General features: G+C 64.5%; 59 protein-coding genes and 1 pseudogene (2 of these 60 only partly in view). 18 read left to right on the plus strand and 42 right to left on the minus strand.

Annotated elements, in window-relative coordinates; all coding sequences use genetic code 11:
• The 5 genes and pseudogenes from V0R62_RS03160 to V0R62_RS26720 all read right to left on the minus strand — a co-directional run.
• On the minus strand, positions 1–1,184 hold the 5' portion of the coding sequence (locus V0R62_RS03160) for an NAD(P)/FAD-dependent oxidoreductase (protein ID WP_330102706.1). Its footprint begins 124 nt before the window's first position; the window shows 1,184 of its 1,308 coding nt (coding positions 1–1,184); the start codon lies at positions 1,182–1,184; the stop codon falls past the left edge of the window.
• Positions 1,185–1,200: 16 nt separating this feature from the next.
• Positions 1,201–2,034, minus strand: coding sequence for an S-formylglutathione hydrolase (fghA, locus tag V0R62_RS03165; protein ID WP_330102707.1), 834 nt, complete (start codon positions 2,032–2,034; stop codon positions 1,201–1,203).
• 373 nt (positions 2,035–2,407) lie between these two features.
• Positions 2,408–2,806, minus strand: a complete 399-nt coding sequence (locus V0R62_RS03170; RefSeq protein ID WP_330102708.1) for a VOC family protein — start codon at positions 2,804–2,806, stop codon at positions 2,408–2,410.
• Between the two features lie 44 nt (positions 2,807–2,850).
• Entirely contained in the window at positions 2,851–3,960 is a 1,110-nt protein-coding gene (locus V0R62_RS03175) for an S-(hydroxymethyl)glutathione dehydrogenase/class III alcohol dehydrogenase (RefSeq protein ID WP_186732357.1), read from the minus strand.
• A 134-nt stretch (positions 3,961–4,094) separates the two neighbouring features.
• A pseudogene (locus V0R62_RS26720) lies at positions 4,095–4,219 on the minus strand (metal-sensing transcriptional repressor); the annotation flags it as partial.
• 572 nt (positions 4,220–4,791) lie between these two features.
• Here V0R62_RS26720 and V0R62_RS03185 point away from each other — a divergent pair.
• Positions 4,792–5,196, plus strand: coding sequence for an AraC family transcriptional regulator (locus V0R62_RS03185; protein ID WP_330102709.1), 405 nt, complete (start codon positions 4,792–4,794; stop codon positions 5,194–5,196).
• A gap of 104 nt (positions 5,197–5,300) precedes the next feature.
• On the opposite strand, the gene V0R62_RS03190 is transcribed toward V0R62_RS03185, so the two are convergent.
• Positions 5,301–7,202, minus strand: coding sequence for a potassium transporter Kup (locus tag V0R62_RS03190; RefSeq protein WP_330102710.1), 1,902 nt, complete (start codon positions 7,200–7,202; stop codon positions 5,301–5,303).
• Between the two features lie 292 nt (positions 7,203–7,494).
• On the opposite strand from V0R62_RS03190, the gene V0R62_RS03195 reads away from it, so the two are divergent.
• The 4 genes from V0R62_RS03195 (at position 7,495) to V0R62_RS03210 (ending at position 10,606) form a co-directional block, all read left to right on the plus strand.
• Positions 7,495–8,028, plus strand: coding sequence for a DUF3455 domain-containing protein (locus tag V0R62_RS03195; protein ID WP_330102711.1), 534 nt, complete (start codon positions 7,495–7,497; stop codon positions 8,026–8,028).
• A gap of 91 nt (positions 8,029–8,119) precedes the next feature.
• Positions 8,120–8,659, plus strand: coding sequence for a sigma-70 family RNA polymerase sigma factor (locus V0R62_RS03200; protein WP_330102712.1), 540 nt, complete (start codon positions 8,120–8,122; stop codon positions 8,657–8,659).
• On the plus strand, positions 8,656–9,351 hold the full coding sequence (locus tag V0R62_RS03205; protein ID WP_330102713.1) for an anti-sigma factor: 696 nt from the start codon (positions 8,656–8,658) through the stop codon (positions 9,349–9,351). The genes V0R62_RS03200 and V0R62_RS03205 overlap by 4 nt, the downstream gene beginning before the upstream one ends.
• 325 nt (positions 9,352–9,676) lie before the next feature.
• Positions 9,677–10,606 (plus strand): malate dehydrogenase, encoded by a 930-nt coding sequence (locus V0R62_RS03210; RefSeq protein ID WP_330102714.1) that lies wholly within the window; start codon positions 9,677–9,679, stop codon positions 10,604–10,606.
• Positions 10,607–10,613: 7 nt separating this feature from the next.
• On the opposite strand, the gene V0R62_RS03215 is transcribed toward V0R62_RS03210, so the two are convergent.
• On the minus strand, positions 10,614–11,501 hold the full coding sequence (locus V0R62_RS03215) for a MerR family transcriptional regulator (RefSeq protein WP_330102715.1): 888 nt from the start codon (positions 11,499–11,501) through the stop codon (positions 10,614–10,616).
• 153 nt (positions 11,502–11,654) lie between these two features.
• Between V0R62_RS03215 and V0R62_RS03220 the strand changes: the two genes are divergently transcribed.
• The 8 genes from V0R62_RS03220 (at position 11,655) to V0R62_RS03255 (ending at position 17,709) form a co-directional block, all read left to right on the plus strand.
• A complete protein-coding gene (locus tag V0R62_RS03220; RefSeq protein ID WP_330102716.1) occupies positions 11,655–12,101 on the plus strand; it encodes a PAS domain-containing protein in 447 nt (148 codons plus the stop codon).
• A gap of 104 nt (positions 12,102–12,205) precedes the next feature.
• Positions 12,206–12,628, plus strand: a complete 423-nt coding sequence (locus V0R62_RS03225) for a nuclear transport factor 2 family protein (protein WP_330102717.1) — start codon at positions 12,206–12,208, stop codon at positions 12,626–12,628.
• Positions 12,625–13,377, plus strand: a complete 753-nt coding sequence (locus tag V0R62_RS03230; RefSeq protein WP_330102718.1) for an SDR family NAD(P)-dependent oxidoreductase — start codon at positions 12,625–12,627, stop codon at positions 13,375–13,377. The genes V0R62_RS03225 and V0R62_RS03230 overlap by 4 nt, the downstream gene beginning before the upstream one ends.
• Positions 13,378–13,382: 5 nt before the next feature.
• Positions 13,383–14,630: an NAD(P)/FAD-dependent oxidoreductase gene (locus V0R62_RS03235; protein WP_330102719.1), complete on the plus strand. Its 1,248-nt coding sequence runs from the start codon at positions 13,383–13,385 to the stop codon at positions 14,628–14,630.
• Positions 14,627–15,436, plus strand: a complete 810-nt coding sequence (locus tag V0R62_RS03240) for a DUF1365 domain-containing protein (protein ID WP_330102720.1) — start codon at positions 14,627–14,629, stop codon at positions 15,434–15,436. The genes V0R62_RS03235 and V0R62_RS03240 overlap by 4 nt, the downstream gene beginning before the upstream one ends.
• Positions 15,411–16,670: a cyclopropane-fatty-acyl-phospholipid synthase family protein gene (locus tag V0R62_RS03245; RefSeq protein WP_330102721.1), complete on the plus strand. Its 1,260-nt coding sequence runs from the start codon at positions 15,411–15,413 to the stop codon at positions 16,668–16,670. Before V0R62_RS03240 ends, V0R62_RS03245 begins: the two co-directional genes overlap by 26 nt.
• A 3-nt stretch (positions 16,671–16,673) precedes the next feature.
• On the plus strand, positions 16,674–17,162 hold the full coding sequence (locus V0R62_RS03250) for a DUF2878 domain-containing protein (RefSeq protein ID WP_330102722.1): 489 nt from the start codon (positions 16,674–16,676) through the stop codon (positions 17,160–17,162).
• Positions 17,163–17,283: 121 nt separating this feature from the next.
• The gene (locus tag V0R62_RS03255; protein WP_330102723.1) at positions 17,284–17,709 is read left to right on the plus strand and encodes a GNAT family N-acetyltransferase; all 426 of its coding nucleotides are present in this window, start codon (positions 17,284–17,286) and stop codon (positions 17,707–17,709) included.
• 102 nt (positions 17,710–17,811) lie between these two features.
• Here V0R62_RS03255 and V0R62_RS03260 read toward each other — a convergent pair whose 3' ends face one another.
• Positions 17,812–18,390, minus strand: a complete 579-nt coding sequence (locus V0R62_RS03260; RefSeq protein WP_408005623.1) for a GNAT family N-acetyltransferase — start codon at positions 18,388–18,390, stop codon at positions 17,812–17,814.
• Between the two features lie 198 nt (positions 18,391–18,588).
• Between V0R62_RS03260 and V0R62_RS03265 the strand changes: the two genes are divergently transcribed.
• Positions 18,589–18,996: an ACT domain-containing protein gene (locus tag V0R62_RS03265; RefSeq protein WP_330102841.1), complete on the plus strand. Its 408-nt coding sequence runs from the start codon at positions 18,589–18,591 to the stop codon at positions 18,994–18,996.
• 52 nt (positions 18,997–19,048) lie between these two features.
• Here the strand turns inward: V0R62_RS03265 and V0R62_RS03270 are convergent, their stop codons facing one another.
• The 8 genes from V0R62_RS03270 to V0R62_RS03305 form a co-directional block, all read right to left on the minus strand.
• Positions 19,049–19,621: a hypothetical protein gene (locus tag V0R62_RS03270; RefSeq protein WP_330102724.1), complete on the minus strand. Its 573-nt coding sequence runs from the start codon at positions 19,619–19,621 to the stop codon at positions 19,049–19,051.
• The gene (locus V0R62_RS03275) at positions 19,618–20,142 is read right to left on the minus strand and encodes a hypothetical protein (RefSeq protein ID WP_330102725.1); all 525 of its coding nucleotides are present in this window, start codon (positions 20,140–20,142) and stop codon (positions 19,618–19,620) included. The genes V0R62_RS03270 and V0R62_RS03275 overlap by 4 nt, the downstream gene beginning before the upstream one ends.
• Entirely contained in the window at positions 20,139–20,819 is a 681-nt protein-coding gene (locus tag V0R62_RS03280) for a hypothetical protein (protein ID WP_330102726.1), read from the minus strand. The genes V0R62_RS03275 and V0R62_RS03280 overlap by 4 nt, the downstream gene beginning before the upstream one ends.
• Before the next feature lie 158 nt (positions 20,820–20,977).
• Positions 20,978–22,447 carry a DNA-3-methyladenine glycosylase 2 family protein gene (locus tag V0R62_RS03285; RefSeq protein ID WP_330102727.1) on the minus strand — a complete coding sequence of 490 codons (1,470 nt, stop codon included), beginning with the start codon at positions 22,445–22,447 and terminating at the stop codon, positions 20,978–20,980.
• A 186-nt stretch (positions 22,448–22,633) separates the two neighbouring features.
• Entirely contained in the window at positions 22,634–23,683 is a 1,050-nt protein-coding gene (locus tag V0R62_RS03290) for a chitinase (RefSeq protein ID WP_050706034.1), read from the minus strand.
• 37 nt (positions 23,684–23,720) lie between these two features.
• The gene (locus tag V0R62_RS03295; RefSeq protein ID WP_028689290.1) at positions 23,721–24,356 is read right to left on the minus strand and encodes a lytic polysaccharide monooxygenase auxiliary activity family 9 protein; all 636 of its coding nucleotides are present in this window, start codon (positions 24,354–24,356) and stop codon (positions 23,721–23,723) included.
• Between the two features lie 356 nt (positions 24,357–24,712).
• Entirely contained in the window at positions 24,713–26,404 is a 1,692-nt protein-coding gene (locus V0R62_RS03300) for a phospholipase D-like domain-containing protein (protein ID WP_330102728.1), read from the minus strand.
• A 22-nt stretch (positions 26,405–26,426) separates the two neighbouring features.
• Positions 26,427–27,194 carry a ribonuclease T2 family protein gene (locus V0R62_RS03305; RefSeq protein WP_330102729.1) on the minus strand — a complete coding sequence of 256 codons (768 nt, stop codon included), beginning with the start codon at positions 27,192–27,194 and terminating at the stop codon, positions 26,427–26,429.
• A gap of 154 nt (positions 27,195–27,348) precedes the next feature.
• Here V0R62_RS03305 and V0R62_RS03310 point away from each other — a divergent pair, with 154 nt between their 5' ends.
• Entirely contained in the window at positions 27,349–27,531 is a 183-nt protein-coding gene (locus tag V0R62_RS03310; protein ID WP_330102730.1) for a DUF2986 domain-containing protein, read from the plus strand.
• Positions 27,532–27,572: 41 nt separating this feature from the next.
• Positions 27,573–28,037 carry a VOC family protein gene (locus tag V0R62_RS03315; RefSeq protein ID WP_330102731.1) on the plus strand — a complete coding sequence of 155 codons (465 nt, stop codon included), beginning with the start codon at positions 27,573–27,575 and terminating at the stop codon, positions 28,035–28,037.
• A gap of 1 nt (position 28,038) precedes the next feature.
• On the opposite strand, the gene V0R62_RS03320 is transcribed toward V0R62_RS03315, so the two are convergent.
• The 21 genes from V0R62_RS03320 to V0R62_RS03420 all read right to left on the minus strand — a co-directional run bounded on the left by V0R62_RS03320 (position 28,039) and on the right by V0R62_RS03420 (position 49,985).
• Positions 28,039–28,860, minus strand: coding sequence for a MipA/OmpV family protein (locus tag V0R62_RS03320; RefSeq protein WP_330102732.1), 822 nt, complete (start codon positions 28,858–28,860; stop codon positions 28,039–28,041).
• A 157-nt stretch (positions 28,861–29,017) separates the two neighbouring features.
• Positions 29,018–29,314: a DUF3144 domain-containing protein gene (locus tag V0R62_RS03325; RefSeq protein WP_050706039.1), complete on the minus strand. Its 297-nt coding sequence runs from the start codon at positions 29,312–29,314 to the stop codon at positions 29,018–29,020.
• Between the two features lie 28 nt (positions 29,315–29,342).
• Complete coding sequence (locus V0R62_RS03330) at positions 29,343–29,978, minus strand: LysE family translocator (protein WP_330102733.1); 636 nt, start codon at positions 29,976–29,978, stop codon at positions 29,343–29,345.
• A 181-nt stretch (positions 29,979–30,159) separates the two neighbouring features.
• Positions 30,160–30,942: an enoyl-CoA hydratase/isomerase family protein gene (locus tag V0R62_RS03335; protein ID WP_330102734.1), complete on the minus strand. Its 783-nt coding sequence runs from the start codon at positions 30,940–30,942 to the stop codon at positions 30,160–30,162.
• A gap of 15 nt (positions 30,943–30,957) precedes the next feature.
• Positions 30,958–31,662: an NAD(P)H-dependent oxidoreductase gene (locus tag V0R62_RS03340; protein WP_330102735.1), complete on the minus strand. Its 705-nt coding sequence runs from the start codon at positions 31,660–31,662 to the stop codon at positions 30,958–30,960.
• Positions 31,659–32,183, minus strand: coding sequence for a hypothetical protein (locus V0R62_RS03345; RefSeq protein WP_330102736.1), 525 nt, complete (start codon positions 32,181–32,183; stop codon positions 31,659–31,661). The genes V0R62_RS03340 and V0R62_RS03345 overlap by 4 nt, the downstream gene beginning before the upstream one ends.
• 110 nt (positions 32,184–32,293) lie before the next feature.
• Positions 32,294–32,899, minus strand: a complete 606-nt coding sequence (locus V0R62_RS03350; RefSeq protein WP_330102737.1) for a c-type cytochrome — start codon at positions 32,897–32,899, stop codon at positions 32,294–32,296.
• Positions 32,896–33,342, minus strand: coding sequence for a c-type cytochrome (locus V0R62_RS03355; RefSeq protein WP_330102738.1), 447 nt, complete (start codon positions 33,340–33,342; stop codon positions 32,896–32,898). Before V0R62_RS03355 ends, V0R62_RS03350 begins: the two co-directional genes overlap by 4 nt.
• A gap of 3 nt (positions 33,343–33,345) precedes the next feature.
• A complete protein-coding gene (locus V0R62_RS03360) occupies positions 33,346–33,870 on the minus strand; it encodes a methylamine dehydrogenase light chain (protein WP_330102739.1) in 525 nt (174 codons plus the stop codon).
• Positions 33,867–34,469: a methylamine dehydrogenase accessory protein MauD gene (gene mauD, locus V0R62_RS03365; RefSeq protein WP_330102740.1), complete on the minus strand. Its 603-nt coding sequence runs from the start codon at positions 34,467–34,469 to the stop codon at positions 33,867–33,869. Before mauD ends, V0R62_RS03360 begins: the two co-directional genes overlap by 4 nt.
• Positions 34,466–35,020, minus strand: a complete 555-nt coding sequence (locus V0R62_RS03370) for a MauE/DoxX family redox-associated membrane protein (RefSeq protein ID WP_186734037.1) — start codon at positions 35,018–35,020, stop codon at positions 34,466–34,468. The genes mauD and V0R62_RS03370 overlap by 4 nt, the downstream gene beginning before the upstream one ends.
• Entirely contained in the window at positions 35,014–36,234 is a 1,221-nt protein-coding gene (locus V0R62_RS03375) for an amine dehydrogenase large subunit (RefSeq protein ID WP_330102741.1), read from the minus strand. Before V0R62_RS03375 ends, V0R62_RS03370 begins: the two co-directional genes overlap by 7 nt.
• Positions 36,235–36,271: 37 nt before the next feature.
• On the minus strand, positions 36,272–37,249 hold the full coding sequence (locus V0R62_RS03380) for a WD40/YVTN/BNR-like repeat-containing protein (RefSeq protein WP_330102742.1): 978 nt from the start codon (positions 37,247–37,249) through the stop codon (positions 36,272–36,274).
• Between the two features lie 13 nt (positions 37,250–37,262).
• Positions 37,263–39,623: an efflux RND transporter permease subunit gene (locus V0R62_RS03385; protein ID WP_330102743.1), complete on the minus strand. Its 2,361-nt coding sequence runs from the start codon at positions 39,621–39,623 to the stop codon at positions 37,263–37,265.
• A gap of 45 nt (positions 39,624–39,668) precedes the next feature.
• Positions 39,669–41,495, minus strand: a complete 1,827-nt coding sequence (locus tag V0R62_RS03390) for a DUF1302 domain-containing protein (protein WP_330102744.1) — start codon at positions 41,493–41,495, stop codon at positions 39,669–39,671.
• An 18-nt stretch (positions 41,496–41,513) separates the two neighbouring features.
• Positions 41,514–42,851, minus strand: coding sequence for a DUF1329 domain-containing protein (locus V0R62_RS03395; protein WP_330102745.1), 1,338 nt, complete (start codon positions 42,849–42,851; stop codon positions 41,514–41,516).
• Between the two features lie 357 nt (positions 42,852–43,208).
• Entirely contained in the window at positions 43,209–44,573 is a 1,365-nt protein-coding gene (locus tag V0R62_RS03400; RefSeq protein ID WP_330102746.1) for an NAD(P)/FAD-dependent oxidoreductase, read from the minus strand.
• A 90-nt stretch (positions 44,574–44,663) separates the two neighbouring features.
• Positions 44,664–45,668, minus strand: coding sequence for an AraC-like transcriptional regulator QhpR (gene qhpR / locus V0R62_RS03405; protein ID WP_330102747.1), 1,005 nt, complete (start codon positions 45,666–45,668; stop codon positions 44,664–44,666).
• 210 nt (positions 45,669–45,878) lie between these two features.
• Positions 45,879–47,219 (minus strand): MFS transporter, encoded by a 1,341-nt coding sequence (locus V0R62_RS03410; RefSeq protein ID WP_330102748.1) that lies wholly within the window; start codon positions 47,217–47,219, stop codon positions 45,879–45,881.
• Positions 47,220–47,262: 43 nt separating this feature from the next.
• The gene (locus V0R62_RS03415) at positions 47,263–48,804 is read right to left on the minus strand and encodes a class I adenylate-forming enzyme family protein (RefSeq protein WP_330102749.1); all 1,542 of its coding nucleotides are present in this window, start codon (positions 48,802–48,804) and stop codon (positions 47,263–47,265) included.
• 2 nt (positions 48,805–48,806) lie between these two features.
• Entirely contained in the window at positions 48,807–49,985 is a 1,179-nt protein-coding gene (locus V0R62_RS03420) for an acetyl-CoA acetyltransferase (RefSeq protein ID WP_330102750.1), read from the minus strand.
• Between the two features lie 134 nt (positions 49,986–50,119).
• On the opposite strand from V0R62_RS03420, the gene V0R62_RS03425 reads away from it, so the two are divergent.
• Entirely contained in the window at positions 50,120–50,692 is a 573-nt protein-coding gene (locus V0R62_RS03425; RefSeq protein ID WP_330102751.1) for a LuxR C-terminal-related transcriptional regulator, read from the plus strand.
• 520 nt (positions 50,693–51,212) lie between these two features.
• On the plus strand, positions 51,213–51,548 hold the full coding sequence (locus V0R62_RS03430; protein ID WP_330102752.1) for a hypothetical protein: 336 nt from the start codon (positions 51,213–51,215) through the stop codon (positions 51,546–51,548).
• A gap of 71 nt (positions 51,549–51,619) precedes the next feature.
• Here V0R62_RS03430 and V0R62_RS03435 read toward each other — a convergent pair whose 3' ends face one another.
• The 5 genes from V0R62_RS03435 to V0R62_RS03455 form a co-directional block, all read right to left on the minus strand.
• Positions 51,620–52,549 (minus strand): alpha/beta fold hydrolase, encoded by a 930-nt coding sequence (locus V0R62_RS03435; RefSeq protein WP_330102753.1) that lies wholly within the window; start codon positions 52,547–52,549, stop codon positions 51,620–51,622.
• A 164-nt stretch (positions 52,550–52,713) separates the two neighbouring features.
• A complete protein-coding gene (locus V0R62_RS03440) occupies positions 52,714–53,001 on the minus strand; it encodes a DUF3077 domain-containing protein (RefSeq protein ID WP_330102754.1) in 288 nt (95 codons plus the stop codon).
• Positions 53,002–53,257: 256 nt separating this feature from the next.
• A complete protein-coding gene (locus V0R62_RS03445; protein ID WP_330102755.1) occupies positions 53,258–53,515 on the minus strand; it encodes a hypothetical protein in 258 nt (85 codons plus the stop codon).
• 613 nt (positions 53,516–54,128) lie between these two features.
• Positions 54,129–54,617, minus strand: coding sequence for a hypothetical protein (locus V0R62_RS03450; protein ID WP_330102756.1), 489 nt, complete (start codon positions 54,615–54,617; stop codon positions 54,129–54,131).
• A 69-nt stretch (positions 54,618–54,686) separates the two neighbouring features.
• Positions 54,687–54,963: the 3' portion of an MBL fold metallo-hydrolase gene (locus V0R62_RS03455; RefSeq protein WP_330102757.1), read on the minus strand. Its footprint extends 866 nt past the window's final position; 277 of the gene's 1,143 nt are visible here — the last part of the coding sequence; the start codon falls outside the window, past its right edge — the gene reads right to left on this strand; it ends in the stop codon at positions 54,687–54,689.

Below are 54,963 nucleotides of genomic sequence, written 5' to 3' on the forward strand. Positions count from 1 at the left end.
TTACGCACGCCGATCAGGAAGTAGATGTGCGCCAGCTTCCAGATCCACCAGGCGATCGCCCCGCGCAACCTGATACGCCCCATGTCGATCACCGCCAGGCTGCGACCGATGGTAGCCAGATTGCCCTGGTGCTTGTACTTGAACGGCTCATCGACGCGCTTGCCTTTCAGCCGCCGCTTGATCAGGTTGGCCACGTACTTGCCTTGCTGCTTGGCCGCAGGTGCAATACCCGGTACATATTTGCCATCCGCCATCGCCGACGCCGCGGTATCCCCGATAACAAAGATCTCGGGACGACCCGCAACGCTCAGGTCCGGCCTGACCAGCACCCTTCCGGCGCGATCCGACTCGGCGTTCAGCCAACGTGCCGCCGGAGAAGCCTGTACACCAGCCGCCCAGACGATGGTCTTGGCCGCGAGCGGCTTGCCTGCGACGATCACCCCCTCGTCGGAGCAGTCGGTTACCGGAGAGCCCAGCGCCACTTCCACACCGAGCTTTTCCAGCGCTCGCCGGGTGTAGTCCGATAGTTTTTCGGGAAATACCGGCAGCAGGCGTGTGCCGGCCTCAATCAGGACAACGCGTGTGGCGCGCGGATCGATGGCGCGAAAGTCATTCGCCAGCGTGTCTTTCGCCAGTTCGGCGATGGTGCCAGCCAACTCGACGCCGGTCGGTCCGCCGCCGATGATCACGAACGTCTGCAGCGCGGCACGCTCCGTCGGGTTGCTGGAGCGCTCGGCTTGTTCGAATGCATCCAGAATCCGCCCACGGATCGTGGCCGCGTCCTCCAGGGTCTTCAGGCCTGGGGCGTGGGGCTCCCACTCGTCATGGCCGAAATAGGCATGCGTCGCCCCCGTGGCCAGTACCAGCGTGTCGTAGCCAACGGTCGAACCGTTGTCGAGGATGACTTGCCGGGCGTCGACATCGACCCCCTGCACTTCGGCCATCAGCGTCTGCACATTCTGGCGGTTGCGGAACAGGTAGCGAATCGGCCAGGCGATTTCAGAGGTCGACAGCGACGCCCCGGCCACCTGGTACAACAAGGGCTGAAACAGGTGATAGTTGCGCCGGTCGATGATCGTGATATCGACGTCGGCGCCACAGAAGCCGTTGACAACGTCCAACCCGCCGAAACCCGCGCCAACGACGACGACATGATGCCGTTTGTCAGAGGTCTTTTTCATCATCAGGGTCTCCCAAAGTTCAGCGATTCAACGCAGCCGCGTGGTGGGCCATGTGTCCGCTCAGGTAGTTCGAAATGAAGTAGTAGCTATGGTCATGGCCTGGTCGCAGGTTGAGCGTCAGCGGGTGACCGGCCTGTTCGCACGCGGCACGCAGCAGTTCCGGTCGCAACTGGGACTCGAGAAACTCATCGTTCAGCCCTTGATCGACCAGCAATGGCAAGCGCTCTTGCGCAGTGCGGATCAGTTCGACCGTGTCGTACCGCTTCCAGGCGTCCAGGTCGTGCTCGCCCAGGTAGGCCGCCAGGGCCTTCTGCCCCCATGGGACTTGCGTAGGCGCCACGATCGGCGAAAACGCCGAGACACTGGCGTAACGACCTGGATTGCGCAGCGCGATGACCAGGGCACCATGCCCGCCCATGGAATGCCCGCTGATGCTGCGTTTTGACGACGCCGGGAAGTTCGCTTCGATAAGCGCCGGCAGTTCGTCGACCACGTAGGAGTACATCTGGAAGTGATCGCTCCAGGGCAGCTGTGTGGCGTTCACATAGAAACCCGCCCCCTGGCCGAGGTCATAGGCCGCGTCGTCGGCGACACACTCCCCCCTTGGGCTGGTATCGGGGGCGACGACAATGATCCCGTGCCGGGCGGCATAACGCTGTACCGCCGCCTTGGTGATGAAGTTCTGTTCGCTGCAGGTCAGCCCAGAAAGCCAGTACAGCACCGGGCGTTCCTGATGCTCGGCCTGGGGCGGAAGGTAGATGCCAAACCTCATCGTGCAGCCAAGCACGGTGGACTCATGCTGATAAACGTCCTGCCAACCCTCGAAGCTGGCGTGATGTTCAATGCGTTCCATGGATGTTCTCCTTGTCTCGACGAAGCGGTGCCCAGGCGCCACCTCGCCACGAAGGCCAGATGTCGTCTTGGATGTACGAGCAATGAAAGGTGCAACCCAGTGATGCGCTGGCGCGATGACCGACGCCGCCCACTGGCCTGTATTGAATGCTGTGGTTCTTGCATCACGCAGTGAACGCTCAGTCCGTGCGTGCTGGTTGATCGCCTTCGGCCATGAAGGCGAGTTCGGAGCGCGAATCAGCCGATCAGGGCTCCGAGAACCGCTGACCGCCAGGCATGAGCGGGCATGCCATGAGCGGTCGCGGCCAAGGTGGAGAGTGAGATCGTCCTGGCAGGTCCCTGCCCTTTCACCACGACCTCACGCCTCCCGGGTTTCAGACAAACGCGTAAGCGCAGACCTTGTTACCGGCCGGATCACGCAGGTAGGCCGCGTAGGCACCCGGCAGGTGACCACGTGGACCCGGCTGGCCTTCATCGGTACCGCCAGCGGCCAGGCCGGCAGCGTGGAACGCATCCACCTCGGCAGGGGTGGCGGCGGCGAAGCCGACCGTCACGCCGTTGCTGGTGGGTGCCGCGCCATTGCCCGGACGGGCGATGATGAACGCCGGCTTGTCACGGCCGTACAGCACCCAATCGTTACCGAATGGACCCAGGTTCTTGATGCCCAGGGCACCCAGGGCGGCATCGAAGAACGCGGCCGATTTCTGAATGTCGGCGGCGCCGAAGAACACGTGGGAGAAGATGTCGTTACCGGAAATTACTGGAGTAGCCATTAATGTGTTTCCTTAAGTATGGGTATTGAATGATCAGGTCGTGATCAGTAGTGGATAACGGTGCGAATCGACTTGCCTTCGTGCATCAGGTCGAACGCCTCGTTGATTTCATCGAGCCCCATGGTGTGGGTGACGAACGGCGCCAGGTCGATCTCGCCTTTCATCGCGTCTTCCACCATGCCCGGAAGCTGGGTACGCCCCTTGACGCCGCCGAAGGCAGAGCCCTTCCAGGTCCGGCCAGTGACCAACTGGAACGGACGGGTCGAGATTTCCTTGCCAGCACCGGCCACGCCGATGACGATCGACTGGCCCCAGCCGCGGTGGGCGGCCTCGAGCGCCGAACGCATGACATTGACGTTGCCGATGCACTCGAAGGTGTGGTCGACCCCCCAACCTGTCATCTCGATCAGCACCTCGTGAATGGGCTTCTCGTGGTCCTTGGGGTTGACGCATTCGGTGGCACCGAAGCGGCGTGCCAGTTCGAACTTGGCCGGGTTGGTGTCGATGGCGATGATGCGGCCCGCCTTGGCTTGGCGTGCGCCCTGGATCGCGGCGAGACCGATACCGCCGAGGCCGAATACCGCGACCGAGTCACCGGGTTGCACCTTGGCCGTGTTGTGTACGGCACCGATGCCGGTGGTCACACCGCAACCCAGCAGGCAGACGTGCTCCGGATTGGCGTCCGGGTTGATCTTGGCCAGCGATACCTCGGCGACGACGGTGTATTCACTGAAGGTCGAGCAGCCCATGTAGTGGAACAGCGGCTGGCCGTTGTACGAGAAGCGGGTGGTGCCGTCCGGCATCAGGCCCTTGCCCTGGGTGGCACGCACAGCCACGCACAGGTTGGTTTTGCCCGACTTGCAGAACAGACATTCGCCACACTCGGCGGTGTACAACGGAATGACGTGATCGCCAGGTTTTACGCTGGTGACACCTTCGCCAACCTCGACGACGATGCCGGCACCCTCGTGGCCCAGCACGACTGGGAAGAGGCCTTCGGGATCGTCACCCGACAGGGTGAACGCGTCGGTATGGCAAACGCCGGTGTGGGTGACCCTGATCAGCACTTCACCCTTGCGTGGTGGCTCGACGTCGATTTCGACGATTTCCAGTGGTTTTCCTGGCCCGAAGGCCACGGCTGCACGTGATTTCATGATGTCACTTCCTTTCTTGAGTGGGTCTCCGCCACCCGGTTCGCTTGGACTCGGCAGGCGGAGAAACGACCGAACGATGGAGTTGGTTTCGTCAATGGAACGTTGCTGCGAGTCGTCCTCGCCCCTCTGTCAGGCAAATCCTCCCGAAGATGGCTTTCCAGAACGACCGCCATCAGGCCGTTGATCGCGCCGCGCACTGCTGCCTGTTGTTGCACAGGCGCGGCATGTGTCGGATCCGCCTCCAGACCTGCCCGCCAATACCTCTGGCACGGCGAAGAGCCTTCTCCTTCTCTTCAAGGCGCCGGGGAACTACTGCTCCCCTTCGCCGCTGAGATGATCATACTATACCCCCCTATAGTATAAAGAGGAAAATAAAATTTTCTCAGCAGTGGCTTTCAGCCTCCTGCTCGATATCCTTGGTCACCGTTTTCTAGCAGGCAGCTACGGCGCGAACGCCCGCCAGCAGCCGCCTGCGTTCAGGTAAAGAATGGAATAATTGCCGGGTAGTGCGTGCCTCCCCGTCACTCAAAGTGGGTGATCCGTACGTCGGGATTGTTTAGATCGCAACCGGAGGACTGTCCTTTGCAGCAAAGGTAGAGAGACACCAGTGTGGGCGAAGCACCGGGAGTGGAATTACAAAATCGGTCAAGGACTGACCGAATGCACGACGAACAGTCGCACGCCTTGCTGGCAGCTGACTGAGGCCGACCGATCAGATAGGCCCGCAGGCCGCCGCTTCACTTTTCGCGAGGCTCGCCTATATTGATTCACTCAAGCCTGCATCGAGTCCATGACTGCTGCTAACCCAATTGACCGTATGGGAAGCATGAGATGGCGACCGTCATTAGAGATCCGGGTGACTTACTGCCCCCGGCAAACGCAGCGAACACCGAGCGATCGCCCGGCAAGGATGGTGACAGGCGCTGCATCCAGCGCACGCTTGCGTACATCAACGACAATCTGCACTCGGCCATTACCCTGACTGAACTGAGCACTGTCTTTGGCGCCTGCCGCTGTCGTTTTGCCGCAAGGTTCAAACAACACACCGGCTACACCCCCCACGCCTACATCCTGCACCGCAAGATCATTCGCGCTCAGGAGATGCTCAGGCAGACCGACAACCCGATCATCGAGGTGGCCCTGGATCTGGGCTTCAACAGCCAGCCCCACTTCACCAGCGCCTTTCGCAACGAAGTGGGAATCACCCCGGCCCGATGGCGACATGAGAACCGCTGACACCTTCAAGGCCATCGACCCCGAAAAAGACGTCCCGCAGATCTGGGCCTGATGTCAGCATCGCCATTCAGGATCGTAAGCTACCGGCTCCCCACGATGGCCCCTCACATCTCGACCTGGGTCCCCAGTTCGATCACCCGGTTCAGTGGCAACTTGAAGTACCGCAAGTTGCTGTTGGCGTTCTTCAGCAAGAAGGCAAACAGGTGCTCGCGCCACTTTGCCATGCCGATCCGCTTGGTCGGCACCACGGTTTCCCGGCTCAGGAAGTAGGTGGTGCGCATGGGGCTGAAGTCCAGCTCCGCCGTGCTGCTGTGGCTGAGCGCAAGGGGCACGTCAGGCTCCTCCATGAAGCCGAAGTGCAGGTTGACCCTGAAGAAGCCCTGGCCGAACGCCTCGACCTCGAAGCGCTTGTCCTCCGTCACCCGCGGCGAATCCTCCGACACCACCGTCAGCAGCACCACCTGCTCGTGCAACACCTGGTTGTGCAGCAGGTTATGCAACAGCGCGTGGGGCACCGCATCGGAGCGGGCGGTGAGAAACACCGCCGTGCCCTGCACGCGATGGGGCGGCTGCGCCTGCACGCTGGCGATGAACAGCGGTAGCGGCAAGGCGGTTTCATCCAGGCGTTCGACGATGATGCTGCGCCCGCGCTTCCAGGTGGTCATCAGCACGAACAGCGCCAGGCCGGCGATCACCGGGAAGGCGCCGCCCTGCAGGATCTTCGGCGCGTTGGCGGCGAAGTACAGGCCATCCACCAGCAGAAAGCCCAGCAGCAAGGGGATGGCCAGCCAGCGCGGCGTCTTCCACAGCAACAGAACCACCGCCGAGGCCAACAGCGTGGTGATCAGCATGGTGCCGGTTACCGCGACACCGTAGGCCGCCGCCAGGGCGCTGGAGGACTCGAAGCCGACCACCAACAGCACCACGCCGACCATCAGCGCCCAGTTGACCATGCCGATATAGATCTGCCCCTGCTCTTCGCTGGAGGTGTGCTGGATGAACATGCGCGGCACATAGCCCAGTTGGATGGCCTGGCGGGTCAGCGAGAATGCGCCGGAGATCACCGCCTGCGAGGCGATGATAGTGGCCAGGGTGGCCAGTGCGACCATCGGCAACAGCGCCCACTCCGGGGCCAGCAGGTAGAACGGGTTGCGCACCGCCGCCGGGTTGTTGAGGATCAAGGCGCCCTGGCCGAAGTAGTTCAACACCAGGCCCGGCAACACCAGGATGAACCAGGCGCGGGAAATCGGCTTGCGGCCGAAATGCCCCATGTCGGCGTAGAGCGCCTCGGCACCGGTCAAGGCCAGTACCACGGCGCCCAGGATTGCCACACCGATGCCCGGATGAGCCACGAAGAAGTGCGCCGCCCAGGACGGGTTCAGCGCCTGCAGCACCTCGAGGCGCTGCACGATGCCATGGATGCCGAGCGCCCCCAGCACCACGAACCACAGCACCATCACCGGCCCGAACAGGATGCCGATACGCGCCGTGCCGTGCTTCTGGATGATGAACAACCCGACCAGCACCACCACCGCCAAGGGCACGACCCAGTGCTCGATGCCGTCGATGCCCAGCTGCAGGCCCTCCACCGCCGACAACACGGAAATGGCCGGGGTGATCATGCTGTCGCCGTAGAACAGCGCCGCGCCGAACAGACCCAGCAGCACCAGCACCTTGCTCAGCCGCGGATAAGGACGTGCCGCGCGCCGGGCCAGCGCGGTCAGCGCCATGATCCCGCCCTCGCCCTGGTTGCTGGCGCGCAGGATGAACAGGACGTACTTCACCGAGACCACCCAGATCAACGACCAGAACACCAGCGACAGGATGCCCAACACCCCTTCGAGGTTGGCCTGCACGCCGAAATGGCCGGAGAACACCTCCTTGAGCGTATATAAGGGGCTGGTGCCGATGTCGCCATAGACGACCCCGACGGCGGCGACCAGCAGGCCGACGCCCGTGCTCTTGTTGGCGTGGGACGGGTTTTCAACGATTGCGGATTGGCTCACAGGTAACGTCTCGTCAGTATTGCGTAAACACTGAATTCGGGCAGGCAGGCTGGGGGGCAGAAAAAACCGCGCCAGTATCTTCTCAACCTGCAAAGGCCGGCATAAAGAAAGCGTAAAGAAACGGCCTTGCCCGATGAGCGCTCGATATCGGAGGAAGACCGCTGGCCACCTTGCGCTTCGTTGGCCAGGTCTCTCTTTTTACGCCTGGGTGCATCCAGATCCCGTTCTGGTGGGTATTCACCTCAGGGCAACACCTGAGTGCCCTGCCATGTCCCCACCAGGAGATCGCTCGATGAACATCGCACACGTTTCGTTCCTGCCCGCCTGCGGCCTCGCCCTGGCCATGTTGCTGCCGACCGCCCACGCCCAGACCGGGGTCCCCGATGCCGTCAAGGTGCCGGACGGTCACAAGGTAGCGCTGGAAACCGTCGGTGTCGGCGAAATTACCTACGAATGCCGCGACAAGGCCGACGCTCCCGGCCAGACCGAATGGACCTTCGTCGGCCCCAAGGCCGTGCTCAAGGACCGGGCCGGCAAGGCCGTGGGCGATTACTTCGGCCCGCCTGCCACTTGGCAGGCCAAGGACGGCTCGAAGATCACCGGCACGCAGCTGGCCATCGCCCCGGCGGCCAAGGGTGACCTGCCGTTCCAGCTGGTCAAGGCCAATCCCGCCGAGGGCAAGGGCGCCATGAGCGGCGTCAGCTTCGTCCAGCGCCTGGCCACCCGCGGCGGCGTCGCCCCGCAGACCACCTGCACGGCGCAGAACAAGGGCGAGAAGCAGATCGTCAAGTACCAGGCCGACTACATCTTCTGGGCCGCCAACTGAGGGCCTGCGCGCCAGCCCCCTTGAGCTACGCTCATCGACAGTCCCCGGCCGACCGGCCGGGGCTCCCGGTAGCATGAGGATCGGCCCGATCTTGAACCTGCCCACGACGCCATTCGACTACGAGCGCTGTCTCCAGGCCTGTGCCAGGGGCGATCGCGGCGCCCTGCAGGCGCTTTACGACCAGGAAGGTGCCCGGCTGCTCGGTGTGGCCTGGCGCATCGCCCGCGACCACGCCACCGCCGAGGACATCGTCCATGACGCCTTCATCCGCATCTGGACCCGCGCGGCCAGCTTCGATCCGGCCCGAGGCTCAGCGCGTGGCTGGGTGTACAGCCTGACCCGGCACCTGGCCTTGAACTTCATACGCGATAGCCGCCGAGAAGTGGTGGTCGACGATGTCGCCATGGTCGATATCGCGCCCTATCACGATGACATGACCCTGCAGGCCGATGCGCCGAGGATTCATCGCTGCCTCGACCAGCTCGAGACCGCGCCGCGCAAGTGCATCCTGCATGCATACGTCGACGGTTGCAGCCATACCGAGATCGCCCGCCTGCTCGATACCCCGCTGGGTACGGTCAAGTCGTGGATCAAACGCAGCCTCAAGGCGCTGCGGGAGTGCATGGGATGACCAACGAGCCGGGTAGCGAAAGCGCCGATGACCTCGAGCAACTGGCCGGCGAGTATGTGCTGGGCACGTTGTCGGCCGAGCAGCAGGATATGGTGCTCAGACGCCTGGATAGCGATCGTGCACTGCGTGACGCCGTGGACGCCTGGGAGCAGCGGCTGCTGGGGTTGAACGCGCTGGCCGCGCCCCAGCCGCCCAGTCCCAGACTGTGGCAACGGATCAACCGTAGTCTGGGCGACCGCCTTGCCCGCCGCTCATGGTGGCAACGCCTGGGGCTGTGGCAAGGGTTGGCTGGTGCCGGCCTGGCAGCGAGCTTGTTGCTCGCCCTGGCATTGCTGACAGCACGCCCGCCTGTCACTACCTACCTGGTCGTGCTGGTGGCGCCCGCCACCCAGGCACCTGGCTGGGTGGTCCAGGCCCGTGACGCGGGTCAGGTCCAGCTGATTCCCTTGGACAAGTCCGAGGTCCCGGGAGACAAGGTCCTGCAGTTCTGGACCAAGGGTGATCAGTGGCCTGCACCGATCTCGCTTGGTCTGATCAAACCTGGGGAGCAGGTCACCGTGCCGCTGGAGCGCCTGCCTGCGGTTGAGCCCAACCAGTTGTTCGAGCTGACCCTGGAGAATGCGGGTGGCTCTGCCAGCGGGCGACCGACCGGGCCTGTGCAGTTCATCGGGAGGGCGGTCAAAGTACTCTGAGGGTCAGGCCTTTGAAGGTTTTGAGATTTGGCGTCCGACTCGGAATTGCCGGGGTCGCTTTGCGACCCTTTCGCGACACAAGGCCGCTCCTACAGGCTACCGCGTGCCCCTGTAGGAGCGGCCTTGTGTCGCGAAAGGGCTGCAAAGCAGCCCCGGCAATCTTGAACTAGAGCGACCATATCCCAAAAATTGCAAAAGCCTTGAAAGGAATGGTTCTAAGGGCCCACAGGGCTCCACCTGCGGGTAGCCTTTTCGCCCGGGCAGGCAATACTTCCCTGTACAGGCGCGTGTGTTGCTGATAACGCGAGCCGCGAGGAGGTGCGAGGTGAACAAACTATCAATCGTGGGTGCCGGTATCGTCGGTGAGGCAGCGGCCCAGGTCATCGCCCGGGACGCGCTCTGCCGGGAACTGGCGTTGATCGACGTCCAGGGTGAACTGGCGCAGGGCAAGGCGCTGGATGTCTGGCAGGCGGCGGTGGAGTCCGGGTCCGACACCAAGGTGCACGGCGGGTCGGATGCCCGGTTGCTGCAGGGTTCCGACCTGGTGGTGATCACCGCGGGTGTGCCGCGCAAGCCTGGCCAGTCGCGCCAGGATGTCCTGGCCATCAACCTGCCGATACTCGACGGCATCATGCGCGATGTGAAACAGCATGCGCCGAGCGCGACGGTACTGGTGGTGTCGAATCCGGTCGACGTGCTCACCTACCGGGCCTGGAGCCTCAGTGGCCTGGGCCGCGACAAAGTGTTCGGCCAGGCGGGAGTGCTGGATACCGCGCGCATGAAGTGCTTCATCGCCGAGCAGACCGGGTTTTCGGCACGGGATATCACGGCGCTGGTCCTGGGCGGGCACGGCGACAGCATGGTGCCGTTGATGCGCTATTGCACGGTCGGTGCGGTGCCGCTGGCGCACTTGCTGTCCAGTGAGCAGATCGAGCAGATCGTTGAGCGTACCCGTAAAGGTGGCGGCGAGATCCTTGCCCTGAAGAAGGTCGGCAGCGCCTGCGATGCGCCAGGCGTGGCGATCGCGCAGATGGTGGATGCGATTGCCAACGGGCGCAGCCGCATCCTGCCAGCGGTGGCGATTCTCGAGGGCGAGTACGGGCGCACGGATATCGCCATGGGGGTTCCCTGCGTGCTTTCCGACGAAGGCATCACGAAGGTGATCGAGCTGCCGCTGGATGCGCAGGAACAGGCGATGTTCGACCGCTCCGCGGATCAGGTGGCGCGGGATATTGCGGAGATGAAAGCGCTGTAGGTAGCCGTCACAGGTCCAGGGCGCCCCTGAGCAGAGCATCGAGCATGCCGGGCGCCTGCGGGTCGCGCTCGTCCAGCAGGCACACCGGAATCCCCTGCAACACCGCCTGCGAAGCACCCAGCCCCTCCCCCACCAAGGCCAGCGGGCAAGAGATCTCCATCTGCAACGAACGCAGTCGTTTCGCCAAGGCCGCGCTTACCGGCCCCTGCACCGCGACCACCAGCACCGCCGGCTGGATTGCCCCGCACACCAGCGCCAGCTCCTCCAGCGGCTGCCCAGCCCCCAGCACCTCGATGCGTTGCCGCCGATCGCTCAGCAGCAGGCCGGCACACAACAACTGCAGCTCGGCCAGGCCCTCGGCGCCGGCCAGCAGCACCCGTGGCGCATCGGCCTGGTTCATGTGCAGGCGCAACAGCAGGCGGGCGCGCAGGAAGGTGTCCAGGAACAGCCACTGGCTGCGCTCGCCGAAAGCCTCGCCTTCGGCCAGCTCGCGCCACACCGGCATGAACACCTCGTGCATCACCGAGGCCTTGGGCAACAGCGTGAACAGCTGCCCGTGAATGCCTTCCAGCGCCTGCGCGTCGAACGTCTTGGTCGCCCGGACAACGGCCTGGCGCCAGTCGTGAAAGGCATCGTCCTGCGCGGGGGGTGCCTCGGGCTGGCCGGCGAGCAGCCCGCCGACCTTGCTGATGGGCACGCCGTTGCCGGTCCAACGCAGGATGTCGCGAATGCGCTGGACATCCCTGGCCGTGTACAGCCGGTGTCCGCCTTCGGTGCGCTGAGGGCTGATCAGGCCATGCCGGCGCTCCCAGGCGCGTAACGTCACGGGGTTGATGCCGGTCAGGCTGACCACGTCGCGCATGGGCAGCAAGTCAAAGGAAGGGGCGTCGGTCATGGCCAAGGTTCGAATGGGTGAAGGCACATTCTAACTCCACGGGTACCTGTTGCGGCGAGCCTGCTTGGGTCATCATGGTCGGCAGACGCGCCCGAGGTTCTCGCACGGAAGCTACGCTGCGCATTCGCACACACGATCCGACAGGTGAGCTCCATGATCAACGCGAAACTCCTGCAACTGATGGTCGAACAGTCCAACGATGGCATCGTCGTCGCCGAGCAGGAGGGCAACGACAGCATTCTCATCTACGTAAACCCCGCCTTCGAACGGCTCACCGGCTACGCCACGGACGATATCCTCTACCAGGACTGCCGCTTTCTCCAGGGCACCGACCATGACCAGCCGGGCGTCGCCGCCATCGGCCAGGCGATCCGCGCAGGCCAGCCCTGCCGCCAGGTGTTGCGCAACTACCGCAAGGATGGCAGCCCATTCTGGAACGAGCTGTCGATCACGCCGGTACGCAACGAAGCCGACCAGCTGACCTATTACATCGGTATCCAGCGCGATGTCACGGCCCAGGTAGCCGCCGAGGAGAAAGTGCGCGAGCTGGAGGCGGAGGTCGCGCGCTTGCGCGAGGCGCTGGCGGCGACCGGACGCTGACGGAAAAGCTGTACAAGAAGATTGTATTTGTACAATTTTAGTCCTAGGCTTCAGTCATACCTGTACAACTAGCCATCGTTGTACAGGATTGTCCGGAGCCGCGCATGTCAGACTACCTGCAGCAGTTCACCGAATGCTTCGCCCGCCTGCACCGGGGCAACCTGGACTTGCTGGAAAACCTGTACAGCGAAGATGTCAGCTTTCGCGATCCGCTGCACCGGATCGATGGCCTGCCGGCCCTGAAGGCGTACTTCGCCCAGCTCTACGCCAACGCCCACGACATCCGCTATGCCTTCACCGGCGCCGACGAAGTCCGGCCCGGGCAGGGTTACCTGCGCTGGACCCTGCACTTTCGCCATCCCCGCCTGGCCAGCGGCCGGCCCATCAGCCTGCAGGGCTGCAGCCATCTGCAATGGCATCAACGTGTACAGATTCACCAGGACTACTTCGACGCCGGTGCCCTGCTCTATGAACATGTCCCGCTCATGGGCGGCGCCATTCGCTGGCTCAAGGGTCGGCTGGCATGAGCCGCTTTTGGCTGACCGGCGCCAGCAGCGGCATCGGCGCTGCACTGGCCGCACAACTGCTGGAACAGGGACACCAGGTAGCCTTGGGAGGCCGCTGCGCCGAGCGCCTGGCGCCCCTGCTCGAACGGTTTCCCGGGCAGGCGCTGGCGGCCCTTGGCGATATCGACGACCGCGAACGGCTGGCGTTGATCGCCGGGGAACTGCAGCAGGCCTGGGGCGCGCTGGACGGGGTCATCCTCAACGCCGGGACCTGTGAATACCTGGAGCCGGGTCGATTCGACCCTGACCTGGTCGAGCGCGTGATGCGCACCAACGTGCTGGGCCTGTGTCATTGCCTGGCCGTCGCCCTGCCCTTGCTGCGCCGTAGCGAACGCCCGCATGTCGTGGTGATGGGCAGCTCGGTGGCCTGGCTCGCCCTGCCCCGGGCCGGCGCCTATGGCGCGTCCAAGGCCGCCGTGCGCTACCTGGTCGAATCACTGCGCATCGACCTGGCCAATGAAGGCATCGATGTCACCCTGGTCAGCCCTGGATTCGTCGACACGCCCCTGACCCGACGCAACGACTTCCCCATGCCCCAGCGCTGGACGGCGCAACGCGCCGCCCGCCATATCGCCCGACGCCTGCCCGGGCGGCCACTGGAAATCAACTTTCCCGCTGCGTTCACCCTGGCCCTGCGCCTGCTCGGCGCGCTACCACCGCGTTGGCGCCTGGCGCTGGGTCGACGCCTGGCAAGACGGCCACAGGAATAGCCCCCATGCGCATCGCGATCATTGGCAGCGGCATCGCCGGCCTGACCTGCGCCCACCTGCTGTCGCGCCGCCACGAGGTCACGCTGTTCGAGGCCGACGACTGGATCGGCGGCCACACCCATACCGTCGAAGTGCCCTGGCGTGGCGAGCGCCACGCGGTGGATACCGGCTTTATCGTGTTCAACGACTGGACCTACCCGAATTTCATCCGCCTGCTCGACCAGCTCGGGGTCGCCTCGCGTCCGACCCAGATGAGCTTCTCGGTGCATGACCCGGACAGTGGCCTCGAATACAACGGCCACAACCTCGACACCCTGTTCGCGCAACGGCGCAACCTGCTGTCGCCGGGATTCTGGGGCATGCTGCGCGACATCCTGCGTTTCAACCGCCAGGCCCTGGCCGACTTGGACGGCGGGCGCATCGATCCGTCCACCACCCTGGGCGGCTACCTCCAGGCACAGGGCTACGGCCGGCGCTTCGTCGAGCACTACATCGTGCCGATGGGCTCGGCGATCTGGTCGATGTCACGGGCGGACATGCTCGGTTTTCCCCTGCAGTTCTTCGTGCGCTTCTGTCGCAACCATGGGCTGCTGTCGGTGAACCGGCGTCCGCAGTGGCGGGTCGTCGAGGGTGGTTCGCGCAGCTATGTCGCACCGCTGTGCCGGCCGTTCGCCGAGCGCATCCGCCTGGCGTGCAAGGTCGACCGGGTGAGCCGCGACGAAGGCGGCGTCACCCTGCACGGCAAGGCCGGTAGCGAGCGCTTCGACAACGTGGTGTTCGCCTGCCACAGCGACCAGGCCCTGGCCTTGCTGGAAGCGCCCAGCACCCTTGAGCGCGCGGTGCTCGGGGCCATCACCTACGCCAGCAACGACGTGCTGCTGCACACCGACACCCGCCTGCTGCCGCGCCGGCGCAAGGCCTGGGCCAGCTGGAACTACCGCCTGGGCGGTCCCGAACAGGCCCCGGCCGCGCTGACCTACAACATGAATATCCTGCAAGGCATCCAGGCCCCGGTGACCTTCTGTGTCAGCCTCAACCAGACCGCGCAGGTGGACCCGGCTCGGATCATCGCCCGCTACCACTACGCCCACCCCCAATACAGCCTCGCCGCCACCGCCGCGCAGGCCCGCCAGGCCGATCTGCAGGGCCAGCGCCACAGCTACTACTGCGGCGCCTACTGGGGCAACGGCTTTCACGAGGACGGCGTGGTCAGTGCGCTCAAGGTCGCCGAGCACTTCGGAGAGCAATTGTGAACAGCAGCCTGTGCCCGGGCTGGGTCAGCCATCGGCGCCTGGGGCCTTGGCCGCATGCCTTCCGCTACCGGATCGGCATGTTCTACCTGGACCTCGACGAGCAGGCCCGGCTGCTGGGCCTTTCGCGCTGGGTGGGACGCTGGCGGCTGGCGCCCCTGAGCTGGCGCGAGACCGACTACCTGCCGGCGTTGACCGGCAAGGGCGAGCCGCTGGCCCAGGCCGCCCGCCGGCTGGTCGCCCAGGCCACCGGCCAGGTTCCCGAAGGCCCGGTGCGCCTGCTGACCCAGCTGCGCAGCTGGGGGCTGTCGTTCAACCCGGTGAGCCTGTACTTCTGCCATGACCGCGACGAACAGCTGACGGCGATTCTGCTGGAAGTGCGCAACACGCCGTGGCGCGAGCGTTTTCACTATGTGCTCCCGGTGCGGGACGGTCTTGACCAGCCATTCATCATGGCCAAGGCCTTCCACGTGTCGCCGTTCCTGCCAATGGCCATGGACTACCACCTGCGTTTCCATCTGGATGCGCAGCGGATTCACGTGCACATGGAGAACTGGCGAGACGGCCAGAAGGTCTTCGAAGCCGACCTCGCCGTGCGTCGCCAGCCGCTGGACCGCGCCGCGTTGCATCGCTACCTGCTGTCCTTCCCCTGGATGAGCCTGCGCACCGTTTCAGCCATCTACTGGCAAGCCCTGCGCCTGTTGCTCAAGCGTGTCCCCGTTCACGACCACACCGCCAGCCAGGGCACCCTGGCGCTCGGCCATCACCGCGAGGAGCCCGACCATGTCGAACCCCACCCTGAGCGTTAGCAAATCCGCAGGCCTCACACCGCTGCTGGGTGGGCTGGCCCGCAGCGCGGTGCTGGCGCAACTGGGCAAGCTGCGCCACGGCCACTTGCGGCTGCGCGAAGGGGGGCAGCAATGGAGCTTCGGCGACGCCGCCAGCCCGCTGCAGGCCGAAGTGGAAATTCTTGAGGATGCCGCCTGGAACCTGGTGGCCGGCAATGGCTCGATCGGTGCCGGCGAAGCCTACATCCACGGCTACTGGCACAGCCCGGACCTGGCGACCGTGACTCGACTGTTCGTGGCCAACCTGGAGGTACTGGACGCCCTGGAAGGTGGCCTGGCGCGCCTGGGGCGTCCCCTGCTACGACTGCTGCATCGCCTGAACCGCAACAACCGACGCGGCGCCAAACGCAATATCCTGGCCCACTACGACCTGGGCAACGTCCTGTTCGAACACCTGCTCGATCCGACCATGATGTACTCGGCGGCCCAGTTCGAGCACCCCGAGCAACCCCTGGAGCAGGCCCAGTTGAACAAGCTGGAGCAGATCTGCAGCAAGCTCGAACTGAGTGCGCGGGATCACCTGCTGGAGATCGGCAGCGGCTGGGGCAGCCTGGCGATCCACGCCGCGACCCGACATGGCTGCCGGGTCACCACCACGACACTCTCCGAAGCCCAGTACGCCTTCACCCTGCAGCGCGTCCAGGCATTGGGACTGGAACAACGCGTGACGGTGTTGCGCCAGGACTATCGCGACCTGGCAGGCAGCTTCGACAAACTGGTCTCGATCGAGATGATCGAAGCCGTCGGCCACCGTTACCTACCCGTGTACTTTCGTCAGTGCGCCGCGCTGCTCAAGCCCGACGGGTTGATGCTCCTGCAGGCCATCACCATTCGCGACCAGCGCTACGCCCAGGCCCGGCGCTCGGTGGACTTCATCCAGCGCTACATCTTCCCCGGCGGCGCCCTGCCGTCGCTGAGCGTGCTGCTCGACACCGCCAGCCGCCAGACAGGGCTGAACCTCGTGCACCTGGAGGACTTCGGCCTGGACTACGCCCGCACCCTGCGCCACTGGCACGACAACCTGCGCCAGGCACGCGGTGTGCTGGCGGCGCTCGGCTACGACGAAATGTTCCAGCGCCTGTGGGAGTATTACCTGTGCTATTGCCAGGGCGGATTCGAGGAGCGAGCCATCGGCGTCGCCCAGTTGCTGTGGGCCGCCCCCCTGGCACGGCGCGCTCCGTTGCCCGGGCACTGACCCATGCGCCATGGCTGGCTGATCGCCAATGCCCTGTGGCTGCAGGCAGGCTGGTGGCTGTGTGTGCTCGGGGCACGATGGCCCGGGTTGTTGTTTGTGGTGCCGCCGATCATGGCGCTGCATGTGTACCTGTGCCAGGATCGCCCTGGCGAAGCACGGGCGCTACTGCGCGTGACGCTGGCCGGCTGCCTGCTGGATAGCCTGCTCGGCGCGCTTGGCGTGTTCGCTTTCGACAGCCGTCCGCTGCCCGTGTGGCTTGCAATGCTGTGGCTGGTGTTGGCCAGCGGCCTGCGCTACAGCCTGGCCTGGGTCGGCCGACCGTTCTGGCGCGGGGCGCTGCTCGGCGCTTTGGGCGGACCGCTGGCCTATCTGGCCGGTGCCCGGTTGGCGCAGGTCGACCTGCCGTTGGGCGTGATCACCACCGCCACGCTGCTGGCGCCGATCTGGGCACTGCTGCTGCCCTCGCTGGTACGCCTGGCGGCGTGGCGCTGACCGGCCACAGGACCATGAACCATTTACCCATTCATTGCGGTAGAGTGTCGGTCGGTAGTCAATCCACAACAGGATGGATACCAAGGCCTATCCCCCAGCGTGACAACCTAAAGGACTAGCAATGGCGATTCGAATAGACATGATGGTCGGGCCAGGGGAAGAAGAACGCGCAGCCATCCTCAAGCCTTTGCGGGCTCATAACACTTCCCGAGCAGGCGATCCCAAGCCAGAGAGCATCGCTCTGCTGGTGCGTGACGAGGTGACCGACGAGATCATTGGCGGGCTTCATGGGGAGGTTTTCTATCGCTGGTTCTTCATCGAGTTGCTCGCCATACCTGAGCAGACCAGAGGTCAAGGCACAGGCTCACGCCTGATCCGCATGGCGGAGGATGTCGCGCGTGAAAGGGGCTGTGTCGGCCTCTGGCTCGACACGTTCGATTTCCAGGCCCCCGAGTTCTACAAGCGACATGGGTTCACCGAGTTCGGGCATCTCGATGATTTCCCTCCCGGCCACAAGCGTTTTTTTCTTCGCAAACAATTCGACTGACGGATCATCCGGGGAGCGACTCACCCTTAGGCGACGCAAGACCTGTTTGCCGCAGGGCTATTTTCCCTGCAGATCCTGATTGTCGAGGCTTGGAACAGGCTACTACCCTTTGCCGTGCTTAGTACTTCGAAGATCGTGCCACATATGCACCTTCGAGACGAACCGATCCCCTACCGCCACGGCCAGTGGCTCCAGCCCGAAAGGGCTGAACCCCATCCGCTCGTAGAGTTTTTGTGCGCCTGTATTGCCCTCTGTCACAGTGAGCTGGACCAGCAAAAGCTGCGGCTGAGCGCTCGCAAAGGCCAGGACAGTGCGCAAAAGGTCATGTCCGAGGCCTCTTTCACGATGAGCGAGTGGGACGTACATCCCGAAGAGCGTGGATTTGTGGCTGGCCTTCATCCTCTTCTCCATGGAAAGGCCGGCGACACCAAGTAAATGCTCACCTTCAAAAGCGCCGAACACTGCGTCGGCAGCATCAGGTCCGGTACTCAATCTTTTCTCCCACCAACTGATTGGCAGGGCTTCACGCTCATCGGCATCAGAGGTAAAGGCATCGGGATGAAGACGGTAGGCCTTGAGCATCAGTTCCCGGTAGACAGCTGCATGATTCGGCGTCAGTCGTTTGATTAACATTGTCAATGGAAGCTCCTTTCCTGACACCACGTATACATTGGGATGCATGAGTTCCATCCCATTTGGTCAAGACAACGATTGTATCAACCTGGAGCTGCGTTGGCTGGGTGACGCCAGGTGCGCCTACGCCTGGGTCGGTGAGCACCCGGCTCATCGATTGTCCTAATGCCCGGCGTGCAATGCTAATTTCAATCGTCCCCGGTGAACGCTCTAGACTGCCGGCTCACCACCCCAGGAGCCCACATGATGCATGGCGAAACCTCGATTGAAAAACTCCTCCAGTCCATGAAACCCGTACTCAACGACGGTGAGTATGTCTTTGCCACGGTCACCGACGCCTCACAACTGCAAGACCTGAACATTGTCGGCAGCTTCAGGGAGCACGAAGGCTGGACGGTCATCCTCGAGCGAACGGTCGCGGACGCGATGCAACTGCCCTACACCTACGTGTGCGCCTGGATCACCCTGACCGTCCACTCATCCCTCGAAGCCGTGGGCCTGACCGCGGCGTTCGCCACCGCGCTGGGCAAGGCCGGCATCAGCTGCAACGTGGTGGCGGCCTATCACCATGACCACATCTTTGTCGGTGTGGATGACGCCCAGAGCGCCATGGCCGTATTGAGGGCACTTTCAAGCAGCGCCAACCAAGCCTGAGCGATTGGCGCTGTCAGAACCAACGCGGTGCCCCGTTCCAACCAGGGCAGGTTCACTCTGCGCCGGACAGCCCCAACCCAGCGCTCACCGCCGACTGACCCTCGTCACCGACATGGGGAATCAGCGCGCTGGCCTCCAGGTCCGACATCAGCTCGGTGAGCATCTGCCGCTGGTTCTCGGTGATCGGCGGCGGCACGTACCAGGCGGCCACGCTCAGGCCCTCGCGCTTGTAGCTGAAGGTGCGCAGCAGTTGACCGTGCTTGTAGACCTGGCCGGTGAGGTTGTGCACATAGCTGTAGGGCATCGGGAAGGTCAGCAAGGTCAACGCGTTGAGTGCCACCAGCACCCCTCCCCCTTTGCCCGGCGGCTGAGTGATGACCAGGCCATAGCCTTTGCGGGGGAATCCATGGTCGACGAAGGAAAACGCAGCGGACGACCTGACCGCCGCGGTCAGCTCGTTGCGCTCCTGGATGTCGAAGCGCGTGTAACCGTCCGGCATCACCACCAGGCTCATCGGCACATAGGGTTTTTCCGCGTGGTAGCCCAGCGGCTTCATCGATGGGTTGCAGCCGCCCAGCGCCAGCAGCCCCGCAGCGGTCAGCCCCAACGTGTACAGGCGATTCATCGCTGCGCCTGCGGCGCATTGCCCGCCAGGCTCGCGGCCTGCATGTCACGGGCGAAGGCGCGGGCGACGCGGCGGATGTTTTCCTGGCGCTCGGGAATACCGAGATCGAGCAGCCAGGCGTACTTGGCCATGTAGTTTTCATAGTGGTAGCGGTTCAGCACCTTGCCGTCGCGCATCACGGTGAAGTCGGCCTTGGTGTCCATGTCATTCTGCAACGGCAGCAGGAACAAGGTGGCGGCACTGAGGAACAGCAACGGCATGGGCGCGACCTTGCGCTGAGCATCCAGCTTGACCATCACCTGGGTTTGCCCTTCGGCGGCGCTGCCGCTTTCGACACTGCTGAACACACCGCTTTCACGCAGGTAGTTGCGCAATTCGTAACTGTGCTCGAGCGAATCGACCATCACCGTGATCGGCGGCAGGTAATCCTGGCCGTCCCTGATCTGCGGGTCGGGGAGGGTCTGGGTGCCGGCGCAGCCGCCCAGCAGCAGGCCAGCGGTGAGAAGCAGGGACTTTTTCATTGTTTGGACTCCTGATTGCCTGGCTTGTCATCCGCCGGGCCGGCCACGGGCAGCGCCACGACGAAGGGAAACGCCGGCGCCATGTTCAGACTCAACGCCTGCAAGGTTGGCAAACCGGGATTCTGCCGCCGTGCAATCACTTCATCCCTTGGCTGCTGGTCGCCATGGAAGAACATGCAGGCCGAAGTTCCGAGGCAGCGCGAGCGGAACTCGCCGATGTAATACGCCTTGCCCGCCTCCAGGTGCATGGGCACCAGGAATTGCTCCCGCGCCTGGAGGGTGCTGTAGGCGCCGTTGAAACCCGTCCAGAAGAACTGGAAATCGTAGAATTCGTAGTCGCCGGGCTTGAGCGGCATGACGAAGACGCTGGCCTCGCCGGGGAGCGCGTTCTTGTCGTTGCCGCGTACCTCTTCGATGTCCTTCGGGGTATGTTCCACCTCGGCGTGGCCCCACCAGGCCGCCGCGCCGTATTGCGAGCCGCGCTTGCGCAACAGGATCCGCTGGTTGGTGTAGGCACTGTCGCGACCTAGCGGACCGATACTGCCGACCAGGTACGCGACCGGATCGCCTGCGGCCGGTAGCAGGGGCGCAGTGACGAGGACCGGAGACTTGGCGGCGCAGCCCGTCAACAGGGCAAGGGGTAACAGACGTGCGAATGCACGGAGAAATCCAGGCATGAAAAGTCCTTGGAGGGGATCACGTTCCATCGGTTGCCGACGGTAGGTCGAGGGGTGACTGCTGCCGGCTGTGGGGGCGCGATGATATAGCGCAGCGGGTCATCAGGCGAGTGGCAGTTATAGCTATTTGCCACCCCGCGATCCAAGGATGCTGCCTGTCAGTTTGCACGCGCCTCGCCCGCCAGCCCTTGCCAGGCGCGCAGCACCGCATAACCCCGCCAGGGCCGCCAGCCCTGCGCGGCCTGCGTAGCGGCGCTGGCACTGCTCACGCCCAGGGCCTTCTGCAATGCCACGTCACCCGCCGGAAACGCATCGGGCCAGCGCAGCGCGCGCAAGGCGATGTACTGGGCCGTCCAGTCGCCGATACCGGGCAAGGCACGCAACTGGGCGCAGGTGGCCGCGACATCGACGCCGGGGCTCAGCACCAGGCGCCCCTCCCCCACGGCCTCGGCCAGGGCCTTGAGCGCGGCTTGACGCTGGCGCGTGATGCCCAGTCGGCCAAGGGCGTCACCACTGGCCGCCGCCAGACTGGCCGGTGTGGGGAACAGACGGTCCAACGCTGCGACGGGGGTCTGAATGGGTTCGCCAAAAGCGGCGACCAAGCGCGCACCCAGCGTGCGTGCGGCGACCACGGTGATCTGCTGGCCGAGCACAGCGCGCACCGCTAGCTCGAAGCCGTCCAGCGCACCTGGAACACGCATGCCTTCGCTTTGCGGGAAGGTGACCTGCAACACGCTGTGGATCGCCACTGGGTCGGCATCCAGGTCGAACGCGGCTCGCACGCGGTTGATCAGCGTGGGCAGCACGCTGGCCAGGCTGTCACTGATCGTCACCAGTGCCTGGGCGCGCTCGTCATCAAGGCTCACACTCAGCCAGCCGCTGCACGCCTGCGAGCCCTGCACAAGACGCAGGGTGCGCGTGTAGCTCCGGCCCTCCACCCACTCCAGGCCCGGGATGGCGCGCAGGCGCAGGAAACCCAGCATCGCCCCCACGTCATAGGGCGGGCGCCAACCCAGGCGAATGCTCACCCCTTGCCCATTCGCGGTCGACCGCGCGCGACGCAGCATACTGGGGTTCAGGCCATAATGCTGCGAGAACGCATCGTTGAACCGCCGCACACTGCCAAAGCCACTGGACAGCGCCACCTGGGTCATCGGCAGCTGCGTGTCGGCGATCAGTTGCTTGGCCGCCAGCAGGCGCCGGGTCTGCAGATACTGCAGCGGCGAGACACCGAAGTGCGCCTCGAAGATGCGTCGCAGGTGGCGATCGCTCACCCCCAGGCGCTGCGCGATGTCGACCATCGTGCGCACGAGCTGCGGCTCGTCCATCAAGCGTGCCGCCTGCACGGCCAGGATGCGCGAGGCATCCTCGGTGCTCCACGCCGCTGCGCGCGGCGCCAGCTCGGGACGGCAGCGCAGGCACGGCCTGAAGCCCGCCGCCTCGGCCTGGGCGGCATGACGGTAGAAACGCAAGTTGTCGCGCCGTGGCGTCTTCACCCGACATACCGGCCGGCAATAGATGCCGGTGCTGGTGACCGCGGCGAAGAAGGCGCCATCGAAGCGCGCGTCGTGCGCCTTCAGGGCCAGGTAGCAGGCATCGCTTTCGGGAGACTCGATGAGGTTTGTCATGAACGACATCCTATGCCCTGGATTCGTTTGAGGCTCGCCATTTTCGGACATATGGCTCACAGGGTTTCCCCTATCCTGCAGACAACAAAAAATCCGATGCCTTGCGGCATCGGATTCTCATCGATCGATCATCTCGGCAGGCCTCGACTGCCGACCCTCAGGCACGTCTGCCCGATGCGGGTTCGATCAGGCGCCGGTCGGTGCCTTGCGGGTGCGTGCGGGCGCCTTGGTACCGTTGATCAGCGGCCCGTAGCGTCGGCTGAACTCCTGGTTGTAGGGCACGTGGTCCTTGTTGACCCCGTTGTCCCAGTTGACCGACCAGGTCATCAGGCCCTTGATCGACACGCCCTTGGCATACAGGCGCTTGAACGCGTTGGTCACCGCCGTCGGGTTGACCACGTAGCCGGTGGCGGCGGCGTCGACGTTGGCCGGCAGGCCGATGACGAACTTGTCGGCCGGGATCCGGGTGAAGCCGCGGGTGCCGCTGACCAGGCTTTCGGTCAGGTAGAAGAGGAAGTCCTCTTTGAGCGCATCGTTGTTCTGGGCAATCCAGGCGCCCCTGCCGTTGTTGGCCTCCTGCACCCACAGCCCGTCGCCACCCTGGTTGTAGAACTGCGGGGCGATGAAATCGTAGTACCCCTCCAGTGCCTTGAGGTAGTCGACGTAGCGCCCGGCGCTGGTCAGGTAGGGGAACTCCGGTGCCATGCTGATGATGAAATGCTTGCCCTCGGCGGCATAGTGATCCTTCACCAGCTTCAGCGCGGCGGGCAGGACGGTCTTGTTGGCGGCGAAGTCGATCGCGCTCTGTTCAAGATCGATGTCCAGCCCGTCGAAACCGTAGGTTTCCACCAGGCGGATGATTTCATTGGCCAGCGGCTGCTCGTGGCCCGGGTTCAGCGCGATATGCGCATCGGCACCGCCCAGGGACATCAGCACCGCCCTGCCCTGGCTGTTGAGCACGCCGACCTGGCGGCGGAACTCGGCATCGGACAGGTTGTACGGCTTGAAGGTCGGGATGCCGCTGCCCTTCATGAACGCCACGGCCACCACGTTGTAGTCGCGCGGCACCTCCTCCAGGCTCATGTTGGCGAACTGCCCACGCTGGTAGCCGTCCGCAGGACCCGCCGGCCAGTTGTGCCAGTAGCCCATGAGGATCTTCTTGCCCTCGAGGCTGGGCATGCGCGAGGCGGCGTCGTCCCGCGCGGCCTTCAGTTGGGTAAAGTCAATCTTTGACATGTTCCAATCCTTTAGAACGTGTGGAAGATCCGCGGACTTACTTGAAGTCGACGTCGAAGGCCTGATAGAAGGCGTTGCCGGTGTTGGCGACGATCCACATCAGGACGATCACATGACGGCCTTTCTTGTTGGCCGGCAGCTTCACTTCGTGGTCGACCTTGGCCTTCAGCTCGCCGGCATGGCTGTAGTACGGCACCTGCGGGTAGAAATCCTCGGCGAACGGCTTGTCCTCCAACTGCGCACGGGTAATGCGCTGTTTCGGGTCCCAGCCGTCCTTGGTGATCAGCCAGCGATAGCCGCGGGTGGTGTGCGGCGCGGTGTAGCGCCAGGTCACCTTGAACAGTTGCCCGGGGTCGACGTTGACCAGCGGCCAGGTGAAGGCGCGGTTGAGCTTCTTGCTCATCTCCTCATCGGTGAAGTTGACGCAGTCGCGGGCGTCGGTCTTGCCACCGCTGAGGATGTAGCCGTCGGCGGGCGGGGCGACGCTCGGGTTGTCCGACTGGAACGGTGCGGGGAACGGGCCGGCCGCCAGGGCCGGGAAGTTCTTGCCGCCTTCCATTTCGTCAACCTGCCAGCCGCTCAGCACGCCGAGGTCGATGGCGACGGCGCCGCGGGAGGCCGGGGAAGTGACGCGGCCATGGCGAAGTGGGTTCTGGTTTTGTGGTTGGTTCATGTTCATAGCTCCATTTGATTTGAGAACTCTCCCTTTCCGAAGGAGAGGCCTTCAAACTAACGGAGCTGGATTTATTGTCCACGGGGCGATTTTGCGCACTGAAGCCGACCGTTGGGAGAAATCCCAATAAACACTGGATGTTTATACAGTATCGCTATGCTTCTCCTACTCATCCTGGAGCAAATCACCTACATACCCAAGCGGCGCATGCCCCTGTAGGAGCGGCCTTGCGTCGCGAAAGGGCTGCGCAGCAGCCCCGGCAATTTCGAGAGTGGCTCAGCACCTGGGGCCGCTGCGCGCCCCTTTCGCGACGCAAGGCCGCTCCTACAGGGATTGCGTATGGCCCGAGGGGACTGTCAGCCGACAAGGTAGCGGCGCCGCTTCGACCGGTAATTTTCCGGATCCAGATGCGCCGGCAGCCATTGCCCAGCCTGCGCCTTGAGGTAGTTGCCGGTGTTCCCGGGCCGGGCCTGGTACTTGGCCGCCAGATAACGCGCGTAATGGTGATCGAACAGGCGCATGAACTCGCCGAAGTAGATGTCCGCCACCCGGGTGTCGCCGTGGATCACCAGCATGTTCTCGTCGTTCTTCTCCTGGGAGGCGGCGCTGAAGTTCGCCGACCCGGTCACCACCGTGGGCTGCTCGCCCAAAGGGTCGACCAGCAGGTACTTGGTATGCACGAAGTCGTTGCTGTTGAGCGGGTTGTCACGCTCCTTGAGCGCGTTGGTCAGCGGGTTGTCCTCGCCCAGGTAGCTGCCGGCGGCGAAGATCACGTCACCGTCGGTGCCAATGTCCTCGGTCTTCCTGAGCGGATCGTCCTTGATCACGTAGCGCAGCACATCGTTCTGCGCCTGGAGCACCTTCTGCAACTCCGGGGCGATCTCGAACGCGGCGGTGAAGCACACCAGCTGCCGGGCGGCGCCGGCCAGGTCCGCGTACCACTGCAAGGTTTTCTGCGCCTGAGGCGTTTCCTTGCGCTCGCGGGGGCTGAACAGCGGGTAGGTGCCCGGCTGCAACGGCAAGGCGGGCAACGGGCTGGCCTGGGCGTTGGGCGCGCGCAGCCTGGCCGGGGTCATGTTCTGTTGCAGCCGTGTCCAGTAGTCCAGGTATTGCCGGGCGATGATGGGGTCGTGGACGACATGGCCGACATTGGAGTGACCGAAGATCCCGCCAGCCGAGATATTGGTCGAGCCGGTCCAGACGCTGACCGGCTGGCCGTCCTTGAGCAGCACGATGAACTTGTTGTGGCGAATGCCTTCGCTGACTGTGCGCGGATGCACCCAGGCCTGCAGGCCGGCCTGCTCGATGGTGGCCAGGTTGTTCGCCTTGTACTTGCTGTGGGCATCGAAGACGACCTGCACGTCGCCCTCGCGGGCGGCCTCGCGCAGGGCCTGGGCAACCGGTAGATACTGGAACTCGTAGAAGGCCGCGCGCAGGCCCATGCCCTTCACGCCGCCACGCCCGATGAAGTCGAGCAGGGCCTCGTACAGGCCCCGCGAAAGCCATTTCATCGGCTTGGAGGTCGGCGCATCGGGGTCGGGAGCGACGTTGTCGAACTCCCTGGCATAAGCCTGGGAGCCGATCACGCCGCGGTTGAAATGGATATCATGTCCCAGGCCCTCGTCGGCCGGCGCAAGCGTGGGTTCACAGCGCACGCGCACCGCGACGCCCCGGGCTTCGTCGATGCGCAGGTTCTTGGGTTCGCCGAACACCGGCAGCACCCTGTACTCGTATTCCCCACCGGCGGCGGCGGTGTAGTCGGCCCACAGGAAACTCTGGATCGGATGCTCGCTGGTCGGCACCAGCGTGCCCGGTGGCAGCCCCTTGTCCTTGTCGGCGAAGCGCTTGAGGCCGCGCAGGTAGTATTGGGTCCGCAACTTGCCGGTCGCGTCGAAGTACCGGCGGTGTACGGCAAAACCCAGCAGGTTCTGCTCGCCGACCAGTGCCTCGAGGCTCGGCGGCGTGACGAAGTCCCAGGCCAGGAACACGACATGGGTGCCGGCGATGGCGCGGATGCGCAGGTAGTCGCCAGTGGCGGATGCTCGCATGGGGGCACTCCTTGCAGGCCGGTTACTGGAACGGCGTCCTGACCTTGATCGATTGATTGTCAGGGGTCCCGCCGCTCGGGCACGGGATCGGGGCAAGCTGCTTGTCCAGACACACCCAAAGCTCCTTCAGACGGTTGCCCGAACCCACCGAGACCCGCAGGCTCTGTGCCGGCAACGCGGGGTTGCGGGCCAGGAAGGCCTGCTTGATGTCGCTGACCTTGGCGTTCACCAGTTGATTGGGGCCGGGGTCGCTGCCGAGCATGGCTTGCGTATCGGGACGGCGCAACGTGTCGTAGACCCGCTGGATATCGGCGAAGTAGCGGTCGGCGGTCGACCAGCCACAGGTGCCGTGGGCCTGCCATTCGTTCTGCATCAGGTCCGGCCCCGGCATCATGCACAGGTGCTGCCTGACCAGTGGTGCCGGCAGCGAGCCGACGCTCTGGCAGTTGCGAGGATGATCCTGGTTGGACTTGGCATAGCGGTTCTGCGGCCACAGGCCATGCACCACCCATTCGAACCGGTTGCCGGAGAAGCACTGGAAGGCATGCTTGTCCCGTTGCGCCTTGGGCTTGTTGCGCTGGCTCTCGCAGTGTTCCGGCGACCAGGACAGCACCAGCGCCAGGTAATCGGTGGGCAGGTCCTTGTTGACGTAATCCACCGGGCGCACCGGTGCGGGCTCGACGACGTCGGGCAACGCGCAGATTTCCTCGGCGAGAATCGGCGAGGCGGCGGCCAGCCAGCCCCAGAGCAGTGTTCTAGCCCAGGCGCAATGCCGTGGTGTTCCTTGCATGATGACCTCCTTGTCGGGTTCGACAGGCTCCGTGCCTGTCGCTCGTTCAAACCCGTCAGGTGATGGTGTAGCGCGAATATGACGATTCGTCAGTGGGACTTTGCTGTATCGTTCGTCCCTGCCGTACCACCAGGCGCCAATGAAGCGATAAAACATGAATCGTCGTAAAAAGATCAACCAGCTGTTGAAAGCCCACGCCAAGAAGGCCAGCGCCAAGCTGGCGCCGAAAAACCGCAACACCTACATCTCCAAGGCCGACCGGCTGAAGCTGGCGGCCGAAGCCAGCCTGGGCGCCGAGCAGGCCAGCGCAGACAGCGCCTCCCCCGCACAGCCCTGAGCCTGATGATGACAACACCTGCAGAGATAGCGAGCGATGCGATGGACCTGAAATTCAGCCACGTGGACGTGCTGGTCGCCGATCTGCAGGCCGCTTGTACCTACTACGCCCAAGTGCTGGGCGCCGAGATCTCGCGCACGCTCGTCTGGGAGCGCGGCGGCCTGCACGTACACTACGCCATCGCCCGGGTCGGCCAGGAGCGCTTCATGCTGGTGCAGCCGCTGGCGGGCAACCTCAAGGACCTGCTCGACAGCCACGGCGAAGGGATGATCTATCGCCATTGCTACTCCACGCCGGACATCGAGCAGGCCTACGACCAACTGACGGCCAACGGCATCCAGCCCGAGGACGAGAACGGCAAGCCGCTGGCGCGCGAGCACCTGCAGTCGCCTGCCGGTGCCCGCATCATCTGGCTGCCGAAGCGTTTCGGGCATTTCTCGATCGAGATCATCGAGGCGCAGGCGCTCGAAACCTTCATCGAGGAGGCGTTCCTCCCGCAGGCCTGAGTCAGAACGTGTACTGCACCCCGACGGTCGAGGTGACCGGCGTATCCTGGCGGATGATCGGGCTGTGGCGAACCTGATCGGTGTAGTGCATCACATTCACGCTGGCGATGGTCGACCAGTGCGGGTCGAACCGGTGCATCCACGACAGCTCGCCCGAGTAAGCATAGATGCCCTTGTCCGCCTCGAATCGATCGAAATCGGTGTTGTCGCTTTGCTGGGCAGTGACGCCGAAGTAGGTCTGGTTGTACTTGGCCTGCCCCGCATGCGCATTGAGGCCCAGGGTGACCATGTCGGCGTCGCTCTGGTGCAGCGTATTCAGCAGGCCGAACTGGTAGCTGTTGCCGCGCTTGTAGCCACCGGTGCGCAACTCGGCGCCGGCGGTGACCGCCAGCCAGGGCAGGACCTGCTGGGCCAGGTCGATGTTGACCACCGTCGCCCCCCCTACCGCCCCCATGCCTTTCAAATGGTCCGAGCCATCGCGGTACTTGCTGTCACCGTCGGCACGGCCGAAGTCGTAGCCAAGCGAGAGGCTGGCGCTGAAGCCGTTGTCGAACTGATGCTGGACGCCCAAGCCCTTGAGGCTGTCGGCGAAGAAGATGCCGCGCTGGACGGTCACCGATGGCAACAGGTGGCCCTGGCTGCCCTTCGCGCCCATGTAGCGCGGCGCGGCATGCAGGGCGAAGCCGGCGGTAACCTGGGTCTCGTCGCCCCAGAGGCTGTCCGGCGCAGTCTTTTCCTGGGCGCTGGCCTGGCTGCAGGCAAGCGCCGCGTTGAGGGCAAGCGAAGTGCCCAGTATCTTCCTGATGGACGTTGATTCGAACATGATCATGACTCGCTGGATAAGGTTCTCGACACCACGGGAAACGCACCGGCATTGCGCGGTGCATTTCAACGGGGGCGAACTTTAGCGAGGCTCTGTCAACGTTCCTTCCAGCGATTGTCAAGGTCGTGTGAAGATGCCCGATTTTTCTGGGCGGGCCTTAGCTGTCCTTGCCCAGCACATAGCGGTCGAACTGCTGGATATGCTCATCGAGGTTGTCCTCAAGCATCATCCGGTACTGCTCGCAGAAGTACTTCAGCAGCTCCTCCCGCGCGGCGGCCATCTCCTGTGCCGACTTGAAGCTGCGCGCCGTCATCCAGGCATTGAAGCGACTGGCGGCGAAGGTCATCGAAGCGCTGACCTTGCCGAGGTCCTCGAGCTTTTCGATCTGCTGGTTGGCCAGTTCGATATGCGCGTCGGCGCGGTCGTAGAAGGCCTGGTCGGTGGCTTGTGCCATGGCGGTATACCTATTGGAGACGTTTGCTTCAGGCTGTCTTGGCCTGAACAGTGAACAGGCTGGCCCCCAGCGTCATGAACGACACGCCGAACAGGCGGTTCATCAGGCGCGCGCGGTTCGGTGCGGCCAGCTGGCGTTTCAAGGCCTGGGCCAGGGTGACATAGAAAGCATGGGAGAGCATCGAGCACAGGGCGAAGGTGACCACCAACAGACCGAGCTGGCCGTCGGCGCCGTGGCCGGTGCGCATGAACTGCGGCAGGAAGGCGGCGAAGAACAGGATCGCCTTCGGATTGGTCAGCGCCACCGTCACGCCGTTGAGCAGCAGCCGGCGATTGCTGGCGATGGCCTTGGTCGGCTGCTCCAGCTGGTCAAAGGCGCTGGTGCGACTCTTCCATTGCTTGATGCCCAGGTAGATCAGGTAGCTCGCGCCGAGCACCTTGAGCAGCAGGAAGGCCGTGGCCGAGGTTTGCAGCAGCACCCCGAGGCCGGCACTGGTGGCGGTGGACACCACCAGCAGGCCGAAGGCGTTGCCGAGCGAACCGAGCATTGCCCGCCTCGGCCCGTGGGACAACGAGTTGGACAGGGCCATGATGACCCCTGGGCCTGGCGACAGGGTCACCAGCATCGAGACGACGACAAAACCGAACCAATCGTGAAGCGACATCCTTGTACATCCCCGGACCGATAAAGTGAGGCGGCGACTGTAACAGAATGCTGCCCCACTCCGGAAATGGCGCTCGAATGGAGGCTGGATCTGGCGCGCTGTCTTGCAGGAGTGGCTCTGGCGAGGATCCGCCATCCTCCCCTCCAACGATTTTCACAGCCCTGCAAAGACGATGGGCTTTCTAGCCGAAGGACGCCGGACGGCGCTCACAGAAGGCCTCCACCCCCTCGGCGAAGTCATCGCTGGCGCAGAGACTCACGAACACGCCCCGCTCCCGGTCCAGCGCGCTGGCCAGATCGCCCTCCAGACCTGCGCGCAGAAGCCGCTTGGCCCCCGTCTGCGCAGCGGCGGCTGCGCCGGCCAGGCGCCTGGCCAGCGCCAGGCCGGTGGCCGGCAAGGCGTCGACGGGCACCACCTCGACCACCAGCCCGAGCGACTGGGCCTCCTGGGCCGACAAGGACTTGTTCAGCAACGCCAAGGCGAGGGCGCGATGCAGCCCGAGATGGCGCGGTAGGTGCCAGCTGCCGCCGCCGTCCGGGGTGATGCCGATGGCACCGTAGGCGTAGACCAGCCGGGCGTCCTCGGCGGCCACCAGCAGGTCACAGCCCAGCGCCAGGGACAGGCCGAAGCCGGCTACGGCGCCATTGAGCAGCCCCAGCACCGGGCATGGCAGGCCAGTGAGCCCGAGCACCGCCTCGTTCACCGCGCCGACCAGCTGCGCGGCACCTGCGCTGCGGGCGTCGGGCGAACCTTGCAGCAGCTGCTGGAAGTGGTGGACGTCACCGCCGACCGAGAAGTGCTCGCCACGGCTGCGCAGCACCACCACCTTCGGCGGTTCCTGCGTCAGGCCACGCACGGCATCGCGCAGGGCGATGGCCATGGGCAGGTCGAAGCTGTTGCGCCGCTGCGGCTGATCCAGGGTGAGAAACGCGATGCCTTCGCAACGCTCGACATCAACAGGCATGAGTAGCGCTCCCCGTCACAGGACTCTTGGGTGCAAGGTGGCGTCGAAGTCATCCAGCGACGGAAACACCAACGGCGCTCGCTCATCGAGCGTCAGCAGATGCTCGCGGTACTGCGCCAGATACTGCTGGCGCGCCTGCTCGCTGATGTAGGGCACATGGAACGCCACGAACGGCGGCAGCACCGACAACCCGACATAGCCCAGCACCCCACGCTGGATCGGGCGCAACATCGCGTCGAGATCGCCATGCACGGCATCCGGCCCGAACATGTGGGTCTGCCCGCCCAGGGAGAAACTGAGCATCGCCCGCTTGCCCTTGAGCCCGCCACGGTCGTAGATGCGCGTGCCGCCATAGCAGTAGCCCGAGACGAACACCCGGTCGATCCAACCCTTGAGGATGGCAGGCATGCTGAACCAGTAGATGGGGAAGTTGAGGATGATCAGGTCGGCCCAGCGGATCTTGTCCAGCTCCGCGGCGATGTCCGCGGCCAGGGTGCCGTTGTTGACCGCATGGCGCTGCTCCAGGGCATAGACCAGGTAGTCGGCATTGGCGCGCTGGCGGAAGTCGTCGGCGCTGGCGACCGGGTTGAAGCCCATGGCATACAGGTCCGACAGCTGCACGCTGTGGCCCTGGCCCTCGAGGACCTCCACGGCCAGGCGGGCCATGGCGCTGTTGAAGGACTGGGGTTCGTTGTGGGCATGGACGATCAGGACGTTCATGGCAGCTCCGCGGTGGCAGGTGGCAAGGGGTGTTCGGCCAGCAGCCGCACACCGTTGTATTTGAGGAAGAAGGTGTCGGCCTGGTGCACCACGTCGCGGTAGCGGCCATTGAGGGCCAGGCGCATCATGTCCAGCTGCAGTTGCTCCTGGTCGATCATGTAGTCGAGGAAGCGCTGCGCATCCGCGGGACCGATCTTGCGCAGGCCCTGCAGCCAGGCCATGTACTTCACCGTCTCGTGGTGGACGATGCGCAGCAGCAGGCCTTGCAGGGGCCGCGGGACCGAGGACAGCAGCCAGGCCTTGAGCCGTGTCAGCACGCCGGGCGTGGTACCCAGACCCCAGCGATCGGCAGCGGTCTGGTAGCGCGGCTGATTGAAGCGCTCGAGGTCGGCGTAGGTCTTCCAGAATGGATGGGACTGCTGACCTTGCAAACGCGAAGCCATGCGCCGGACCGCCGCCAGGGCGAAAGCGCGGTTGGCCAGTTCGTGGCGAAAGCCCTTGAGAAACTTGGGTGATGGCATGGTGGGAGGTATTTCCGTTGGTTCGAGATACTAGGAGTGGAGCATTGGGCCTACGCGGTCCCTGTAGGAGCGGCCTCGTGCCGCGAAAGGGGCTGCGCAACAGCCCAGATTCATGGACTGACGATGTAATCGATCAACACCTGACGCGGCCCCTCGTCATGCAGCTGCAAGGCAATGCCGCGCATCCAGATCGCCAGCTCGCTGCCATGCTGCTCGCCCCCTCGTGTCCCATCGCTGAACGCCGTCAACTGGCGCTCCAGATAGACCCGGTCAAGCACGCGCAGATTGGGCGTTTTCAAGTGCGCGAAGCCCTCTCCCCGCGGGCCGTGACAAGCGGCGCAGGTGCCCTGGTACAGCGCCTGCCCCTGACTGGCGGACACCGCTGACGCAGCGCTGGAACTACCGCCCAGCCCTGCGAAGTAGCGCGCCAGCGGTTCCTGGTCGCCATCGCCTATCGTCGTGGCGATGGCACGCATCTGTGCGCCATGGGTGTCTGCGCTGGCATAGCCACGGCGCCCGGCCTTGAAGTCGCGCAGCTGAGTGAGCAGGTACTCGGCTTGCTGCCCGGCCAGCCGCGGCGCGCCGAGCGCGGGGTTGCCCTGGCCCTGGTCACCGTGGCAGGCCACACAGGTGGCGGCCTGGGTCGGTGGCGCTTCGGCGTGGGCGGCGAAGGCCGCGGTCATGGCCAGCAGGCCAGCGTAAAGGCTTTGCTTCATCGGTCGGGGTTCCCTGATCGTTGTTCTTTTTCAGTGATGCGTTGCAGCAGGCGATTGCGCGTGGTCTCGACGTCGGCGGGCACCACCCCGCGCCACTGCTGCACCTCGGCACCGGTATAGGGGTTGAAATCAGCGGGCAGATGGCGTGCGTCGAAACGCGCCAGCATCCAGTTGAGGACACCCGCCAGGGCTTCGTCCGACAGCCCCGACAAGGCCGAACCCGGCACCTGTACCAGGTACTCGCGCCCTCCCGGCACCCCGAGAAACTTGCCCAGTTGCCCGGGAAACGCCGGCACGCTGCGCCCCGGATTGCCGCTGCCGTCGGGCAGGTGGCAGCCCTGGCAGTTGAGCATGTAGTCGAACTGGCGGGGCTCGGTGGCCCGGGCGTTGCCGGCGAGCAGCAGCACGGCCAGCGTCAGCAGACCTATCCGACGCACGGCCATGCCCTACTCCTTGACCCCGATCACCACCGACAGCGAGCAGTGGTACGGCATGTCCGCCTGACTGCCGGAGCACCAGTTGAGGTCGTTGGAGCTCTGCGGGCGGTACAGCGGCGTGTCGCCCTGGTCGCGCTGGCACACGCAGCGGCCGCAGTTGCTCTTGCCGCAGCAGTCGTTGTACGAGATCACATAATCCTTGCCGTCGGTGGGGTTGCGGCAGGTGCCGATCCAGGTGATGTCCGAGCGCACGGTGCCCGGTGGGCAACTGCTGGAGGTACCGCCGCAGCAACCACAGAGGAAACCGTCAATGGCGCAGTGGCGCCAGTACTCGCAGCTGTTCGGGTCGCCCGACTCCTGCAGACCGGCGCTGGACTGGGCAAAGGCGCCGCCGCGAAACACCGGCAGCAAGGTGGTCGCCCCGGCGCCGGCCAGCAAGGTGCCCAGGCCGCTGAGAAAGCCCCGGCGCGAAGTGCCGCGGGCGACACGGCGGGTCAGCAGTTGAGTGGCCTCGTCGAACCAACGGATCGTCATGGCTGCAGCCCCTGTTGTGCGGCGCTGTACGCCTGGACCGTGGCATGCCCCAGGCGCCGTGCTTCCAGCAAGCTTTCCAGGTGCTCGCGGGTGTTGACCAGGCCATGGCTGGCAACGCTGCCGTGCTCGTCGATCAGCACGCCGTAGGGCAACTTGCTGATCTGGTAGGCCAGGCCCACTTCCCGCGACAGCAGGTAGGGGAATGCCTGCAGACCATGGGCGGCGATGAAGGCCAAGTGCTCGTCGGCTGCGCCATCGCTGGCCAGCACGACCCTCAGGCGTTCCTGGCGGCGCAGCGCATCGAGCACCGGCAGCAGCGTCTTGCACACCGGGCATGTTTCGGAAAGGAAGAACAGCAAGGTGCCCTGCCCTTGCCCGCTGGCGCCGCCGAGTCTGACCGAGCCCCCGGTCAGACTCGGCAGGGTGAACACGGGCGCCGTGTCACCGGCCTTGATCGCCTTGCCCAGGGACAGCGCCCCCACCGGCTGGATGCGTTCATGCAGCAGCCCGACCTGGCGAGCCAGGGCCCACACGGCAAGGATCAGCATCAGGATGATCGCCCAGGACAACAGGCTGGAAATGATCAGTGCATAGGTCATGGCCGTTGCCTCGGGAGTGCACGGTTGGAGATCAGCTGGTTGGCCAGCAGGTACAGGGCGGCGACACAGACGAAGGCGAACACCAGGGTGCAGCCGTCGAGCCAGGTCAGCGCGCGTTCGTTCATCGGTGCCAGCAGGTTGCCGGCGGCCAGCGCCAGCAGCAGGTTGCGCCAGACCAGCGCCCGGGACGGCGGCTGGCGACGGCCGCCGAAGTGGCAGCCACAGTCTTCCAGGGATGTACCCTCGCCTACGGCCGCCGCCAGCACGCCGGCATACAGCACCAGCAACACCACGGCGGGCAGCGTCGCTAACGGCCACCACAGGCTCAGCAACAAGCCGGCGGCGGCCAACACGTCCAGCACCGGCAACAGGTGCGCCCACACCGGCGCCGCGCACCAGCGGCCCAATACGAGGGCATAGCGTTGCAGCACCTCGGCGAACACCCGGGGATCGTGCAGCTTGTGCAACGCGGCAGCGCCGAGCAGCAAGGCCAGCCCGCCGACGCTGGCAACATGCACCAAGGGGTCATGCAGCAGTTCGACGGTCACCATGGCATCACCACATTGAGGAAGCCCAGGGGGATGTCCCCGACGCTGCGCAGGTGCTCGCCGCTGTCGGCGTCGTACAGGTTCACGCCCTGGCGTAGCAGCGGGGTCAACCCGGCCTCGCCTTCGGTCAGGTAGACCCACATGGTGAACAGGCTCGGCATCGGCACCATCCAGTCCAGGCTGTACAGCCGTGGTTGCGCGCCCTGGCTGACGCCGATGGCGGTGCTCTGCTCCTTGAGCGGCAGGCGCGACACCCGCTGCTGCGTAGCCACATCGAACACCCAAACCTCGGTGCCGGGCTTCTGGTAGTTCTCCGGCTTGTCCTTGTGCATCAGTACGTACAAGCGCCCGCTCTGCCGGTGCAGGGCCACGCCATGGTTGCCAGCGATACCCCAGCCATCGGCGCGCTCCTGGTCACTGAGCAACGACCACTGCTTGCGCGGGCGCACACCCTCGGCGCTCATGTCCAGGGCATAGGCGCGGTTGTGCTGGGAGACGAAGTACCAGGTGTCGCTATCGCGCACGCCCGTGGTCAACAGCAGGTCCTGCAACGGGTCGAACGCCGGGGGCGTGCGTTGCTGCAGCGCCACCTGTCCCTGTTCGTCCAGACGCAGGTGGAAGAACCCGCCATTGCCGCAGATGGCATAGAAATCGCGAGGGCCGGCCGGGTAGATCGACGCGCAGCCGGGGATCGGCACCTCGGTGACAAAGCGGCTGTTTTCCAGATCGACCACCGAGATCGACTGCGCCGGGGTGAAATTGAGCACCAGCAGGAAGCGCTCGTCATCGGACAGCACGCTGAGGCCCGTGGAGATCAGCGCGGTCATGCGCTTGGCCGGGATCGCGATCTCGCGCTTGGGGCTGAGGGTCCTGGCGTCGTACACCGTGACCACATCGCTGCGCTGGCCGCGCACGCCACGGCTGAAGTAGATCTCGGTGGCATACAGCTCATCGCGGCTGTGCGCCAGCTGCAGGCCGTTGGACCAGATGCCGGTACTCAGTTGACCGAGATTGCGACCCTGGTCGTCGAACAGGTAGGCACGGCCATCAACCATGTTGGGGGCATTGCTGCCCCAGATCCAGAACCAGTGCTGCTCGCGATGATCGCCCAGCACTTCGACACGGGCCTGCTCCGGCACGAAGTCGGCCAGTGCCGAGGCGGCGCCGGCGAACAACCACAGACCACACAGCAGATGACGCAAGGAACGCTTGAACATAGGGGCTCCGCAACAGGCGATCGGCCTGGGCTTGAGTCTATCGAGGGGCATTTTCAGAGGCTTGGCGCGCGGTGACAGCTGCCTTGGCATCCGGTGCCACGCCATCGATCACGCCCGCTGCGCCGAACAGCAGCAGGTGGCCGGAGTGCGCGGCCAGGGCCGCCAGGTTCAGACGGTCCTCCCGTTGTGCGCTGGTGAAGTGCGTCACCTGAGAATCGGAGATCGCCATCAGGCCTGAGTTACCCACCAGCGCCACCCGGCCGTCATTCAGTTGCGTCACGGCGCTGATCGCCTCGCGGCTGCCACTGTCGAGCACGCGCCAGTGGCGACCCTGGCTGTCACCCAGCAGCACCCGCCCGCTCATGCCGGCCAGCAGGACGCGGCCATCACGCAGGCCAGTGCCTGTCCACAGCGAGCCACTGACGCCGGTGTCCAGCACCTGCCAAGAAGCCCCCTGGTCACTCGAGCGGTAGGCATGACCGGCCTCGCCAACGATGAACAGACTGGCATCGGCGGCCTGGAACACCTGATTGAGGTGGAAGTCGTCGCCCTCCTCGCCGATCGGCATCGGCTGCCAGCTGACGCCGCCATCGGCCGTGCGCGCCGCATAGCCGTATGCACCAACAACCATGCCGTGGTGGGCGTCGGTGAACAGCACCGACAACAGCACCGGCTTGCCCTCCAGGCGCTGTTGCAAGGTCCAGTTCTGACCGCCGTCGACACTGTGCAACAGCACGCCACCATGCCCCACCGCCCAGCCCTGGCGCTGATCGACGAAGCTCACGGCGGTCAGCAAACCATCCACCGGCACGCTGCGCGCCTGGCGCCATTGTTGGCCATCGGCGTACAACGCCACTACGCCGTGGTCGCCCACCGCGACCAACCCGTCCCCGGTCCGCGCCACCGCCACCAGGGGCGCGTGGCGTACATCGCTCAGGGCAATGGCCGGCGCCGCAGCGGCCTGCCCTGCCGATATCAATCCCAGCAACCAGGGCAACACCTGAACAGTCTTCATCCCTCAGCCCCTTTCAATGAGCGGCCAGGGGCGCACGAACCGGCCCCCGTCGCGGAACCAGCCTTTCCAGGACCACGGCCAGCGCCGGCAGCAGGGTCACCGCCATCAGCATGTTGGCCATGAACATGAAGGTCAGCAGCAGGCCCATGTCGGCCTGGAACTTCAACGCCGAAAACGACCAGGTAGCCACCCCCACCGACAGCGTCAGTGCGGTGAACACCGTGGCCACGCCTACCTCGCGCAAAGCCTGCTGGAAGGCGCTGACGATGTCGCACCCAGCGGCCAGGTGCAGCTGCAGGCGGTTGTAGATGTAGAAGGCGTAATCCACCCCCACGCCCACGGCCAGCACCATCACCGGCAAGGTGGCCACGGTCAGGCCGATGTCGAGGGCCTTCATGAACCAATAACCGAGGAAGGTCGCCAGGGTCAGCGGCAGGCAGCAGGCGAGCATCGCCCGCCAGTCGCGGTACACCAGCCCCACCAGCAGCACGATGGTCAGGTACACATAGAGCATCATCGGCAGCTCGGAGCTCTCCACCACTGCGTTGGTGGCGGCCTGCACCCCGGCGTTGCCGCTGGCAAGGCGCACGCTCACCCCAGGCAGCACATGGCGCTCGCGGTACTGCTCGACGGCCGCGGTTATCTGCTTGAGGGTGCTGGCCTTGTGGTCGGCCAGGTACAAATTGACCGGTAGCACGGTGCAGTCGGCATCGAACAGGCGCAGCGCTTCGGGCACCTGGCGCACGGTTTCGCCCAGGGACAGCTCGTCGACCGGCAGCGCCGCCCATTTCGGGTTGCCTTCATTGACCCCCGAGGCCGCCAGCTTGGCCATGGCCGGCAGCGACTGCGCCGACAGCACGCCGGGCAAGGTACCCAGGTACCAGGTCAGGCGATCGACATAGGCCATCACGTCATGCCGGTAGCAACCGCCCGCCGGGGTCTGCACGGCCACGGTGAACAGGTCCAGGCCCAGGGCGAAATGGCTGACCACCTGCTCCACATCCTGGTTGTAGCGCGAGTCGGCGTGCAGCTCGGGCGCGCCCGGCAGCACATGGCCAATGTGCCGGCCCTGGCTCTGCCACACCGCCAGCGCCATCAGGCCAACGCCCAGCACGGTCACCCGCAGCGCGTTGCGCGGTTCGGCGATGCGCCCAAGGCCAGTCATCAACTCTTCGCGGCGCGCCCGCAGGCGCTCGACCTTGGCCACGTAGCGACCGTCGAAACGGCAGTAGCTGGCCAGTACCGGCAGCATCACCAGGTTGGTGACGATCTTGTAGGCCACCCCCACCGACGCGGTGATGGCCAGTTCGCGAATCATCGGGATCGGCACCAGCACCAACGTCGCAAAGCCGACGAAGGCAGTGATCAAGGCCAGGGTGCCAGGGATCATCAGGCCGACGAAGCTGCGCCGGGCGGCGGTCATGCCATTGGCGCCGGCGCAGACCTCCTTGGCGATGAAATTGACCTGTTGCACGCCGTGGGACACGCCGATGGCGAACACCAGGAATGGCACCAGGATCGCCAGCGGATCGAGGCCGAAGCCCAGCAGCGTCAGCGTGCCGAACTGCCACACCACCGACACCAGCGAGCACACCAGCGCCAGCGCCGTCAGGCGCCAGGAGCGGATGTACCAGTAGACCGCCAGCGCCGTGAGCACAAAAGCCAAGGCAAAGAACTCGACCACGCTGCGGGCACCGGCGCCGATATCGCCCATCTGCTTGGCGAAGCCGATGATCTGCACGTCGAAGTCGGCGTCGGCGTACTGCGCCCGCACCTGCTCCTCCAGCTGACGGCTGAAGGCCAGGTAATCGAGACGCCTGCCCGTCACCGGATCCGGGTCGGCCAGCTCGGCCACCACCATCGCCCCACGCTGGTCGTTGGCCACCAGGCTGCCGACGAAGCCACCGGCCAGGGTGCGCTCGCGAATGCCGGCAATGGCCCGGGCATCAAGGTTGCCGACGGTGACATCGCCGCCGACCACGTCCTCGGCCTTCATGCCCTCCTCGGTGATCTGCACCATGCGGGTGTTCGGCGTCCACAGCGAAGTGACGCTGCGCCGGTCGATGCCCGGCAGGAAGAACAGCGTCTGGGTCAGGTCGTGCAGACGGGTCAGCGCCGCCGTGTTCCAGATATCGCCATGGCGCGCCCGCAGCACCACGGTGACGCGGTTGGCGCCGAACAGCACGTCGCGGTACTGGTTGAACGTCTTGATATAGGGGTGCTGCTGCGGAAGCTGTTTGTCGAAGCCCGCCGTCATCTCCAGACGCGCGGCGAACAGGCCCATCACCAGGGTGACCACGGCCAGCAGGCCGAGGGTCGCCAGGCGATGGCGAAAGACCAGGCGCTCGAGCGCCGAGACCAGATAAGCCAGCATGAATAGCCTCCCCGCCCCGCGCCCTTTGAGCGCGTGACGGCCGGATCAGAAGGAGTAGGAAATATTGCCGCTGACGAAGTCGCGGTCGGCCATCAGGTTGTTGTCGCCCCCGCCCCAGTAGCGCACCCACTGCAGGCCGCCTTTCCAGCGGTCGCGGTGGTTGAACAGCAAGGAGGCGGTCAACGACTTGCGCCCCTCGACGAAGGGCATCGCGTTGGGCGTGGTGCCCTTGACGTCATGGCTGAAGTCCAGTTGCGGGGTGACGGTGACGCCGCTGCCGAACAGGTTCGGGTAGTTGACCCCGAACTCGGTCACATAGCCCCACGAGGTGCGGTCGGGCAGCGAGTAGTCCGGCAGCACGTAGGGCACCTCGCCCGACAGGTCCAGGCCCGGATAGCGCACCACCGCCACCTCGGCCAGCAGGAACGCGTCGGAGGCGCCCAGGGCGTCGGGGATGAAGCCCAACGGGTCGTTGCCCGAGAAGCTGTAGGTGGCATTCACATCGGCCTGCCACTTGCGCGTCTCGACGAAACCCTTGTGCTCGCCGGTGTCGAACACGCTGTAGCGGTTGTAACTGCCGGTCAGGCCCTGCCCGAAGGCTACCGTCGGGTCGATGGCCACGCTGTCGCGGGGCCGGAACGACAGCTCGCCGGCCACGGCCACCGGCCCCACCAGGGTGCTCATCGACACGCCGAACAGGTCCTTGTCCTCGCCGTAGTTGATGAAGTAGTCGTCCACCACCAGGGCATCCGGGTTGCTACGCGCCGTGTAGCCGATGAAGGGCAGCTTGTCGTGGTAGCGCTGGTAGAACAGGCCGAATTCGGTGCCGATCGACTCGGCCATCCAGCGCAGGGCCACGCCGTACTGGCCGCCGTTGCTGGCCTTGCGCTCGCCGCCATAGGGCACCGCCAGGCCATTGGCGACGATCTGCTCATGGCTCAGCCCGCTGCTCAGCGGATCGCCGCAGCGCCCCGTCGGCGTGCCTGCGCAGACACCCGGTTGCAGGCCCTCGATATAGTTCGTCGGGTAGTAGATCGCCCGGCGTCCTTCCCCGGCGATATCGACGGTGGAAAAGTAGCTGCCCACCGGGTCCAGGCCGTAGGCATTCCACTTGAACTGGTAGTAGCCCTCCAGGCTCAGGGTATCGCTCAGGCCCAGGCTGAACGAGGCCATGGGCGCCGGGATGAACACCTCTTTGAGCTGGGTGCCCGGGGTGTGGTACTTGGGCAGGCTCAGGGCGTTGATCTGGTTGATGCCACCGCTGATGAACATCTCCGCGCCCCAGCTGATCACCTGGTTGCCGACCTTGACCTTGGCCGGCATCTCACCGAGGTCGAAGCTTTTCGCCAGCCACAGGTCGAGCAGGTCGAAGCGCTGGGTGGCGTCGCGTCGGGCCGGGCCTTGAAGGTCGGTACGGCGGGTATCGTCCATCTTGAAGTCGCGGGCCCAGGCGACCCGACCCAGGGCACTCCAGCCGTCGCCGAAGCGCAGGCTCAGTTCATGGGTGCCCTTGAGCACCTGGGAGAACACGTCGTGCTTGTGGTAGTTGAGGTTGCCGTCGTCGGCATTGGCGTAGTTGATGTCGGCGTTGGCGTAGCCGTTACCACGCTCGAGGTTGTAGTAGCGGCCCAGCTCATTGCCAGTACCGGTATTGCAACCGCCATTGTTGCTCCCCAACAAGTGGCAGTCGGATGATTCCAGGCGACTGGCGAAACCGTAGGACAAGGTCGAGTCGAAACTGCCCGAGAGCCCGTCCTCGCTACCGAAGGTGAACGCCTGGCAAGGCTGTGCGCCGAGCAGTCCGACGGCCGCCAGGGCCAGCGCCGGGCACGGGGCAGCCTTCGCCCATGCCCGCGAAGGGAGGTTGTTCATGTTGTGTTCTCCCGAAGATCAGCGCTCGCCGCGACGGCGCAGTTCGCCCGCGTTGAACAGCTTGTCGCTGACCCGGCCCTGCAGGCCGGCCGTAAGGTCCAGGGCCGCGCCCTGCTGGGTGAAGCCATCGGCGATGTAACGCCGGGCGATCAGGTCGTAGCTGACATATTCGAAGCTGGTGCAGGCCTGGATCTCGGGGTCGGCCCACAGGCTGCCCTCCTGTACCCGCCACAGGTTGCCCTTGGCGTCGTACATGTCCACGTGCAGCAGGCTCCAGCTGTCCTCGTCAAAATAGAACACACGCTTGGCGAACGAATGGCGCTTGTCGGCCTTGACCGTGGCCTCCACCACCCACACCCGATGCTTTTCGTAGCGCTGCGCGTCACGGTCCAGGTACTGCTCGCCGATCAGCTTGTCGTAGGTGTTGCTCTTGTCGACCAGGCGGTAGGAGTTGTACGGCACCACCATCTCGCGCTTGCCGACCAACTTGAAGTCGTAGCGATCCAGGGCACCGGTGAACATGTTGATCTGGTCGACGAAGTACAGGTTGTCGGAGCCGGCGATCGGGTTGTCGTAGGCGAAGGTCGGCGCCTGGCGCACGCGGCGCTGGCCGGGGAAGTAGATCCAGGCGTTCTGTGGCTGGTCCAGGCGGGCATGCACCAGGTACATCTCACCCGCGCGCGAGGACGGCGACTGGATGTCGTAGAGCAGCTTGGCTTCGATGTCGCCGGTGTCCTCGGGCGCTTTCACCGCCGGGTCGTTATAGGGGTAGTACTCGCTGGCCCATTGGCGGATCTCGGTGAGCCCGCCACCGGCTTCGCGGCGCAGGAACGAGATCTGCGCCTTGCGGCCCTTGGCCATGTAGCGCAGCTTGTAGTTCCACAGCACCTCGATGCCGCTTTTCGGTTGCGGGAACGGCACCGCGGCCCCGGCGGCCTGCTCCAGGCGCCAGCCATCGGCGCCGATGCGTGCCTGGCCGGCGAAGTCCTGGGTACGCTTGGCCACCTCGACCGGTATCGCGCAGCTGCGATGGGTGGGGTACACGTCCAGGCGATAGCCCGGGTAGGCCTTGATCAGCGCCACCTGCCCTTCCGGCAACTGCCCCTGGTACTGGGCCACGTTGTTGGCGTCGATCGAATACAGGCGCTTGTCGCCGGCATAGGGATCGCCATGGCCCGGCGACCAGCCGGCCGGCGCCTGGGTCAGGCCGCCGGTCCATGCGGGAATGCTGCCATCGGCGTTACCGGCCTTTTCGGCCCCCGTGGGGGTAAGGTCGGCAAGGGCCGTGAGGGAAGTGGTGGTACCAAGCAGCGCCAACAGCGCGCCGCCCAACAGGGACAGGGGGCGTGGTTTCATGAACTTTTCCTTGCGGGATTGTTGTGGTTATCGAAAGGCAGTTCGTAACGGGCAAGGGTGCGGAAAAAGAGGCCGCCGAGGGACGGCCCAAAATGCGTTTCCGGCTCTGCGTGACAGACAGTATTCAATGGCGGTGGCCAGCGGCTTGGCCGCATGCGCCAGGGTGTTTGTCATCCGGTGCCAGCGGATGTACGCGATCTCTGTAGGAGCGGCCTAGTGCCGCGAAAGGGCCGCAACGCGGCCCCTGTGTCTCGCGATTGCCTACACATCGACGGGGCTGCTGCGCAGCCCTTTCCGGCCGGTCCGACGCCTCGGCAAGGACGCTCCTACACCACCGCGCATGGCATCGACAACCCATCAGGTTTTGAGGGCGCGCTCCTCCCACCAGTCCCAGGCCCGCAGCGCCTGGCGCGCCGTGCGCCCGGCCCAGCACGAAAGGGTGTTGCCCGGCATCGGGATGGCCTTGCGGTTGACGATCCAGAAATCGGTCAGCTCGCTGCGTCGGTCCTGCAACAGGTCGGCGATGGTACGCCCGTTCAGATGACTCAGCGCCACGCCGTGGCCGAAGCAGCCCCCGGCATAGATCATGCGCTCATCGCCGACAAAACTGATTTCCGGGACCATGTCGGCGTTGACCGATACCGGTCCGCCCCAGCGATAGGCGATGCGCACGTCGCGCAACTGCGGGTAGATCCACTTCAGGTGCGCCTCGCAATGGGCCCAGCTGGCCGGCGACGGCTGTTCGTCCGTTGCACTGCCGGTGTAGGCCAGCACATCGCCGCCGCCCATGACGATGCGGCCGTCCACGGTCGGGCGGAAGTAGTGCAGCATCTGCCGGTTGTCGCCGAACGCCTCCCGGCCCTGCCAGCCAAGGCGCTGCCACAGCGCATCACCCAAGGGCTCGGTGACCACCTGGTAGGTCCACAGCGGGAACTGGCGACGCTCCAGCGCACGAGAACCGGGCACCTGTCGCGAGTAGGCGTTGGTGGCGAGCACCAGCTTGTCGGCGGTCACCCTGGCCACGGGCGTGCGCAGCACGATGCCCCCACCACTGGGGTCGATGTCCAGCACTGGCGTGGACTCGTGGATGCGCACGCCTGCCGAAGCCGCCAGGCCCTTGAGGCCACGCACCTGCTTGCAGGGGTCGAGATAACCGGTCCCGGTTTCACGGATACCACCCAGCAGACGCGGCGAATCGTACTGCTGGCGCAACGCGTCGCTGTCCTGCCAGCACATGTCCGCCGCCAGCCCCAACGAGTCGTACAGTTCCAGGGTCTTGCCCAGGCGCGCCACCTGCTGCGGCGAATAGCTGACCCGCAGCAGTCCGGCATGGCGGTAATCCGAATCGATGCCGTGGCTGTCGATCACTTCGCGGGTATAGGCCACGGCCTTTTCAAGGTAATGGTGGGCGTCGATCATCTTCTGCCGGCCCCAGCGCAGCACCACCAGCTCCGGCTCCAGGCCGAACAGCCTGGTGCTGAAGCCGGCGTTGCGCCCACTGGCGCCGAAGCCGATCTGCGCCGCCTCCAGCACCACCACCCGGGCGCCGGGGTGGTCGCGCTTGAACTGCCAGGCGGCGTTGAGCCCGGTGAAACCTCCACCGATCACCGCCACATCGACCTTGAGGTCTTCGGTCAGGCGCGTGTTGGGCGCGTAGGCGCCGTAGGCGTGTTGCCAGAAGGAGCGATGCTCATGCACAGCGTCGTTGTTGTTGTCGTTCATGCTGGACTCTCGGGTTTCGCACACAGACATGCGGTCCCTTCGAGCCTATCGAGCGGCGCGGCAACGGGATTGACCACGGGCGCCAGATTTTCAGCACCCCGTGCCAGGCCCGCGCCCGGCCTGACGAAACTGTTGCGGCGACTGCCCGGTCCAGCGCCGGAAGGCCCGGGTGAACGAGCCGGATTCGGCGTAGCCGAGCAGCAGCGAGATCTGCGTCATCGAGTAGTCGGAGTGGTTCAGGTAACCCAGCGCCAGGTCGCGGCGCACCTCCTCCACCAGCACCGAGAACTCGATGGCCTGTTCCTTCAAGCGGCGTTGCAGGGTACGCCGGCTCAGGCCCATGCGCGCGCTGACCTCGTCCAGCGACGGCACACCGCTGGCCATGCCCAGGGCGATCATGCGGGTGACCTGGGGCAGCAGTTCGTCGCTGACGCTGCGCTGTTCGCGCTCACGTTGCAGGTAAGGCTCCAGGGCCTGGAACAGACGCTCGTTGCCCTGAGCCACCGGCAGCGTGAGGACGTCGATGGGCAAGGTGATGCGGTTGGTCGCCTGGCCGAAGAACAGCGGGCACATGAACAGCTGCTTGTGCACCGAGACATCCGCCGGCCGTGGGTGCTCGAAATCCACCCGCAACGGCCGAAGCGGACTGGCGGTGATCAACTGCAACTGGCGCAGGATCGTGGCGATGGCGAACTCGGCGTCCTGGCGGCGGTTGACCACGGTGGTGTCGGTGACCTGGTAGGTGATGCGCAACTGGCGGCTTTCGCAGCAGTAGTCGATGGACGATTCCTGGGCGAACACCACGATGTAGGTATGCAGGGTCATCAGCGCCTTCTCGACGCTGGGCGCGCAATGCAGGGCGTGGCCCAGGGCGCCGATGTCGTCGGCTTCGGTCTGGCTGCCCAGGGTCAGGCCGATGGCGGGGTTGCGGGTGCCGGCGGCTTCCCACAGGGCCACGTACTGGTCTCCGGGGATCTCGATGTCGGCACGGTCCAGCAATGGCAGATCGATGCCGAGGGCATCAAGATGCGGGGCGAAGATGGGTTTGAAACGACGGAAGAAGTTTTCCGAGATGACGGTGCGCGCTGATTTCATGTTGTTCTTCGCAGGCCAGTGAGTCTGTGCCGTTTTCAGCAACCGGCATCGTAACCGATTGTTGCCGAGAGCAGGCAAAGCCTCAACAGGCAGGTGCGAAGAACATGGGGCCACTGCCCTCGTAGGAGCCGGCTTGCCGGCGAAGCAGGCTACGCGGTGGCTGGCACCGGCTGTGCCGGTGTTCGCCGGCAAGCCGGCTCCTACAGGGGATCAAACCGAACGCAGGTTCAAGGGGCTCGGGTCGACATCGCCCGGTTGCCGCACATCCTGGGCGCAGGCCACAAAATCTTCCTTGCGCAGCACCACCAGCGCAATCAAAGACGCCACCCCGGTCGCCACATAGAAATACCACGGCGCAGTGATATCCCCGGTCACCTTGATCAGCCAGGTGGAGATCAGCGGCGCGCTGCCGCCGAACACCGCCACCGGGATGTTGTAGGCCATGGCGATGCCGGTGGAGCGGATGCGCGTCGGCAGCAGTTCGCTCATCAACGCGTAGGTCGACGAGGCGTACAGCCCGAACAGGATCGCCACCGCCATCAGTGGCCAGAACAAGGTGGCCGGGGTGGCGCCGGGCGCGGTCTTGAAGAACCAGTACATGGCCAGGGTCGCCAGGGTGCCGATCACCATCAGGAACGGCTTGCGCCCGTAGCGGTCGGTGAAGGCGCCGCCGAATGGCATCACCAGCGCCGCCGACAGGCTGGCGACGAACACGTAGAGCAAGGTGGTGCCACTGTCGAACTTCAGCGTGTTGGACATGTAGGTCGAGGCGAAGGTCAGCACCAGGTAGAAGATCGAACTGTGCAGGGTGATGATGAAGAACACCAGGGCGATCGAGCGCTTCCACTGCCACACCTCGCGCAGCGGCGCCTTGGAGGTCTGCCCGGCTTCCACCAGGGCGAGGAACTCGGGGCTGTCCTCGAGCTTGAGGCGAATGTACAGCGAGATGAAGCCCAAGGGGCCGGCGATCAGGAACGGGATGCGCCAGCCCCAGTCCTGCATCAGTTCGGCGCCCAGCGCCCAGGTCATGCCGTTGGCCACGGCGCCGCCCAGCAGCAGGCCGAGCACCGCGGTGACCATCAGCCAGCAGGTGGCAAAGCCGCGGCGACCGGGGCCGGCGTACTCGGAAATGAAGCTGGTGATGGTGCCGATCTCACCGCCGGCGGAGAAGCCCTGCACGCAGCGGATCAGCACCAGGATCACCGGCGCGGCGATGCCGATGCTGGCGTAGGTCGGCAGCAGCCCCAGCAGGAAGGTGGAACCGGCCATCATCACCAGCACCGTGATCAATGTGCGGCGGCGGCCGATCTTGTCCGCCAGCGGGCCGAAGAACAACCCGCCCAGCGGGCGGATGAAGAAGCTCAGGGCAAAGGCCGCGAAGCTCGCCAGCAGGCTGCTGGTGGGGTCGTCGGAAACGAAGAAGGCCTTGCCGATGTACAAGGCCAGAAAACCATAGACGCCGTAGTCGTACCACTCGATCAAGTGGCCGGTGGTGGCGCCGATAAAGGCCCGGCGCCGCTGGCGCTGGGTGTTGCCAGGTGACATGCCCATGTCGGGAACTCCTGTCGTGATGCTTTCCATGAAAAGTTGCGGGTCAGTGGCTGGCGAACGCCCCGTCGGGGTCCTGCAGCCACTGGCGCAGCTGGGTCTTGAGAATCTTGCCATAGCTGTTCTTTGGCAGCTCGCTGCAGAACAGGTACTTCTTCGGTTTCTTGAACGAAGCCATGCGCGCCAGGAACCATTGGTTGAGCGCCTGGGCATCGAGGCTGCCCGGCGTGCGCGGCACGACGAAGGCCACCACCGACTCGCCCCACTCGGCGTCGGCCTCCCCCACCACACAGGCCTCGAACACCTCGGGATGCTGGATCAGCACTTCCTCGACTTCGCGCGGGTAGATGTTGCTGCCGCCGGAGATGATCACGTCCTTGCTGCGGTCGGTCAGAGTCAGGTAGCCGCGCTCGTCGAGCAAACCGATGTCGCCGGTGCGCAGCCAGCCGTCCACAAGGGTCGCCTGGGTGGCCTGCGGATTGTCCCAGTAACCCTGCATCACCACCGGCCCGCGCACGCTGATCTCGCCAGGTTCACCGGCCGCCAGCGGCTGGCCTGCGCCGTCCACCACGCGTACCTCTACACAGGCCTGGGCCCGCCCCACCGAGGCGGCGATGGCGGGCCAGTCGGGGTGCTCACGGTCGGCGATTACCTCACGCGACAGCGCGCTGATGGTCATCGGGCATTCGCCCTGGCCGTAGATCTGCACCAGGCGCGGGCCGAAGGTGTCCAGGGCTTCGCTGAGGTCCGCCAGGTACATCGGGCCGCCGCCGTAGACGATGGTCTTGATGCCCGCGCCGTCATAACCCTGCTGGCGGGCCTGCTCGACCATACGTTTGACCATGGTCGGCGCGGCGAACAGGCTGACCTGCCCCAGGGTCTGCGCCAGGCCGAACAGCTCGGCGGCCTGAAAGCCCCGGGACTGCGGCACCACGTGCCGGGCGCCGCAGCGCACATGGACAAAGTTGTACAACCCGGCGCCATGGGACATCGGCGCGGCGTAGACCACGGCGTCGGCGGCGCTCACCGGGTCGACGTCCAGCGGGTAGCACAGCGACATGGCGACCAGGTTGCCATGGGACAGCATCACGCCCTTTGAACGGCCCGTGGTGCCGGAGGTGTAGAACAGCCAGGCCAGGTCGCTGCGCTGGCGCGGGTGCGGCTGCGCCAGTTGGTCGCTGTCGAGCGCGCCGGGCGCGACCTGGGCAGGCGCGATCAGCTCACGGCAGCCGTCTGGCAGGGGCGCACCGGCGAAGACCTCGCCCTCGTCGGTATAGATCAGGCGCGCCCCGGCATTGCCGGCAATCCAGGCCGCCTCCAGGGCGTGGAGCTTGCTGTTGATCGGCACCGCCACCGCCCCGCTCCACCAGATGGCGTAGAGCAGTTCCAGGTAGACGCAGCTGTTCTTCATCAGCAGCGCCACCCGGTCGCCCGGTTCGATGCCATGCGTGTGACGCAACGCCAGCGCCCGTGCCCGCGCCCGGGCGGCGAACCTCCGGTAGTCGGCGACCTGGCGTTCCCCCTCGAACAGCGCCGGACGCTCAGGCCAGCGCTGGGCCGCATCCTGCAGCCAATGAGCGATGTTCATCCTCAGACCCTGACCGCTTGCAGCACGCTGGCATAGTTGGCCACCGCCATACCGCCCATGTTGAACAGCAGGCCAAACTCGGCGTTGGGCACGCCCAGGCCGATCGGCTTGCCGGTCAGCTGGGCGAAGCCCAGGGCATGCATCGACACCCCGGTGGCGCCCACCGGATGGCCCTTGGCCTTGAGCCCGCCGGACAAGTTCACCGGCAAACGCCCGCCCTGGCGCACGATGCCATCGTCCAGCGCCCGATGCCCCTCGCCCCGCGGGGCCAGGCCCATGGCCTCGTAGATCAGCAGTTCGGCGATGGTGAAGCAGTCGTGCACCTCGGCGAAGCTCAGGTCGTTCAGGGTCACTCCCGCCTCGCGCAACGCCCCGTGGATGGCCCGCTGTGGCCCCTCGAAGGCCAGCATGTCGCGACGCGACAGCGGCAGGAAGTCGTTGACCTGGACCATCGAGCGGATCGCCACCTGGCGGCGCATCGAGCGGGCGCGCTCGGGCGAGGCCAGGACGATCGCCGCCGCGCCGTCGCTGATCAGCGAGCAGTCGGTCAGGCGCAGGGGCGCGGCGATCAGCGGATTGCTGGGTGACACCTGGTTGCAGTGCTCGAAGTCCATCACCCGGTGCATCTGCGCCAGCGGGTTGGCCATGGCGTTGGCGTGGTTCTTCACGGCGATGGCCGCCATCGACGCCAGCGGGCTGTGGTAGCGCTCGGTGTACTGCTGCGCCACCTGGCCGAACAGCTGGGCGAAGCTCAGCCCGGCCTCCGCCAGGGCGTTCTGGTAGCCGGCGCCGGCCAGCGCCCGGGTGACCTCGACCGTGCTGTTGCCGGTCATTTTCTCCGCGCCGACCACCAGCACCAGGTCGGCGGCGCCACTGCGTATCGCGTTGATCCCGGCCTGGATCGCCGCCGAGCCCGAGGCGCAGGCATTCTCGCAACGGGTGGCGGGCTTGAAGCGCAGTTGCGGATCGGCCTGCAGCATCAGCGAAGCCGGGAAACCGTCGGCCACCAGGCCCGAGTTGAAGTGGCCGAGGAACAGCGCGTCGATCTCGGCGGCATCGATGGCCGCGTCCTGCAGGGCATCGCGGGTAACCTGGACGATCAGGTCCTCGAGGTTCAGGCCATCCAGGCGGCCGAAGGGGCTGTGCGCGGCGGCGACGATGGAGATGGAATCGTGGAGCATGGTGATTTTCTTCTGTCCTTGAAGCGGGTATTGCATACAATGTGGCAGTACCCGAATCCCACGCTAGTTGGGGCAACTACGTACGCGAGTAAGTAGTGAGCCGTACGGGACATGACCCCAAGGCAGGAAGCCTGATGACCGTACCCACCCACGCCTCCCCGGACCTGGAACGCCTGGCATTCCAGGTTTCACCCGCGCCACAGCTGATCACCAGCCACCGGCGCATGCTCGACTGCAACGAGGCCTTCGCCCGGCTGTTCGGCTACACCCGCGAAGAACTGCGCGGGCACCTTACCTTGCTGCTCTACCCGTCCCACGCCGACTACCAGAGCATCGGCGAACGCAGCGAGCATTGGCTGCGCAACGGGCTGGGCGCCTTCTACTCCGACGAACGCTTCATGCAGCACCGCAACGGCGAGGTGTTCTGGGCCAGGGCCCAGGGCTTCACGCTGACGGCGGAGGATCCGTTCAAGCTGATGATCTGGCATTTCGAACGGCTCGACCGGCAGCCGGCGCCGACGGTGCAACTGACGCCGCGGGAGCGGGAGATTTCCTTGCATATCGTCAATGGGTTGACCTGCAAGGAGGTGGCACGGCTGCTGGGGATCTCGCATCGGACGGTGGAGGTGCATCGGGCAAGGTTGATGAAGAAGTTGCAGGCGAAGAACAGTGCGGAGTTGGTTTCGAAGATAATTTTTATCAGTTGAGGGCGCTATCGCCCCATCCGCGCATTACCTTCGCTGCGCAGGCACAGCTCCCCAAAGACCTGGGTTGATCTGGCCCGGAAAAACAAGTGAATCGAGGAATGTCTGTGTATACCGTGACCGTCGTCAGTGATCGCCCCGACTTCAGGTGTTTTCTTGACCTGCTCTACGGACCTGGGCGGGAGGTGGACAGCGACGGTGATGCCAATCCGGTATACAGCCGATCATGGACGTTTCTGTACGCGAGAGCCCGAGAAAACGAGGCGCCTTGCGTTGAGATCTTTGCCAGTGGGGCAGGCGACGGCGCATTCACCATACAATCCGACTCAGCCCGGCTGGAAGAGCTGGCGGCGCTCTATCTATTCCTGACATCGGGTGACGCGATTTCCTGTTCAGGGCAGCCACTTGATCAAGCAGCCATTGAGAGACTATGCGAAACGTATTCCGTCGAGCTTGGACGCGCCGATGACTCAGTCTGGCATGAGACCTACAGATCCAGCCAATATTAAAGACCGATACGCCCATGGCCTATGAGATCCACATCGTCAAAACGAACAGCATCAAGCAAGAAGAAAGAACAATAGCGCTCAAAGCATGGCAATCGCTCTGCGCGAAAGACCCTTCGTTGAAACTTGAAAACGCGTTCACCTGGAAAAATCCCGGCACTGGCGAAACCATTACGCTCAGCGAGAGAAACACAGCAGTCTGGACCTCACCCCTGACACAACAGACGTATCCTTTCGATTATCGTCGGGGCGTGATCTCCTTCGTTTACCACGAGGAAGCCATCGCAAAGGCAAAGGAAATTGCGAAGGCCCTTGCTGCCACAGTAGAAGGCGATGAGGGCGAGGCGTACTGACGCTTCACCCTCTATCTGAATCTTGCGACTGGCTTGAGCCCGCCCCACAGACGATCGCAGTCCTTGTCGTCTCATTGCACGCGCTCGGCTCCCGGCTCGAGGAAAGCCACAACAGCGCTGGCAAACCGTTCAGGTTGATCGAGCATGACGAAATGAAAACTGTCATCGATCCGGGTGAAATGGATATCAGGTGTCGAAGCATAGGCCCGACGGAACGTTGCATCGACACTGGATGCTGGCACGCCGTAAAAAGCGTCGTATGCATACACGACTTCGACCGGCGCACTGATGCGACCAAGCTCGGGACGCAGATCGGTGACCATCAACTCATACACGGCATCCGCCACGGTCTTGCGATCGGAGCTGATCCCCGCAGAAACCAGCCCTGGCCTGACCGCCTCGGTTTTGGCGAGTCGGGCGATGGAGGCCTTCTGCATCGCTTCGCTCTGCTCCGGCGATGCCGCCAACAACGAACTGCGCATCGCTGCAGCCTGCACGGTAGCGGTTTCACTGGTGGCCGAAGGATCGATCAGCAACGTATAGAACGGCAACGCATCGACGATCATCAGGCGACCGACCTGATCGGGATGGCGAGCCCCCAGCATCAATGCAACCTCTCCCCCCAGCGAGTGGCCGATGATCACGGGTGCCTCGATATGCTGGGTGCGGATGTAATCAGCAATGGCCTCGGCCACTGGAGCGAGCACTTTCCCTTCGCTATCGGGCACCGCAGGCGAACCGGCGAAGCCTGCGAGCTGCACGAGGTGAAGACGGTGGTTCTGGCGTAACCGAGTGGCAAGGTCGGCCCATACCTCGCGGGACGATGCCAACCCCGGAATCAGGATCACATCCCTGCCCGCGCCTTCGACCTGGACCGAGATACGCTGCTGGTCAGCGTGCCCTGTTGACGGAGACGGAGGCTGGCCGGGTGACGCCGACAGCGACGCCGACATCAACGACAAGGTGGTCCCGACTGCCGCGAGGATCGTTGCGATACGCATCAGATTCCCCTCTCTGGGCGATGTGCTGCTTGTCTCATGGCCACTCCTTTGACTGATGGAAGCTAGGCACTATACGGACTTGTCGCCACGATAGAAGGTGTTGAGGGCATTCGAATATGGTCTGGGGTGGCGCGGCTACCCGCCCCAGACCGCCGGACTCTGTTTCACACCTTCTTCAAGATCCCCATATGCGCATCATCCATCAATGCCTTGGCCATATCGCTCAGGTAGTGCGATGCCCAGACCAGCACCGGTTCGTTGTCCATCACACCGATGTAGGAAGCCCGACGGGCGCTGTCGAGCAGCACGGAGGCCTGCTCCATGGCGTGGCTCGCGCAGTTGCCGGGTTCTACGCGGAACAGGCGCGTACCTTTGGTGGCGCCTTCCAGGCAGGTGCAGCTGCCGACGGTCCAGCCGAGCTGGCCGTGGTCTGCTGGGGTTTCGTTGTCCATTTGCGAAATCCTCTCTCGTGGAACTAACCGTAAATCATTGATTTAGCTAGCCCCTGTAGGAGCGGCACCTTGTGTCGCGAAAGGGCTGCGAAGCAGCCCCAGGATTGTCGCGTTTAAGCAAAGATCGCCGGGGCCGCTTTGCGGCCCTTTCGCGACACAAGGCCGCTCCTACAGAGATCACGCCAGTTGAAAAATCTCAGCAAGACAGTTGCTCCCACAGGGCTTGGCGATCGCCTACGGGTCTGTGGCAGCCCTGTCAGTGCAATGTGTATGACGGCGGTCGCGCAGTCATCTGGAGCTGGGCCAGTGCCGACTCCAGCAGCGTGCGGGTGGCATCGAGTTCGTGCATCATCGTCAGCATCACCAGAGTGGCCGGTGATTTTGGCAGGTGGCTGAACGACTGATGGGCGACGGCCAATGCGCACATGACGTACTCGGCGGCCTGGACGAGGGTGTCCTCGAGGAGATGGGGGGATTCGGTGGACGGGGGTGGATCCGGGACGATCTTGAGCATGATGAAATTCTCTAGTTGCGCTGATCGGACCGCAGCCCATCACTTGCAGGCGATAGGGTGGCGGCTACGTACGGGCCTGCAAGACCGGGGCAACTAGAGTAAGCCCGGCTGACCCGAAGGCCACCCGTACGCAGCCACCATAACGCACGGCCAATGGCTTGAGACCTATGGCAATGGGTGGCGCTGATCTAGTTGTCCCGCTCAGGCTTGCAGACCCGGCCGCTACTTTTTGCAGCGACCCAGCGAGACTAGACCTCTGTTGGAAGGCGTAAAAGCGGTCAAAGCATGCTTCGGAAACGGCCTACTCGAAATAGAGAAAATCTGATTCATCCCTGTAGGACGCGACGCGGGGTCTCTCCCCTGCCCCCTTAACCCCCGGATTCTCAAGATATCTAAATCTTCCGGTTGATTTGAACTCGCTGGGTCTGCTTTGCAGCCCTTTCGCGACACAAGGTCGCTCCTACAGCAGATCACCTTTTCCTATAAAAGGCAGCGACCTCAGGTAATGCTGCCGAGGAGGTGGTGCATTGGACGGGTCTGTCTTGGCTGGGATTACGGTGCAGTGGTGGCGACAGGGATAAACAGCTCCCTCAACGAGGCACTTCCTCAAGCCTCAAGAGGCTGTGTTTTTATCTCCCCGAAAAGCATACAGCCGCTGAATAAATACTGTTATCGCAACGAGAAGAAAGGCGCAAACAAAAAAACCGACTCTCACCCAGGCGTCATCGGGCGCACCGTTATCAGTAAACAAATACTGCTTCATAAATAGATCGAGCTTCGAAATCAGATAACCCGCCACAAAAGCCGATATGACTTTTCCTATGCCTTTGAAGCGCTGCTCTTCCTCACTACTGAAGGGCGCGAACAAGATGCCAACGGCCCAGCCGGTGAGCGCTCCCAGCAAAGCCACCAGACGATTCAAACTCGCCGCAACGGAGCTGTCACTCGCGCCCGCCAGGTTCCCGGTCAAGTTCCACAGTAACCAGGCGAACAGGATAAAGAACCCTGCCCCCAACACAGTGGTGCCCGGATTACTGCCAAACTGGCGTTGCAGCCATTTATACCAACGGGCCTCTGGAGCACTGCTATCTTTTTTGGACATACATTCACCTCCCTGTTTTCCGAGTTGCCCGACCCACTGACTCCCCCGACGCCCAGGGCGAAGGAGCCTTTACGGCTCGCACAGGTTAGGAATTGAATCAGCTTCTTCTTGAGCTACATTCACCGTAGCATCACTGCGCAAAGTCAGCTTTATCAAGTCAAGCGGTTGAGGTTTGATTACCTTTCCACTTGGCACGCTCTTGCAGGTGACCTTGATCATGTCGTCAATATCCTGCAAAGGCAGGTCTTCAGCACCCTTGGCATCATCGACCAGAAAATTTTCCCAATGCCCGAGCACCACCAACCGCGGCTTAGTGCGGGCGAGTAGCACACTCGGATAATCGTCG

Source organism: Pseudomonas carassii (assembly GCF_036324045.1).
In the GTDB taxonomy this organism is placed as follows: domain Bacteria; phylum Pseudomonadota; class Gammaproteobacteria; order Pseudomonadales; family Pseudomonadaceae; genus Aquipseudomonas; species Aquipseudomonas peradeniyensis.

Coding starts and splice junctions, on each gene's coding strand:
- V0R62_RS03235 (WP_330102719.1), top strand. CDS start 13,383: ATGCGCATCGCGATCATTGGCAGCGGCATCGCCGGCCTGACCTGCGCC.
- V0R62_RS03370 (WP_186734037.1), bottom strand. CDS start 35,020: ATGGTGACCGTCGAACTGCTGCATGACCCCTTGGTGCATGTTGCCAGC.
- V0R62_RS03395 (WP_330102745.1), bottom strand. CDS start 42,851: ATGAAACCACGCCCCCTGTCCCTGTTGGGCGGCGCGCTGTTGGCGCTG.
- V0R62_RS03335 (WP_330102734.1), bottom strand. CDS start 30,942: ATGCCTGTTGATGTCGAGCGTTGCGAAGGCATCGCGTTTCTCACCCTG.
- V0R62_RS03195 (WP_330102711.1), top strand. CDS start 7,495: ATGAACATCGCACACGTTTCGTTCCTGCCCGCCTGCGGCCTCGCCCTG.
- V0R62_RS03385 (WP_330102743.1), bottom strand. CDS start 39,623: ATGCTGGCTTATCTGGTCTCGGCGCTCGAGCGCCTGGTCTTTCGCCAT.
- V0R62_RS03175 (WP_186732357.1), bottom strand. CDS start 3,960: ATGAAATCACGTGCAGCCGTGGCCTTCGGGCCAGGAAAACCACTGGAA.
- V0R62_RS03360 (WP_330102739.1), bottom strand. CDS start 33,870: ATGACGATCCGTTGGTTCGACGAGGCCACTCAACTGCTGACCCGCCGT.
- V0R62_RS03325 (WP_050706039.1), bottom strand. CDS start 29,314: ATGGCACAAGCCACCGACCAGGCCTTCTACGACCGCGCCGACGCGCAT.
- V0R62_RS03255 (WP_330102723.1), top strand. CDS start 17,284: ATGGCGATTCGAATAGACATGATGGTCGGGCCAGGGGAAGAAGAACGC.
- V0R62_RS03225 (WP_330102717.1), top strand. CDS start 12,206: ATGTCAGACTACCTGCAGCAGTTCACCGAATGCTTCGCCCGCCTGCAC.
- V0R62_RS03310 (WP_330102730.1), top strand. CDS start 27,349: ATGAATCGTCGTAAAAAGATCAACCAGCTGTTGAAAGCCCACGCCAAG.
- V0R62_RS03415 (WP_330102749.1), bottom strand. CDS start 48,804: ATGAACATCGCTCATTGGCTGCAGGATGCGGCCCAGCGCTGGCCTGAG.
- V0R62_RS03305 (WP_330102729.1), bottom strand. CDS start 27,194: ATGCAAGGAACACCACGGCATTGCGCCTGGGCTAGAACACTGCTCTGG.
- V0R62_RS03275 (WP_330102725.1), bottom strand. CDS start 20,142: ATGAAAAAGTCCCTGCTTCTCACCGCTGGCCTGCTGCTGGGCGGCTGC.
- V0R62_RS03425 (WP_330102751.1), top strand. CDS start 50,120: ATGACCGTACCCACCCACGCCTCCCCGGACCTGGAACGCCTGGCATTC.
- V0R62_RS03285 (WP_330102727.1), bottom strand. CDS start 22,447: ATGACAAACCTCATCGAGTCTCCCGAAAGCGATGCCTGCTACCTGGCC.
- V0R62_RS03450 (WP_330102756.1), bottom strand. CDS start 54,617: ATGTCCAAAAAAGATAGCAGTGCTCCAGAGGCCCGTTGGTATAAATGG.
- V0R62_RS03320 (WP_330102732.1), bottom strand. CDS start 28,860: ATGTTCGAATCAACGTCCATCAGGAAGATACTGGGCACTTCGCTTGCC.
- V0R62_RS03435 (WP_330102753.1), bottom strand. CDS start 52,549: ATGCGTATCGCAACGATCCTCGCGGCAGTCGGGACCACCTTGTCGTTG.
- V0R62_RS03430 (WP_330102752.1), top strand. CDS start 51,213: ATGGCCTATGAGATCCACATCGTCAAAACGAACAGCATCAAGCAAGAA.
- V0R62_RS03280 (WP_330102726.1), bottom strand. CDS start 20,819: ATGCCTGGATTTCTCCGTGCATTCGCACGTCTGTTACCCCTTGCCCTG.
- V0R62_RS03220 (WP_330102716.1), top strand. CDS start 11,655: ATGATCAACGCGAAACTCCTGCAACTGATGGTCGAACAGTCCAACGAT.
- V0R62_RS03270 (WP_330102724.1), bottom strand. CDS start 19,621: ATGAATCGCCTGTACACGTTGGGGCTGACCGCTGCGGGGCTGCTGGCG.
- V0R62_RS03315 (WP_330102731.1), top strand. CDS start 27,573: ATGGACCTGAAATTCAGCCACGTGGACGTGCTGGTCGCCGATCTGCAG.
- V0R62_RS03295 (WP_028689290.1), bottom strand. CDS start 24,356: ATGAACCAACCACAAAACCAGAACCCACTTCGCCATGGCCGCGTCACT.
- V0R62_RS03205 (WP_330102713.1), top strand. CDS start 8,656: ATGACCAACGAGCCGGGTAGCGAAAGCGCCGATGACCTCGAGCAACTG.
- V0R62_RS03345 (WP_330102736.1), bottom strand. CDS start 32,183: ATGCCATCACCCAAGTTTCTCAAGGGCTTTCGCCACGAACTGGCCAAC.
- V0R62_RS03380 (WP_330102742.1), bottom strand. CDS start 37,249: ATGAAGACTGTTCAGGTGTTGCCCTGGTTGCTGGGATTGATATCGGCA.
- V0R62_RS03445 (WP_330102755.1), bottom strand. CDS start 53,515: ATGCTCAAGATCGTCCCGGATCCACCCCCGTCCACCGAATCCCCCCAT.
- V0R62_RS03185 (WP_330102709.1), top strand. CDS start 4,792: ATGGCGACCGTCATTAGAGATCCGGGTGACTTACTGCCCCCGGCAAAC.
- V0R62_RS03215 (WP_330102715.1), bottom strand. CDS start 11,501: ATGACCGACGCCCCTTCCTTTGACTTGCTGCCCATGCGCGACGTGGTC.
- V0R62_RS03375 (WP_330102741.1), bottom strand. CDS start 36,234: ATGTTCAAGCGTTCCTTGCGTCATCTGCTGTGTGGTCTGTGGTTGTTC.
- V0R62_RS03440 (WP_330102754.1), bottom strand. CDS start 53,001: ATGGACAACGAAACCCCAGCAGACCACGGCCAGCTCGGCTGGACCGTC.
- qhpR (WP_330102747.1), bottom strand. CDS start 45,668: ATGAAATCAGCGCGCACCGTCATCTCGGAAAACTTCTTCCGTCGTTTC.
- V0R62_RS03245 (WP_330102721.1), top strand. CDS start 15,411: ATGTCGAACCCCACCCTGAGCGTTAGCAAATCCGCAGGCCTCACACCG.
- V0R62_RS03355 (WP_330102738.1), bottom strand. CDS start 33,342: ATGGCCGTGCGTCGGATAGGTCTGCTGACGCTGGCCGTGCTGCTGCTC.
- mauD (WP_330102740.1), bottom strand. CDS start 34,469: ATGACCTATGCACTGATCATTTCCAGCCTGTTGTCCTGGGCGATCATC.
- V0R62_RS03290 (WP_050706034.1), bottom strand. CDS start 23,683: ATGTCAAAGATTGACTTTACCCAACTGAAGGCCGCGCGGGACGACGCC.
- V0R62_RS03170 (WP_330102708.1), bottom strand. CDS start 2,806: ATGGCTACTCCAGTAATTTCCGGTAACGACATCTTCTCCCACGTGTTC.
- V0R62_RS03420 (WP_330102750.1), bottom strand. CDS start 49,985: ATGCTCCACGATTCCATCTCCATCGTCGCCGCCGCGCACAGCCCCTTC.
- V0R62_RS03390 (WP_330102744.1), bottom strand. CDS start 41,495: ATGAACAACCTCCCTTCGCGGGCATGGGCGAAGGCTGCCCCGTGCCCG.
- V0R62_RS03350 (WP_330102737.1), bottom strand. CDS start 32,899: ATGAAGCAAAGCCTTTACGCTGGCCTGCTGGCCATGACCGCGGCCTTC.
- V0R62_RS03230 (WP_330102718.1), top strand. CDS start 12,625: ATGAGCCGCTTTTGGCTGACCGGCGCCAGCAGCGGCATCGGCGCTGCA.
- V0R62_RS03260 (WP_408005623.1), bottom strand. CDS start 18,390: ATGCATCCCAATGTATACGTGGTGTCAGGAAAGGAGCTTCCATTGACA.
- V0R62_RS03265 (WP_330102841.1), top strand. CDS start 18,589: ATGCATGGCGAAACCTCGATTGAAAAACTCCTCCAGTCCATGAAACCC.
- V0R62_RS03300 (WP_330102728.1), bottom strand. CDS start 26,404: ATGCGAGCATCCGCCACTGGCGACTACCTGCGCATCCGCGCCATCGCC.
- fghA (WP_330102707.1), bottom strand. CDS start 2,034: ATGGAACGCATTGAACATCACGCCAGCTTCGAGGGTTGGCAGGACGTT.
- V0R62_RS03400 (WP_330102746.1), bottom strand. CDS start 44,573: ATGAACGACAACAACAACGACGCTGTGCATGAGCATCGCTCCTTCTGG.
- V0R62_RS03330 (WP_330102733.1), bottom strand. CDS start 29,978: ATGTCGCTTCACGATTGGTTCGGTTTTGTCGTCGTCTCGATGCTGGTG.
- V0R62_RS03250 (WP_330102722.1), top strand. CDS start 16,674: ATGCGCCATGGCTGGCTGATCGCCAATGCCCTGTGGCTGCAGGCAGGC.
- V0R62_RS03410 (WP_330102748.1), bottom strand. CDS start 47,219: ATGGGCATGTCACCTGGCAACACCCAGCGCCAGCGGCGCCGGGCCTTT.
- V0R62_RS03340 (WP_330102735.1), bottom strand. CDS start 31,662: ATGAACGTCCTGATCGTCCATGCCCACAACGAACCCCAGTCCTTCAAC.